38 protein-coding genes are annotated in these 45,692 nt (G+C 43.8%); 22 read left to right on the forward strand and 16 right to left on the reverse strand.

Annotated features, from left to right (window positions below; translation table 11 throughout):
• Positions 1–149: 149 nt before the first annotated feature.
• Positions 150–2,093, reverse strand: coding sequence for a methyl-accepting chemotaxis protein (locus OQJ75_RS19930; protein ID WP_265974621.1), 1,944 nt, complete (start codon positions 2,091–2,093; stop codon positions 150–152).
• 260 nt (positions 2,094–2,353) lie between these two features.
• Here OQJ75_RS19930 and thiE point away from each other — a divergent pair, with 260 nt between their 5' ends.
• The gene (thiE, locus tag OQJ75_RS19935) at positions 2,354–2,971 is read left to right on the forward strand and encodes a thiamine phosphate synthase (protein ID WP_265974622.1); all 618 of its coding nucleotides are present in this window, start codon (positions 2,354–2,356) and stop codon (positions 2,969–2,971) included.
• Between the two features lie 100 nt (positions 2,972–3,071).
• On the opposite strand, the gene OQJ75_RS19940 is transcribed toward thiE, so the two are convergent.
• Positions 3,072–3,416, reverse strand: coding sequence for a hypothetical protein (locus tag OQJ75_RS19940; protein WP_008216337.1), 345 nt, complete (start codon positions 3,414–3,416; stop codon positions 3,072–3,074).
• Between the two features lie 382 nt (positions 3,417–3,798).
• Entirely contained in the window at positions 3,799–4,701 is a 903-nt protein-coding gene (locus OQJ75_RS19945) for a LysR family transcriptional regulator (protein WP_265974623.1), read from the reverse strand.
• A 139-nt stretch (positions 4,702–4,840) separates the two neighbouring features.
• Between OQJ75_RS19945 and OQJ75_RS19950 the strand changes: the two genes are divergently transcribed.
• From OQJ75_RS19950 to OQJ75_RS19970, 5 genes are all read left to right on the forward strand, one after another.
• Positions 4,841–5,269 (forward strand): PACE efflux transporter, encoded by a 429-nt coding sequence (locus OQJ75_RS19950; protein ID WP_265974624.1) that lies wholly within the window; start codon positions 4,841–4,843, stop codon positions 5,267–5,269.
• Between the two features lie 179 nt (positions 5,270–5,448).
• A complete protein-coding gene (locus tag OQJ75_RS19955; RefSeq protein ID WP_323054487.1) occupies positions 5,449–6,438 on the forward strand; it encodes a helix-turn-helix transcriptional regulator in 990 nt (329 codons plus the stop codon).
• Between the two features lie 233 nt (positions 6,439–6,671).
• Entirely contained in the window at positions 6,672–8,048 is a 1,377-nt protein-coding gene (locus OQJ75_RS19960; RefSeq protein WP_265974626.1) for an amidohydrolase family protein, read from the forward strand.
• Between the two features lie 86 nt (positions 8,049–8,134).
• Positions 8,135–8,800 carry a DUF3299 domain-containing protein gene (locus OQJ75_RS19965; RefSeq protein ID WP_265974627.1) on the forward strand — a complete coding sequence of 222 codons (666 nt, stop codon included), beginning with the start codon at positions 8,135–8,137 and terminating at the stop codon, positions 8,798–8,800.
• 125 nt (positions 8,801–8,925) lie between these two features.
• A complete protein-coding gene (locus OQJ75_RS19970) occupies positions 8,926–10,173 on the forward strand; it encodes a carbohydrate porin (RefSeq protein ID WP_416340682.1) in 1,248 nt (415 codons plus the stop codon).
• 108 nt (positions 10,174–10,281) lie between these two features.
• Here OQJ75_RS19970 and OQJ75_RS19975 read toward each other — a convergent pair whose 3' ends face one another.
• Positions 10,282–10,749, reverse strand: a complete 468-nt coding sequence (locus tag OQJ75_RS19975) for a hypothetical protein (RefSeq protein WP_239718873.1) — start codon at positions 10,747–10,749, stop codon at positions 10,282–10,284.
• Positions 10,750–11,092: 343 nt separating this feature from the next.
• Here OQJ75_RS19975 and OQJ75_RS19980 point away from each other — a divergent pair, with 343 nt between their 5' ends.
• Together OQJ75_RS19980 and OQJ75_RS19985 are read left to right on the forward strand one after the other, a co-directional pair.
• On the forward strand, positions 11,093–12,097 hold the full coding sequence (locus tag OQJ75_RS19980; RefSeq protein ID WP_265974628.1) for a Solitary outer membrane autotransporter beta-barrel domain: 1,005 nt from the start codon (positions 11,093–11,095) through the stop codon (positions 12,095–12,097).
• A gap of 118 nt (positions 12,098–12,215) precedes the next feature.
• Positions 12,216–13,277: a sensor domain-containing diguanylate cyclase gene (locus OQJ75_RS19985; RefSeq protein WP_265974629.1), complete on the forward strand. Its 1,062-nt coding sequence runs from the start codon at positions 12,216–12,218 to the stop codon at positions 13,275–13,277.
• Positions 13,278–13,305: 28 nt separating this feature from the next.
• On the opposite strand, the gene OQJ75_RS19990 is transcribed toward OQJ75_RS19985, so the two are convergent.
• A complete protein-coding gene (locus tag OQJ75_RS19990) occupies positions 13,306–14,301 on the reverse strand; it encodes a helix-turn-helix domain-containing protein (protein WP_265974630.1) in 996 nt (331 codons plus the stop codon).
• A 158-nt stretch (positions 14,302–14,459) separates the two neighbouring features.
• Here OQJ75_RS19990 and OQJ75_RS19995 point away from each other — a divergent pair, with 158 nt between their 5' ends.
• The 4 genes from OQJ75_RS19995 to OQJ75_RS20010 are packed head-to-tail and all read left to right on the forward strand — an operon-like array spanning position 14,460 to position 18,372.
• Positions 14,460–15,581, forward strand: coding sequence for an HlyD family secretion protein (locus OQJ75_RS19995; RefSeq protein WP_017629920.1), 1,122 nt, complete (start codon positions 14,460–14,462; stop codon positions 15,579–15,581).
• Positions 15,571–16,590 (forward strand): DUF2955 domain-containing protein, encoded by a 1,020-nt coding sequence (locus OQJ75_RS20000; RefSeq protein ID WP_026084145.1) that lies wholly within the window; start codon positions 15,571–15,573, stop codon positions 16,588–16,590. Before OQJ75_RS19995 ends, OQJ75_RS20000 begins: the two co-directional genes overlap by 11 nt.
• 24 nt (positions 16,591–16,614) lie before the next feature.
• Entirely contained in the window at positions 16,615–17,715 is a 1,101-nt protein-coding gene (locus OQJ75_RS20005) for an AI-2E family transporter (protein WP_265974631.1), read from the forward strand.
• Positions 17,716–18,372 carry a potassium channel family protein gene (locus OQJ75_RS20010; RefSeq protein ID WP_017629922.1) on the forward strand — a complete coding sequence of 219 codons (657 nt, stop codon included), beginning with the start codon at positions 17,716–17,718 and terminating at the stop codon, positions 18,370–18,372.
• Positions 18,373–18,501: 129 nt separating this feature from the next.
• Here the strand turns inward: OQJ75_RS20010 and OQJ75_RS20015 are convergent, their stop codons facing one another.
• Both OQJ75_RS20015 and OQJ75_RS20020 read right to left on the reverse strand, forming a co-directional pair.
• Positions 18,502–19,041, reverse strand: coding sequence for a DUF3332 domain-containing protein (locus OQJ75_RS20015; RefSeq protein WP_176679489.1), 540 nt, complete (start codon positions 19,039–19,041; stop codon positions 18,502–18,504).
• 234 nt (positions 19,042–19,275) lie between these two features.
• Entirely contained in the window at positions 19,276–19,437 is a 162-nt protein-coding gene (locus OQJ75_RS20020) for a hypothetical protein (RefSeq protein WP_176679490.1), read from the reverse strand.
• A 267-nt stretch (positions 19,438–19,704) separates the two neighbouring features.
• On the opposite strand from OQJ75_RS20020, the gene OQJ75_RS20025 reads away from it, so the two are divergent.
• Positions 19,705–20,298 carry a hypothetical protein gene (locus OQJ75_RS20025; RefSeq protein WP_265974632.1) on the forward strand — a complete coding sequence of 198 codons (594 nt, stop codon included), beginning with the start codon at positions 19,705–19,707 and terminating at the stop codon, positions 20,296–20,298.
• Between the two features lie 231 nt (positions 20,299–20,529).
• Here OQJ75_RS20025 and OQJ75_RS20030 read toward each other — a convergent pair whose 3' ends face one another.
• Positions 20,530–20,739: a hypothetical protein gene (locus OQJ75_RS20030; RefSeq protein WP_248400187.1), complete on the reverse strand. Its 210-nt coding sequence runs from the start codon at positions 20,737–20,739 to the stop codon at positions 20,530–20,532.
• A gap of 928 nt (positions 20,740–21,667) precedes the next feature.
• Between OQJ75_RS20030 and OQJ75_RS20035 the strand changes: the two genes are divergently transcribed.
• From OQJ75_RS20035 to OQJ75_RS20050, 4 genes are all read left to right on the forward strand, one after another.
• Complete coding sequence (locus OQJ75_RS20035) at positions 21,668–22,600, forward strand: siderophore ABC transporter substrate-binding protein (RefSeq protein ID WP_265974633.1); 933 nt, start codon at positions 21,668–21,670, stop codon at positions 22,598–22,600.
• A gap of 98 nt (positions 22,601–22,698) precedes the next feature.
• Entirely contained in the window at positions 22,699–23,652 is a 954-nt protein-coding gene (locus tag OQJ75_RS20040) for an ABC transporter permease (RefSeq protein ID WP_016768309.1), read from the forward strand.
• On the forward strand, positions 23,645–24,595 hold the full coding sequence (locus OQJ75_RS20045; RefSeq protein ID WP_265974634.1) for an iron chelate uptake ABC transporter family permease subunit: 951 nt from the start codon (positions 23,645–23,647) through the stop codon (positions 24,593–24,595). The genes OQJ75_RS20040 and OQJ75_RS20045 overlap by 8 nt, the downstream gene beginning before the upstream one ends.
• A 12-nt stretch (positions 24,596–24,607) precedes the next feature.
• Positions 24,608–25,372 (forward strand): ABC transporter ATP-binding protein, encoded by a 765-nt coding sequence (locus OQJ75_RS20050; RefSeq protein ID WP_016794500.1) that lies wholly within the window; start codon positions 24,608–24,610, stop codon positions 25,370–25,372.
• 108 nt (positions 25,373–25,480) lie between these two features.
• Here the strand turns inward: OQJ75_RS20050 and pstB are convergent, their stop codons facing one another.
• From pstB to pstS, 4 genes are all read right to left on the reverse strand, one after another.
• Entirely contained in the window at positions 25,481–26,239 is a 759-nt protein-coding gene (gene pstB / locus OQJ75_RS20055; protein WP_407830012.1) for a phosphate ABC transporter ATP-binding protein PstB, read from the reverse strand.
• Between the two features lie 89 nt (positions 26,240–26,328).
• Positions 26,329–27,165 carry a phosphate ABC transporter permease PstA gene (gene pstA / locus OQJ75_RS20060; RefSeq protein ID WP_265974636.1) on the reverse strand — a complete coding sequence of 279 codons (837 nt, stop codon included), beginning with the start codon at positions 27,163–27,165 and terminating at the stop codon, positions 26,329–26,331.
• Positions 27,162–28,082 (reverse strand): phosphate ABC transporter permease subunit PstC, encoded by a 921-nt coding sequence (gene pstC, locus OQJ75_RS20065; RefSeq protein WP_265974637.1) that lies wholly within the window; start codon positions 28,080–28,082, stop codon positions 27,162–27,164. The genes pstA and pstC overlap by 4 nt, the downstream gene beginning before the upstream one ends.
• Before the next feature lie 187 nt (positions 28,083–28,269).
• Positions 28,270–29,316, reverse strand: coding sequence for a phosphate ABC transporter substrate-binding protein PstS (gene pstS, locus OQJ75_RS20070; RefSeq protein WP_265974638.1), 1,047 nt, complete (start codon positions 29,314–29,316; stop codon positions 28,270–28,272).
• 561 nt (positions 29,317–29,877) lie between these two features.
• Here pstS and OQJ75_RS20075 point away from each other — a divergent pair.
• Positions 29,878–30,903: a response regulator gene (locus OQJ75_RS20075; RefSeq protein ID WP_265974639.1), complete on the forward strand. Its 1,026-nt coding sequence runs from the start codon at positions 29,878–29,880 to the stop codon at positions 30,901–30,903.
• Positions 30,904–30,964: 61 nt separating this feature from the next.
• A complete protein-coding gene (locus OQJ75_RS20080; protein ID WP_265974647.1) occupies positions 30,965–35,887 on the forward strand; it encodes an ATP-binding protein in 4,923 nt (1,640 codons plus the stop codon).
• Positions 35,888–35,981: 94 nt separating this feature from the next.
• Here OQJ75_RS20080 and OQJ75_RS20085 read toward each other — a convergent pair whose 3' ends face one another.
• A complete protein-coding gene (locus OQJ75_RS20085; RefSeq protein ID WP_265974640.1) occupies positions 35,982–36,872 on the reverse strand; it encodes a LysR family transcriptional regulator in 891 nt (296 codons plus the stop codon).
• Positions 36,873–37,099: 227 nt separating this feature from the next.
• On the opposite strand from OQJ75_RS20085, the gene OQJ75_RS20090 reads away from it, so the two are divergent.
• Positions 37,100–38,275 carry an MFS transporter gene (locus tag OQJ75_RS20090; RefSeq protein ID WP_265974641.1) on the forward strand — a complete coding sequence of 392 codons (1,176 nt, stop codon included), beginning with the start codon at positions 37,100–37,102 and terminating at the stop codon, positions 38,273–38,275.
• Positions 38,276–38,538: 263 nt separating this feature from the next.
• On the opposite strand, the gene OQJ75_RS20095 is transcribed toward OQJ75_RS20090, so the two are convergent.
• From OQJ75_RS20095 to OQJ75_RS20105, 3 genes are all read right to left on the reverse strand, one after another.
• Positions 38,539–41,295 carry an immune inhibitor A domain-containing protein gene (locus tag OQJ75_RS20095; protein WP_265974642.1) on the reverse strand — a complete coding sequence of 919 codons (2,757 nt, stop codon included), beginning with the start codon at positions 41,293–41,295 and terminating at the stop codon, positions 38,539–38,541.
• 47 nt (positions 41,296–41,342) lie between these two features.
• Entirely contained in the window at positions 41,343–41,705 is a 363-nt protein-coding gene (locus OQJ75_RS20100) for a hypothetical protein (protein ID WP_265974643.1), read from the reverse strand.
• Positions 41,706–42,208: 503 nt separating this feature from the next.
• A complete protein-coding gene (locus tag OQJ75_RS20105; RefSeq protein WP_265974644.1) occupies positions 42,209–43,174 on the reverse strand; it encodes a hypothetical protein in 966 nt (321 codons plus the stop codon).
• A 153-nt stretch (positions 43,175–43,327) separates the two neighbouring features.
• On the opposite strand from OQJ75_RS20105, the gene OQJ75_RS20110 reads away from it, so the two are divergent.
• On the forward strand, positions 43,328–43,795 hold the full coding sequence (locus OQJ75_RS20110) for an Lrp/AsnC family transcriptional regulator (protein WP_017086398.1): 468 nt from the start codon (positions 43,328–43,330) through the stop codon (positions 43,793–43,795).
• Positions 43,796–43,972: 177 nt separating this feature from the next.
• Positions 43,973–45,535 carry a methyl-accepting chemotaxis protein gene (locus tag OQJ75_RS20115; protein ID WP_265974645.1) on the forward strand — a complete coding sequence of 521 codons (1,563 nt, stop codon included), beginning with the start codon at positions 43,973–43,975 and terminating at the stop codon, positions 45,533–45,535.
• Positions 45,536–45,692: the final 157 nt, after the last annotated feature.

A 45,692-nucleotide genomic window follows, 5' to 3' on the forward strand; every position in this document is an offset into this window, starting at 1 on the left:
AGCCTACTCTAAGCTTAATGGCTTGAGAGTGAGGCGGACCATATAATTAAGCCCCCAACACTTATGTGCTGGGGGCTTTCTTATTACGTAAACCGTGTTCGCTCTGTTTTAAATAAATGAGGCTCGATATAACAGATACTTAAAGTCAGCTAGGTTCTAAATCGGTTCACTTGGCTCTCTAGGTGATGAGCAACCTCGGTTAAGTCACTCGCTGCGCCAGAAATACTGCTTACAGACTCTTGGTTACTTTGTGCGATGGTGTTTGCACCTTGCGCATTTTCACCCAGCGATTTAGTCAAGTAATCCTGTTCATCAACCGATACAGCGATCTGGCTGTTGGCCTGATTCAAATCTTGGATGTGTTGGTTAATCACATGCAGGTTCTGAGAGGCTTGTTGTGCCTGAGTTGAAGCATCTGAAACCGTGCTGTGGCTCTCTTTGATCGACTCTAACGCATCTTTAGCACCACGCTGTAGCGATGTGATGAGTTCATCAATTTGGCTAGCAGAATCTTGAGTACGCTTAGCTAGCGTTCTCACTTCATCGGCTACTACTGCAAATCCACGGCCTTGTTCACCCGCTCGTGCGGCTTCAATGGCAGCGTTCAATGCTAATAGGTTAGTCTGTTCAGAAACGCCTTTAATCACTTCAAGAATAGCACCAATGTTCATCGACTCTTTATGTAGGTCAGTCACTTTCTGGCTACTCACCTGCATGCTTTCATCGGCGCTGCCAATCTCATGCAGTGTTTTATCTACTTCTTTCAGACCCATCGCCACATTCTCAGTTGCTTGGTTTGCAACCTGAGACGCGTGGTTAGCACTTGCAGCAATTTCTGATGTGCTGGAAGCCAATTGATCAACGGCAGAAGAGATATTGATCATCTCATTGTTCAACTGTGTTGCGTTGGTCGAGCTGTTATTGGTCACTTGATTCAGCGACTCCGACATCTCACCAATACGCACACTAGATCGGTTCACTTCGCCAACGATATCGCGTAGAGATTCAATGGTAATCTCCATGTTGGTCAGCAGTTCGCCGATCTCATTTTTGCTCTCTATGTTTACCTCAACATTCAGATTGCCTTGAGAAAGTTCGTTGGTGATCTGCTTAACCTGTGCAAGCCCTTTAGTAATTGAACGAGTAACCAAAACGGCGCTTGTCATACCAATGATCAAAGCCACACCCGTTAGCAAGAAGATGATTTGAATCGAACGTTTTTCACTGGCTTGCAGTTCAGGCGTCAATGCTTGTTTCTGTTGCTCTAGAATGCTTTGAGCATCCGCGACTGCAATCGCTAAACTGTCACCAATAGAGGCGAGGGTAGCGGTTCTTTGAGTGTTCTCAATCATCTGTTGATGAACTTGCTCAAAACCTTTCGCGTACGCTTCGCGTTGGTTTGAGAAGTCTTCAATCAGTTCACTTTGATAAGGAGATGATTTAAGAGATTCAATATCACCCTCGATACCTGGCAGAGCATATTCAAAAATGTCTTTACCGGCTTCATAGGTTTTGAGGTCGTTGTTGTTTGAGTAACTCAGCACAGTGATCTTGGCGGCGAGGAAGTTCTCCATCAACATGCCAGCGTACAAGCTCGCGTTTGGATCGTTGTTGTTGTAAGACTCATACAACAAGCTCTGCGCGGCCTTTAGTGCGTTAGTTTCGCGTGTGACCATTTCCACGTTAACTAACTGGTCAATGAGCAGTTGGCTCTGTTTCATTGAACCATAAGCCGCATCAAACGCCGCAACGCTGTCTTGCACTAATTGCAGGCTCGACAAGCTGTCTGTATTGGTGGTGGTTTGGATTAAGTTGTTCAGCAGTTCATCAATCGCGAGTTTGCTCGATTGATAATTCGCTTTATATTGATCATCCAATGACTCTAAGTAACGTTCAGAAGCTAAACGCATCTGAAGAAAGTGCACTTGAATGTTGCCTGACAATGTCGCCTTGTGGCTGAGTTCACTGTATTGGCTAAAGCCGTTCGACAAGGTTTGAATACCTTTGTAACTCACAAGGCCTGAAATGACGAAAAAGAGCAAGCAGATGGTATAACCCAGCTTGATCTTGAGCGCTATAGAAAGGTGGCGCATAACTATCCCTATATTTACCTGATTCCTTCATAGGGGAGTATTTCATAAAACAGCATTCTGGGCATGCTAAAGCGAACAGTTTGTGTAATAAGTAACGCTTTTGTTAAAAAGTTCAGGTTTTTCGATATGCTTTCAACGAGTTGCGTATTTGAATTCCCCGCCTAACTTAAGGAACTAAGTGCTAACTTCCATGCATAGGATGTGATTTGTCGGTAAAATGGCAGAAAACCAATTTTAGAAATCGACTTCAAAGGTACGCGATGAACCCTTATAAACTTTATCTGGTGACTGACGATCAACAAGACCTAGAAACGCTTAAGTTCGTGGTTGAACAAGCGGTTGCTGGTGGCGTTACTATGGTTCAAGTAAGAGAAAAGCATGGGGACGTAAGAGCGTTCATTGAGCGCGCAAAAGCCGTTAAATCGATTTTAGCTGGAACGGGTGTGCCCTTGATCATTAATGATCGTGTTGATGTGGCATTGGCCGTTGATGCCGATGGTTTGCACTTGGGGCAATCGGATATGCCTGCCGCGTTAGCACGTAAGCTAATTGGCGCGGATAAGATTCTTGGGTTATCGATTGAGACTGAGCAACAGTTAAAAGAAGCCGATAGCTTGCCGATTGATTACATTGGCCTTAGCGCGCTGTTTGCTACGGCAACCAAGACAAACCTAAAGAAACACTGGGGTTACGAAGGCATTCAAATGGCGTTAGAAACGACCAAACTACCGATTGTTGGGATTGGCGGTATTAACGAATCGAACATCCCTCAGCTGACTGAAACGGGCATTCATGGTTTAGCATTGGTATCAGCGATATGTCACGCAGAAGATCCGAAACAAGCGACGCAGGATTTGCTGTCCCTAATGGGAGAGTGAAGGGGTAATAGACTAGAAAACAAATGAGACTTGTCATTTGTTTTCTAGTTAGAGCGCATTAAAGCGCTCGATGCAGTAGCCAGTAAATGTGTGTTTTAACTTACTGAATACACAAAGCAACGGTGCCGATGATCATAAGAACGATCGCAGCGTACCAGCCGTATTGCGCAGTTTTATCAGCAACGAAAATCCTAATGTAGTTGATCTCTTCGTGCGCCATTGCGATGAAGTCGGTGTAGTTAATCGATAACTCACGGCTTGCGTCTTTCAGGTCTTGCTGAAGCTTGTTGAAAGACTCATCGATGAAGCCTTTTGTTTCCGAAGCAGACGGAGTAGCAGTTAACGCTAGGCTATTCCAAACAGCCATGCGCGATTCATATTCGCTTTCACTGACACAATTAAGTACGCGTAAATCATACTCTCGTTTGTTACGCTCTTTACCCATTTTCTCAGGGCAAATATTTCTTAAAACGTTCACGACAAATTTTCCAAAAGGTTCATTTAGATATAGAAAAGCACTAAAAGAGCGCTCATAAACTGGGGTGAATTAAATTCAAAAAGTGATCTATTTGAAGCTGTCATAAGTGGCTGCGATACAAAACACTCATGTGGGAGATTTGAAGTTAGGTCAGTGGTGTTAAAGAGCGATTTGGGTCTGTCTATATTCGTTTGAAAAGATAAACCCGTTGGGATCGCAGTGTAGTTAGGTCACTTTGGGACATCAACTAGGGTGTTTTGTCCAGACGACAAAGATATTTATCGGTGAAGCGTGTAGAAATGCGGTAGCACGGAGAAACGCACTACCGATATTGCAATGTAGTGTTGAGCTAGTTTGCTTGCCATTGATTGTATTGCAGTGAGTATCCTTCTAATTTCTCAATCAAACTGGTTAGCACAGGTCCATTGATGTGGCTTCGTGATACCAAACAACCGACAGGAGTTATCCAGCCGCCATGCTCGTGTGCCACTGGCAGAGCAACCAAGTCACCTTTCTGAATGCCTTCCATCACCATCATTTCAGGCACATTTGCCCAGCCAACATTTTGTTCGACCAATTCGATGATGGTTTTATGATTATTCGCATACCAAAGCATTGAGCTAATTCCATAGGTGAACCACAGCTCACGTTGCTTTGAGCTACGATGCACGCATTGGCGGTAACGTTTTAAATCGGAGTCTTGCACCACAGGCATTTGGCTGAGCTCGTGTGTGGCGGAACTGACAGTGAGAAAACGTGCTTGGCCAAGTAAGAAAAAGTTCATATCTACCTTAAGTTCACCATCGGCATATATGATGCCTATTTGTGCTTTTCCGCGTCTTACTAAGTCTTCCACATCGAAGGTAGAGGTCGTAATAATATCGAAGTGTGTAATTGGGAATTGATCGGCTAGCGAGCTGATTATCTTGATGAAGTTCTTATCAATGATGCTCTCATCCACAGCAATGATCAGTTCGTGCTCATCTTCTTGTGTCAGCGATTCTACTTTCTGATCGAAGTACTTTTGTTGGTCGAGAATCGACTTGGCGACAGGTAATAACGCTTTACCTGTGTTGGTCAAAACGGGGATGTTTTTCTCTCGGTTAAACAACTCTTGGTCGATGGCAATTTCCAGGTTAGCGATCGACTGGCTGACACCGGATTGAGCGCGTTTCAGCTTGCGTGCCGCAGCCGAAAAAGAGCCACTTTCACACACAGTGACGAAGACTTTTAGTTGCTCAAAACTGTACATGTTATCTCTCGCTCAAAACCAAATTGGGGTGATAATGTTTAGGCTATCACTATTCGTGATGGCTGTTAACTTTCTCTTATTATTTCCGATGACATAATCCTAGCTAATCCAACACATACTAGATTATTTAGAGGAATGTATGAGTACGTTAGAAAGAGTGTTCCACTCAGTATTATTCGAAGTTTTGGCCGTAACGCTTTCAATTATAGGCTTGGCGATATTTACCGATCACGATGTGAATGCCTTATCAGGAACCATGATAGTTGTCGCTACCATCGCGATGATGTGGAACTACTGTTTCAATCGCATTTTTGATCGCTACTTCACGGGTGAAAAATCCAAGCGTTCGCTGAAATTACGCATTTTTCACGTGGTGCTGTTCGAAGCTGGCCTGTTGATAGCAACTATCCCGGTAATGGCTTACTTACTTAATGTAGGTATATGGCAGGCGTTCTTGATGGATATCGGCGTGACCATTTTTATTACCATTTACGCGTTTGTATTCAATCTGATTTACGACCATGTTCGAGCATTCTGGGTACGCAGAGCCGATCTGGCAGTCCAGTAATCTACCAAATCAGTAAACGCTAGTTTGGCTACTAACCGATTGTTTATACGTCATTTTGGCGGAGGTTTTCGGTTAGTAAGCCTAGGTCAATCGTCATTTATTCTGCTATCTTAAATAAGGTGATAACTTGAGTTCGTGAAAGAACAGATTAAGAGGAAAGGATGCCTAATACCCCTCAAATGACGGTTGTAGACAAGAAAGAAGTCGAGCTTTTTGCTGAGCTTTTCAAAAATATCGACGGTGAAATCTATACCTTGCTACGCAGTGCCAAAATTCCCAATGACATTCTCACCAGTAGCGACCATTACGAGTACCTCCCTGAGACCACCATTAAAAATGTGGTCAATATTATGGGGGAGTCGGCGTCACGAGAAGAATTTGCACTGTTTATGTGGAGCTTCTGCAAACAAACCTATGTCCCTAGGTTCGTCGCTAAACTGAGCAATCAGGATTCGCTAAAAAGTACGCTCGACCAATTTTCCGAGCAATTAAAGCAAGTCTCGAATGGCGCGCACCTTTATACCAAGCAGTCTGGTGGCAAATGGTGGTTTGTTCGTGAGAAGCCTTTTACGAATGCGCCTTGGTTCAAATTTGCAGAACTGTTTTCGGTTATATTTATCAACGAGCTGCTTTCCGTATTGACGCAAGGCCGTTGGAAACCATCGGAAATCGGTATTCAAAGTGGCGACCTCGATTGCTTTCAATCTCTTCCGCAAATGGGCGGTGCTCAGTTTTACACGCACAGGCCTGTGACTGCGTTTGAAATACCTGAAGAGATCATGCTTGAGCCGATTGTGTTACCCAAAGCACCCCAAGAACTCGAACTCGCCAGCCCTTTACCTAGCTCATTTCTGAGCGCTTTTAAGCTAGTGATCAAGCCTTACCTAACCATGGGGAAATTGCCTATTAGCTTGGCATCTGAAATTCTGAATATTCATGTCAGAACCATTCAACGCCGCTTGGAAAATGAAGGGGTGGTGTACAAAGCTTTGATAGAAGAGATGGTGTTGGAACAGGTTTTGGATTTGCTCAAACAACCGGATTTATCGATCACTCAAGTGGGTGCAAAGATGGGCTATTCTGATTCTTCTCATTTCACTCGTGCATTTAAACGACAGATGAACATGACGCCAAGGCAGTACCGAAAAGAACACAGCGAAAGCCAGTAAGCAAAAACTGGAGTCTGCACGCAGAATTATTTATTGTCACCAAATGGCCATTTATCAACCTTGAATACTGGCAATATCACTACTAAGTTATTGAATGTGGATAAGTTGTTTTTATTTTTTTAGCGAATGTCGCAAGCAATAAAAACACCTTTGAAACCTCATGACACTCATTAGTAGTTACGGAATCGTTATGGGAAGTGGACGCCACTAACAAACGGAATCAAGGTGTAAAAATGAAAAATGCAGGCTTAAAGCTCTCTGTTGTTGCTCTTTCGTGTTCATTTGCTCTTTCTGCAAATGCAGCATCAACGCTATTTACTAACGTCGATGTATTCAATGGTACGGAAAACAAATTGTACGAAGACCATCATGTATTAGTCGAAGACAATCTTATCAAACAAATCTCTGCGAGCCCGATCGAGGCTGGTGATGCTGTAGTGATCGATGGTGAAGGCAAAACGTTAATGCCTGGCTTAATCGATGGCCATGCCCATGTTATGATTAACTATAATTTTGGTGATATCGAAACCAATAAAGATCTCACTGACATCTCCATTCATGCAACGCAAGTGGCTAAGCGCTACCTAGATGATGGTTTTACAACCGTTCGTGATATGGGCGGACCTGCTTTCGGTTTAGCTCGCGAAATTGAGAGTGGCAATGTTGTTGGCCCTCGAATTTATCCGTCTGGCGCATTCATCTCTCAAACATCAGGTCACGGTGATTTCCGTGATAGAAGTGATCCCGGTTTCACGCCTAATTCGGTAGGGGATATTTCTAATTTCGAAAGAATGGGCATTGGCGCTGTAGCCGATGGCGTGCCTGAAGTACTCAAAGCGACAAGACTGAACTTACGCAATGGTGCTACTCAGATAAAGATCATGGCCGGTGGTGGTGGTTCATCTCGATTTGACCCGATTGATACAACCCAATACTCGGTAGATGAAACTTGTGCCATCGTTGAGGCAGCAAAAGATTGGAACACTTATGTTGCTGCGCATACATTTAATGATCGCTCGGTAAATCGTCTGCTTGATTGTGGCGTAAAAACCTTTGAGCACGGATTCTTTATTAACGACGATACGATGAAGAGAATTGCAAAAGAGGGTGGATACGTTGTTCCACAGATGTGGGGTCTATCACCAGATCTAGCAAAGAATCCGCTTATGCCGGCAGAAAAACTTCCTATGGTTGCTCAGCTTCAAGAGCAGTACGGTGACTATGGTAAACGCCTACTTGAAAATAACGTGAAGGTTGTTTTTGCATCAGACTATGTAGGTGCAGACTCGGATGCCGAGCGAGCTCGCCGTTACGAAATCTACTGGAGAACACAAGCGTTTGGTAGCAACTTCGAAGTGCTGAAACAAATGACTTCTACAGCTGGTGAAATGTTAGCGATGTCAGGTCCTAGAGGCACAACTCAAGGCAAGTTAGGTGTTATCGAAAAGGGTGCTATTGCAGATATTCTATTGGTAGATGGTAACCCACTGGAAGACATGAAGGTATTAGGTGCGACTGCCGAGTGGTTTGACGCTGACCCTGAATACAAGACAATCGACACAATTAAATTGGTAATGAAAGATGGCGTTGTATACCGCGACGAAATGTAATCTTTGGTTTGATGTTTAATAGTTAGGTAGGGGAGTTCCTCCTCTGCCTAACTTAGTTTTACGATGTTTTTGTGAGGTAAAGTTTCATGGTTATTTTGAAGCCAATTTGTTCGCTGTTTGTATTGTGCTGTTTGTCGTTTTCATCACTAGCTAACGAAGTGAAGGTTACATACTGGGACGAGTTAGTTCCAAGCATGGAGTTGATCGAAGACCCATTTCAAAAGCTTGATCGAAATCAGATGTTCGATATGGCGACAATTGCTCGCTTTAAAGACGCGCAAAGTGAAGACGGTTTTGTCGCAAGTGACGAAGCAAAACAGGAAATAGTGGAAGTAACAGAAAGGCTCAAAAAGCAGAGCGTCGATGTTGAAGCGCTGTTTGTTGCTCGTGAGCAGATTATGAAGCAACGAGAAGCGTTAGGTTCTAAACCAAATAATGAGGTTGTAGGCAGTAAGCATCGAATCCCCGGCTATATCACTCCGATTGAAATGGATGGCACCAAGGTGACTAAGTTCTTCTTAGTGCCTTCCGCTGGAGCCTGTATCCACACACCACCTCCTCCTGCGAATCAACTGGTTCTGATAGATTACCCGCAAGGCATTGAATTAGTGAGCTTAATGACGCCGGTTTGGGTTGAAGGTGAGTTAACTGGGCATCAGTCGAAAGAAAATGTGAATTACTCTGACGGCGTAGCAAACGTGCAGTCGGTATATGCGATGAAAGCGGACGGTATCGAACAATATCAGCCTTAACGAGTGTATTTAGTGGGCTCCAATATATTGTAGGAAGTATTTAAATAGCTCCGTGTCATCAAATGACAATTTTCAATGTGAGCAATGAATAAAATAGAACTCACTCAAAAAGCATTGGTGACAAGATGAATTCAAGATTATCTAAAGTAAGTATGGCGGTAATGGTGCTAGCAACCTCAATGAGCCCTGCGGTATATAGTGCAAACTTCGAAGGTCCAGATTCGGTTGAAAATACAATTTCAAAGCAAAAAGATCAGCAACTGGGTTGGCGTGAAAAGCTTGCTGCGGATGGTTTTACATTTGGCGCGGATTACTTTGCTTTAGGCCTTACTTCTGGAGATGGCGTTGGTGGCGATAGCGTTAATGCATCATCAGGCGTCGCACGACTATACGGTTCATGGCATCTACTCGGAAATGGCACAGAGAACTCAGGGAGCTTGGTATGGAAGGTGGAACATAGGCATGCTTATGGCGATACTTCTCCAAAAGAGTTTGGCTTTATAGGTTCAGACCAAATTGGTTATGTAGGCTTGTTAGGGCCAGCTTTCAGTGACCAAGGTTTTCGAGTTACGGACTTAAATTGGAAGCAAAAAATCAACGATGGTAAAGGTACTATCGTTGTCGGTTGGCAGGACGTGACGAACTACGCCGATGTTTACGCTCTGGCAAGCCCTTGGTCTGGCTTTACGAATTTAGCGTTCTCGACAGGTTCAGGCGCCATGGGATTGCCAGATGATGGCGTACTTGCTCTTTCTGCGGGTCATATGTTGGGCGAGAATTTTTATGTCGTCGGTGGTATCGCCGATGCAAAGGGTAAGTCAGATGACATTTTTGATGGCTTTGATACCGCTTTTGGTAGCGATGCCTCTTATTTTACGACATTGGAGTTAGGTTGGACGGCTTCGCAGGAGCAGATCTATACCGATAATTTCCACGTGACTTTCTGGGACTTTGGTGACGATACTCGCCATAGTAATAGCATTGCAGCGGAAGGTGGCTCAGGCGTTAATTTCTCATGGAGTCAGTTTATGACTCCGCAAGTGATGCCGTTTGTTCGCGGTGGTTTCTCAGAAGGGGATGTTGCCCTTTACGATAAATCAATTTCCGTTGGTATGGGCTATTTCGGATTAGGAAAACCAACCAATAACCTAGGTGTCGCGCTGAACTGGGCTGAAGTGAACGGTGATTCTTTTGAAGCTGATGCGAAAGCGATAAGTGGCAGCACTGAACAATGGACAGCTGAAATCTACTACAACATGCAGTTTGGCGATCTCCTTCAAGTAACGCCTGATATTCAGTACATCAAAGATCCTGCGTTTTCTAGTGAAAGCAGCGCTTGGGTATTCGGTATTAGAGCGAGAGTGTTTATCTAATTCCGTTAAGCATTATCTTGTTTAGACTTAAAAGCTAAACGTAAAAAGTGAGCCCATGTGGCTCACTTTTTTGTTTCTAGTTCGATTAAATCTTTTCTAATCTGACACTTAGGCTTTTTCGGCTTTCTGCGTGTCATCCAGTGCAAAGTAGATCTTAGAAACAATCACTTCGGCAACCAGAATCGTAAACACCACGGCAAAGAAGGCGACCACACCGTTCCAAGGGCCTGTGAAATCGACTTTGTCGCCAAATAGGATGTTGATCGCTTCTAGCATCACGAACTTTGAACCGACCAGAATTACGTAGCTAGACAGGCCTCTGTAGATCTTAGGCGCAGTGCCCGGTTTCGATTTAAAGTAATCCGCGAGCTTATGTTCTAAGCCGATAGAGAGTTTGAGCAACAGCTGTAGTAAAATCGCGGCAGCAAATGAGATGGTGAATGACTCGATATTAACGAAGTCCCAGTATTCATCAAAAAAATTAAGAACGGTTAAATCGACGAGTACCGCAAGCGTGTATCCGACAAAGAGTCGTTGGGGCGTATTAAATCCATATACTTTTTCTATATTGCTCATCTACTTCTTCCTGAGTAAAGGGTTATAAAAAACTTAGGAGTTAATCTTATAATTTTCAAACGCTTATTGTTTTATATGCGAAACAGCTCTTAAAGTCAGTTTGGCGCATTATGGTAAGTAAGGGTTTTAAGAATGATCCAAGATAAGACTCCAATTTAGACAGAGGCGCATATGATTATTCACTTTAGAATCCAAGACGTAGAAGAGCTTTGGGGCTCAATAGATTTGGCGACACTCTTACAAACGGAACTGAGAGGGGTATCAACCACACTATTAACTATCTGATTGAAATAGTTAAATTACCAATTACACTTGAAGCATAAGTTTGAATGGAGTCAACTTAATGCTTTCACCCCAATCGTTATATCCCCCTTCTATTGCTTTACTTTTAACGGGCCTTATTTCTTCCTCGGCCTATGCATCCAATGAGTTGATTCAACATCGCTTGGAAAAGATATTCGCCGTTTCTATTGCGCTTACAGACAGCGATGCCGTCTCTATTGGTTTTGTGGACTTTGACCCTAACTCGTTCATTAATTTAAACGACAGTGGTTTTGGCTCCGATAAAACCATCGACACTCGAAGCCAAGTCAGTGTTGGCTCTATTCCTTATTCTTCCGTGATTAAAACCGATGATCCTGACCTAGATTTGGTTTGGTCGGTGCGAGGCTCTTATGCGCTCTCTGAGCAAGATATTGAGATTTCATCCGATGTCACATCAGACCGCCAAGTTAACCCGAATAAAGACTCAGTATTGGGCCTGTATGGCTTTTTCGGCGCTCAAAGCCATTTAAACCAACATTGGTCTATCGTTTATGGTCTAGGCACTCACTTGCTCTACTACCGCAATAAATACGAATATAAAAACAGCTACTCTCAAGCCTTTCAATCTCAGCTCGATGGATACGCGCTGAACACTTCAGCGTGGGCATTGATTGGCGAGCCGTCGGTCAAACTCAAATACCTACAGAAACAAGAGTGGGGAAGTTGGAATGTGTCATCAAGAGCGCGTTATTTCTATGGAACGGGTTGGGGGGAAGCCAATGATGGCGATATCGGTAACCCTGAAGGTTTGCGCTTTATCAATGAGATTGAATTCAGACAAAATGTGGCACTGGATGCTTGGTCGTTAAAGAACCCTCAGATTCACTATAACCTGCGAAGAATCGACGTAGCAGGGGATCTCACTGACCCACTCGATACCCACTATTACTATGAATTTGGTGCAGGTTTAGTGTTCGATGTGCCTTACGATTCTTACTTCTTTGATAACTTTGGTGTTGGGATCAACTTCAATTACGGCAGCTCGCTCAGTGGTGGCAGTTTGCTCTTCTTACTCAATAACTAGCATAAGTTGTTGATCTTCAAAGTACTCATATAATTTGAATTTGTATGTGTCGTAAAATGGTAAATATTGTTTATAAAACTTAGTCATCATAGCGCTCTGTCCATCACCCGAGCACATTATGAACAAGTTGAATTTTGACCGTAGAGCCCCGTTATACGTGGTGTCTGCACTTGTCCTAAATACGTTGGTTAGCTTGTGGTTGCTGAGCATTGCTTCTACCGCAGCTATGGTTTTTTCTGTGTGCGCGTTGTTCCTTCTTAGCACACTGATCACCGCACGCCTGTATCGACATGAAATGACTCAAAGCCAGAACAGCTTGTCTGAGGCGATCATTGATGGTGTTGCCGGTTTTATTATCCTCGACAGTCAATTACGAATAATTCAAGTCAATCAGCAGTTTTCTAGAGTCTCTGGTTATGCGTTTGACCAAGTCGAAGCACGTCCTATTTCAGACCTCTGCTTTATGAACAACAGCAGCTTGATCTCGACCATTGCTACCTCGCTTAAGCAAAACCACAGGTGGAAAGGTGAGTTGAGTGGTGTCAGCCGACTTGGTGAACACTTCACGGTCAACGTGGTTGTCGAAAAGCTTACCGAATTGCTGCCACACAATGAAAAATACGTGGTCACTTTTACCGATATTAGCCGACGTAAGATCTTAGAGCGTCGATTAAGAATGCTGGTGGAAACAGACTCGCTCACAGGGTGCTGGAATCGACGCCGTTTCGATAAAGATCTAAACCACTATTCAAACCTCGCGGAGCGTTACGGTTACACGCATTCTTGTCTTGCGCTGATCGACTTGGACCACTTTAAATCCATTAACGATAATCACGGCCATGATCAAGGTGACGCGGCACTTAAAGAGGTTGCAGAACTATTGAGAAACAACAGCCGAGATACCGACATCGTGGCACGCGTTGGTGGTGAAGAGTTTGCCATCTTAATGCCAGAAACCAACTTGGCAGATGCTTTTGAAGCCATGTATCGATTGAAAGAAGTGATTACCAAAGGCACGACCTTGAACCTAACCGTGAGCAGCGGTGTGTCTGAAATACAAGCGCAAGCTGAAGCGACCTATCGCAGTGCGGATAGGGCGCTGTATCGTGCCAAAGGGAATGGTCGAAATCGAGTGTGTAGTTCGAGTTCAGGCATCCCTGCACCGATTGTGCTTGGGTAATCTATTTAGCTAACGAACTTAACGATGCCTAAGCCGATATCGAGCGTTGGTAAATCTTCGGAGTAAGTCCAGATACCCGCTTAAAGGCTCTAGAGAAATGCGAGATGTTGGTGTAACCCAGTTGGCTAGAGATGTAAGTCAGCGTATGACCTTCTTCCATCAGCTCACAGGCGACAGAGAACATCAGGTTCTCTTTGATCTTTCGGTAGGTGGTGTTTTCGTTTTTAAGCTTACGTTGAAAGGTTCTTACCGAGAAATTAAGCAGCTCCGCGGCCTCTTCAAGTGAGAGGTCTTGCTCTTTCATATAAGGCTTAAGTAACTCGTAAACACTGTCGGTAAAGCTGGTGTGCCACTCTATGATCGCGGGCTTGTTGCTTAAGTCTTTGGCAGTCAGGCGAATGGGTAGCTGTAGGATCTCATCAGGGATCATCACCGCGGTTGAACTGTGGTCGATGAACAGTTGGCAATTGCTTGGAACCAGCGTTTTGACGATGTCGGTGTCATGTCCTTGCAAACGTATCTTGGTAGGTTGCCAAGGTGAGTGAGACAGAATCGTGATTAGCTCAATGATGTAGGTGATGGCAAATACTTCGCCCCACTGGAACATCGACGAAGGCTCATCAGGTGACGTTCGACAAAACCAGCTTTGGCCGTGTTCAACAACGAAATCGATGCTACTGCCCGGCGAGTCATAAGAGAAGATCGTGTTGATGTGTTTTAACGAGTCGCCAATGGTTTCGAACTCAGTAAATTGATGCAAGACGTATGGGATGATTCTTCGTCTAAAAGCAAGGCCAAGTACATCCGTAAATCGGGAAACGCCCAATTGCGATGAGGTCAGATAAATCAATCGTTTGATGGATTCCGACGGCACAAAGTCACTTTCTGACTCAATAAGATCAGGTGGTAGGCCCGAGTCTTCGAGCAGCTTGTGTAGGTCTAATCCATAGTCAGTAAAAATTTGGACTAAGATCTTGGCGTAACTGGTTTGTATAACGGGTACTTGATAAGAGCTGTTGGCCATGATCAATCAATCCTTGTGCATTGATACATAATTGGACGTGCATATCATTTACGACACTTTGTTTAGTAAATCTAACTCTATTTACTTGAGTTTTCCATCGCCGGGTTTATTTTTAAAGTATTAATTTTGTTGATGTTAGTTATTTAGAAGGGAGTTCCATGTCTGAAGTTAAAGGGAACAAGCAAGACGACAATGAAGAAAGTAGCCAACCAGAGAATGGCAAGGATAAGGTAAGAAAGGTAACCAACTACCTGCTTGGGTTTGTGGCATTCACGCTGCTGTTCAGTATTGTTGCTGATCGAATTATACCCATCACCGATAATGCCCGCGTGAAGGGTTACATCGTTCCTATTAAGCCTGAAGTGTCAGGCAAAGTGCTTGATATCTTAGTTAAGCCGAATCAATTAGTTAATCAAGGTGACACACTCGCGATTCTTGATGAATCTGATTACCGAATTGCGGTGCAACAAGCCGAGCAAAATCTTGAGATTGCAGGGCAGAATGTTGGAGCTCAAACCGCCAACATCGCTTCTGCACAAGCCAAATTAACTTCTGCTCTGGTTGAGAAACAAAACACTCAGCTTCAAGCGAAACGTGTGTTGGAAATGGCAGAAAAAGGCGTGATGTCTAAATCAGATGCTGATGAGGCGAGAGCGGCGTTAGCAACTTCTCGCGCTGGCGTGACTAACGCTGAAGCGGATCTGGAGCGTGCCAAGCAGCAGATGGGTAAAGAGGGCGAGGAAAACAGCCAAGTGAAAGCGGCGTTATTGGCGCTGGAACAGGCTCAGCTAAACCTTGAACGTACCGTTATCAAAGCACCGACTCAAGGCGGTGTTTCTAACTTTAGCCTTTCTGAAGGCTTCTATGCTTCTGCAGGACAAGCGATCATGACGTTTGTATCAACAGAAGACATCTGGATCGAAGCTTATTATCGTGAGAACAGCTTAGGTAATGTTGCGGTGGGTGATGAAGTGGAAGTCGCGCTTGATTTTGCTCCGGGTCAAATTGTCAAAGGCCGTGTCAGCAGCATCGATTGGGGTGTTGACTGGGGACAGAACGATCAAGCGGGTAAACTTGCTCAAGCTAGCCAACAAACGGGCTGGTTACGCCAAACTCAAATGCTACCAATCACCATCGAATTTGAGCGTGACACCATGCAAGGCATGTTACGTGTAGGCGGTCAGGCAGATGTGATTGTTTATAGCGGCGATAACTTTGTTTTCAATGCGATAGGCAAGCTTTGGATTCGATTTATTAGCGTGTTGTCTTATGTCCGATAAGCCCGTACTCGACCAACAAACACAGCAACGGATCCTGCGGTATACCGTCGGGGTTACGTTGGCTGTATTTTTGGCGGCGTGGATTAACTGGCCACTTGCGTTCGTTGCGCCAGTGTTCACCGCTAAGTTTTTAATCGATAAACCTAATCTGCACAAAGAAACCGTCTACGAACTGTTGTTGGCGGTGGTTGCCACCATGGCGCTCGGTTTGTTGCTGTCTCGTGGTATTACCCATTATCCAATCCCGCTATTGGTTTTAGTAGGGCTGATGATGCTGTGGGGCTACTACTTGTTTGTTGACCCTAAGTGGAATCTGTTCGCCACCATACTGCTGATTGCCGTGTTGATGCTGCCATTCATGGCCATCGATAATCCGGGTGTTTCGGTATTGCTGGCATCTGGTTTGGCAACATCGGGTGTGGTTTCAGTGATGATCTTTGCGTTAGTACACGTGTTCTTTCCTGAACCTAAATCGGAGTTTTCAGGCTTCGCTGCTGCGCCACTCGAAAAGAAACAACGTTGGTATGCAGCCTTTAGGGCGATGATTATCTCTTACCCTGTGGTGTGCTTTTTCTTTATCTTTCAGATATCTGAAGCCTTGTTAACCATGATGTTTATCGCTTTGTTGTCGTTAATGATCACGTCGGAAAAGTCTGTAAAGCTGAGCGCATTTCTTGTGATCAGTAATGGTATTGGAGGCTTACTAGCGATTGCAGCTTTTTCAATCCTTTCTATTGTTCCCAATATTGTCTTCTATTCTTTATTTATAGGACTTATCGCCATTCTTATGGCCACCAAGATCTATACCGTTCCAGAAAAAGCACCGATTTTCGCCACTGCATTCAGTACTTTATTGGTACTAGTAGGAAGCACATTGATGAGCTCAGGCGATATCGACAGCAACACATTCATACGTATATTCCAATTAGTGTTAATTGGAGTTTATATGATTTTGGCTTCACTCTTCCTTGAAACTAGGAATTGGAAGTTTCTACAAAATCAGCCCTAATTTTTGCCCTAACAAGGACGTCTCATGAAGTTAACCGATGATTTTTCAAAACAGGCGATTGATGCCGCAATAAAAATTGCAGCCATTGCCATGCTCGTCTATTGGTGTTTTTCAATTCTACGCCCATTCATTCTGTTGGTTGTGTGGGGTGCAATCATTGCGACTGCGCTTTACCCGGTGGCAGTGGCGATTTCAAATAAAACCGGGATGTCGAAAGGCAAAGCCAGTGCATTACTGAGCTTTATTGGTGTGTTGTTGCTGCTGATTCCGTTGGTGGCGCTGTCATCTGGTATTTACACCAGTGCATCAGATCTAATGACAGGGCTACAAGATGGCACTTTGTCTCTGCCTAAACCGAAAGAATCTTTGCAAGACATTCCGTTGATTGGTGAAAAAGTCTATGCGGCCTTGGTTCACGCTTCGTCCAATATAGAAAGTGTGTTCATCAAGTATGCGGAAGAGCTGAAGATATTCGCGACCAAAGCAGCGTCGATTCTGGGTTCATTGGGCGGTGGTTTCATTCAATTTATCATCTCAACCATCATTGCTGGTGCGTTCATGAGTAATGCCGATAAATGCCAAACGGGTGTGACTCACTTGGTGGCGCGCTTAACGGACGGCAAAGGTGAAGAGCTAGTACAGCTTTCTAAATCGACCGTTCGTAGTGTTGTACAAGGTGTCATCGGTGTTGCTGTGATTCAATCTATGATGTCGGCTGTTGGTTTGGTGATTGCGGGCGTGCCTGCTGCAGCGTTTTGGGCGCTGGCGGTATTGTTAATTGCAATCATCCAACTTCCACCGATTCTTGCTCTGTTACCAGCCATTATCTACATGTTCAGTGTTGAATCGACGTTGGCGGCAAGTTTGTTCTTAGTGTGGTGTATTTTGGTGAGTGGCAGTGACGCTATCTTGAAACCTGTACTGCTAAGCCGCGGCTCTCATATTCCTATGCTGGTTATTTTATTGGGTGCGCTGGGCGGAATGGCGATGTCAGGCATTGTCGGTTTGTTTGTTGGTGCTGTGATTCTGAGTTTGACCTATGAACTGATGATGGCGTGGCTTGGACTTGAAGATAAAAACCAAGAAGAAGCCGAAGAAAACAAAGCAGAGATAGAGGAGAAATAGATGAAGGCAGTCTCGAAAGACGACAACTTCTACTTCTTATTCTATGCACTGTTGGTGTTGTTTTTTGGTTGCGCGGTGATGCAGCAGTTTTACCCGCAAGGCCAAAAAACGATTCTATTTTTGATCATTATTACCTTAGCGGTTTCGATTGTCGGCATTCATAAAGAGCGTTCTCTGTATCGCTCTTGGTATGGGTTGTTGTTGATTACAGCGTCGGTATCGGGTGTGTTTTCTTTCTTAGAAGGCTACAACCTATCGATTGTTACTTTAACTGCGTTGGCCATCTTTCTGTTTTCACATATCTATTCGGCGTTAAGGCAGGTGATACAAGCGAAAACAGTCACACCCAATCACATCATTGGATCTATCTGTATTTATCTGTTGTTGGGGTTTGCTTGGTCGACCATCTACTTGTTGATTTTAGAGATCTTTCCGAATGCATTTAATGGCTTAGAAGAACAAATTTGGCTAACTAATCTGTTCAATGCGATGTATTTCAGCTTCATCACTTTGACTACGGTGGGCTATGGTGACATTTCACCTGCTTTGCCTATTGCTCAGTTCTTTGTGTTTATGGAGTCGATCATTGGCAGTTTTTACTTAGCGATTATGGTGGCAAGCTTGGTGAGTATTCGACTTGCGCAATCTCAGTCCTAATCGAGCAGATACAAAGAAGCCCGGCAATCGCCGGGCTTCTTCTGATTTAAACTGTTCAAAGTCGAACGTAGCTTTGAATTGAGCTCGCTATGAGCTACGAATCTTAAGTTTCAGTACGATCTTTGAATCTTAAGCCTCAGAGCCTTGTATCTTCTCTAGCTCAGCGATAGTCGTTTGAGACACTAACTGACCGTCCATGTAGTAAGTTACGTTCTGACCTTCTTTGATACCAGTCAGCGTTGCGGTTTCACCACTTGTATAGACGATATCCATTTGGATAGTATTTTCATCAATCTTAATCATCTCACCAGTCTCGATAGTGCGGTTGTTTGAGATTGGGCCGACAGGAGCCTCTTTTAGGCTTGGGTCAAGTTCATCATTAACCTTAAAGTGTGTGTCTGTTTTTGTATCGAACACGTGTGGTGCGCCGCTGATTGGGTTTTTACCCGTCCAGAATTCAAGTGAGTTGAATACTACGTAGTCGGCTGCTGTGGTAATACCGTACACAGGCGCTAATAAGAAGTTTACACCTGCACGAGCATAGCGGTTATCGACAACTTCAACGTTAAATTTCATCACTTTCCCTGTTACGGCGTTACTGCCGATACAACCAGTTAGCGCAGAAGCCAAAACCGTTAGTCCTACAATTTTAAGTGCAATCTTTTTCATTTTAGTACCTGTATAAGTTAGAAGTCTGTTTCGTTGGAACAGGTGTAGTATGGTTTTTATTCGATGGTCAGTTTTACCATTTAACGCCATTGGCGATATAAAATGGTCACGCATTTCAAGTATCAGATTTTGGTTATGGGAAACTTAACTACGGGAAATACGGACATAAAAAAAGCGCGACCTAAAAGGGCGCGCTTAATGTTTTGAAAGGAAGAGTCGTGATAATAACAGCGGTTACTTCATGACATAGTTATAAGTCTTCACCGCAAGCCAACGGAAAAATCGGAACAAAAGGGTGGTGGCTTTAAAGACAAACTTGGCAATAGAGACCGTTGCTTCACCAGCAATGCTCACGCACTTATGTAAATCGGATTCTTTGTATTCTGAATAGGTCATGATGATCTCTCACTTCTCGCTGTTATTTTGCATATATAAGTAAAGACTCCTGTCTGGCTGTATACCCTTAGTGCGTAATGTACGAATATTCGCCGTTCGGAACTTACCATTTAATGCCATGTGGTCTAAAAATTAGCCGAATGAGAATGTGCTGAGTGAATTTAAGCGTCTACCTAGGGTTAGCGCCTGAAGTAACCGAAAAACTGTGGTTAATAATGGTATGATCTCGGGTTCAGCACCGCGAGTTATAAAGAATTAGGAAAGAGAATGAGCAACCTTACAGAACAGCAAGAAGCCGCAATGGCGACGTTTAAAGAAAACTTACACCTACCCAATGGTGGTTTTCATAAACTGATTATCGAGCTAAGTAAGGAATTTCAGCTGCCTTTTCAAAAGGTGCGCGCTGTTTTAAAGAAAGCTCAGAAAGACGTTGAGCGTCAAATCCGTGAAGATTTTCAGAGTGTTGATGAGGCAGTACTGAGCCAAGCGAATTGGGTAAACATCATTAAGTCGAAGCTTGTTGAGTTAGCGGAAGAAAACCAAACGGTCATGGATAAGCTGCAACAAAACCTGAAGTATCAAAAAGTGTTGTCGGTAACCGAAGGTTCAATCGCAAGCGAAGACGAACGTGACGAGTTGATTGAAGAGTTGATTCAAGCTTATGAGAAAGAGGTGTTCAAACCTTTACTGGCGATGCTGCATACAACAAAGCTGTATTGGAAGTTAATGCTGGTGGATGAGACATGTAAGATGAATGAGGAAAATCGTGAGAAGTTCAGTGATTACCCTCAACACATGCAAGCTGCAGAACACTTATATACTTTGGATCAGAAGTTAAGGTCTATGCCGTTAACTTTTTAGTCCATGAATGCACTGATAATGACTCAATGGTGATTCAGAGTTTGATATAAGTTGGTTTCAATAGAAGCACGATAACCTAGCTAGCGTTAGCCGCGTGTGAAATGCAAAAAGGGCTAGGTTTCTGATCTGTTTTACTTCTACTCTATTTTGTTCTGCTAGAGCGAATTGAGGGTGACATCTTTTATATCTTTGGAGCTAGGCGATGTTTCTTTTTGTCGCCTTTGGGAAATGCTATAGGACTGTGAAATGTCCTAGGGTGTTTCCGTTGCCTGAAACGATAGTTCCGATGCTTTCTCGTTCATTAAATTCAAAGTCGATGAGATAACTATGATGTTGTAGCTTGGGCAATATGTGGCGGTGGAGTATATCGCTATTGAGTTGTCGAATCTCGGTGACCCATGAAATCTCTTCTTTGTGTAAGTCTATTTTAATCTTGAGCATTTATTACCTTTTAGTTTATTGACTGTTTTTTCGCGTGATAGTTGGTACCAATGGGTTTGTCGTGTTGTTCTACGTGACATAACTGTGCCTTGTGTTTATTAAATTTGTATTTAAGTGATCGATCTATTCTGACTTCGCTGATAAAAGAGCAAATGACGATAGATCGGTAGTAGGATCGAATTTAAAAGCTATTGAATGACTATCTGGGTGAAAGCTGACGCAGAGATGGTGTAACGAGGGAATCGAGAACTGTCTATGTGGAACTTGGACTTACTTTAGCATTAACAGCTCTATAGATTAGAGCCAGGTGGCGAACTATACGCCTAGTTTTTAAAATTACAACCCTATTTTCAATTAGATTTAAAAATATTTTTGAGTGATTTGTCATCGCTTACTGAAGGGTAAATGAGCGAAGAGCAGGGGGACTTGCCTTGATATGTGACTAGACTTGGCTTTGCGTCTGTTCGTATTCATTATCATTAGTGGTTTAAATTAAAGCAGTAAATTTACTAATGATTAAGTGGCTGTTATATATCATCTTTACATTGTAAATTACAAATCGTAACTTTGGGTCAAGTGCCGTGATTGCAGGTCTTTAGGTCACTTTTTGCCATCAAATGTCCTCTCCAGATTGATAATTATTTTCCTTTTCGTGTCTTTTTCTATTTCTGATTCCTAATACTTTTCTTGACTACGCAAAACATGAATACTCACTTTTACATTTCTGAATAATAAAGTTGTTGTGTCGCCAATTTAGTGCAAATATAATTGATAATAATTCTCACTTGCGTTACAAGTTTGTTGTCAAATCAATGACAGACTTTAAATTATCGTTATTTAGCAGTTGTGTACGCCCCATGCTCGTCTATGAGTGATGTGACTTTCATTGTCATGAGTAGTGGTTTGTATCAATGGCAAAGGAAGAAACATGAAGAAAACAATCAATTCAGTTCGCCAGTTATTTAGCGGGCTTGCCATCGTTCTAGCATCATCATTCATGATGACCGCACAAGCGGAAACGGTCACCATTGAGCATGTAAAAGGCACAGCGCAGTTTACTGAAGTACCACAGCGAGTGGTGGTTCTTGGCCATGGTAGCTTAGACGTGCTAGATCAAATTGGTGTGCAACCAGTTGGCGCGCCTCATAGCTTGCTGCCTGATTACCTCGCTTTATACAAAGAAACGACAGCAAATACAGGCTCATTAAGCGAACCTGATTTTGAAGCTATCTACATGTTGAAACCAGACATCATCATTGCGGAAAACCGCATGCTTAAGGTTTACGACCAACTAACACAGATCGCTCCTACGGTCATGTTCTCTATCGAAGGTGATAAGTACTGGGCTGACGCTCAACAAAACTGGCGCGCGCTAGGCGACATTTTTGGTAAGCAAGCTGAGGTCGAAGCGATCATTAAAGAGACTCAAACTTCGATCACTGCGATAAACGACAAAGTGGCGTCTAACGAAACTTCAGCCATGATGCTAATGAACAACGGCAACAACATTGCTATGTTCAACAAAGGCAGCCGTTTCTCAATCATCTTTGATGATTTTGGCTTCGTTGAGTCAAAGAGTGCAACAGTGGCTCCGATCAAAGGAACACACGGCAATCTAATCTCTTTTGAATACATTGCTGATGCGAAACCTGAAGTGCTTTACGTTCTTGACCGCGAAAAAGCGATTGGCCGATCTGAAGGACGCGCACAACAACTGTTTGATAACCCATTAGTTGCGGCAACACCTGCAGCGCAACAAGGTAACATCGTTTACCTTGATTCAAGTGCTTGGTATCTGGCAGGCGGTGGTGTCACTGCGATTCACAGAATGCTTGGTGATGTTGAACGTACTATTCAATAGTTACTCATCATCAGATTTTTGGGCTTATAAGAGTGTTCTTATAAGCCCTTTTCACTTTTCATACGGGCTACCCGAGACCTACCTTTAGTATTATTTCTATGTTGAAACCCATTGCAGCTGCTGTATTTCTTGTTGTGTTATGCATTGCGTCATTGATGATTGGAGTCGCTGAAATCAGTTTTAGTGACTTTTTCAATGGCAACCAACACGCCAACTCTATTTATATTGTTAGTCGGATTCCTAGGTTGTTCGCGATTGTGCTTGCTGGCGCTGGTTTGAGTGTCGCAGGCTTGATCATGCAGCAGATCGTACAGAACAAGTTTGCCGCACCTTCGACTATGGGGACCATTGACTGTGCCATGCTGGGTTACATCGTCGGTATTCTAGTTCTAGGTAACGCAGCACAATGGAGCTACTTAGGCTTTATTTTCGCGTTTGCCGTTTTCGGGACCATGTTGTTGGTGCGTTTCTTACAACATCTAAAGTTCAAAAATGCGGTTTTGGTGCCTTTGATTGGCATAATGTACGGCAACGTTGTCTCGTCTTTAACAACCTTCATTGCTTATAAGTACGACTTAGTACAAACCATGTCTGCATGGACGATGGCGAACTTTGCGAGCGTGTTGCAGGGCAGCTATGAAATCCTTTATCTCGCAGTGCCTGCTTGTGTGCTGGCTTACTATTTTGCGAGCCAGTTCAGTGCGGCGAGCATCGGTGAGAGCTTCGCGAAAAACATCGGCTTGAATTACCAGAAGATCGTTTTCATTGGCGTGGCTCTTGTCGCTATCTGTGCTTCTTCTGTGGTGATGATTGTTGGTGTTATTCCATTCCTTGGCCTTATCGTGCCGAATATCGTGTCGCTGATGATGGGCGATAACATGAAGAAGATTCTGCCTTGGACAGCCTACTGGGGCGTGATCTTGGTGTTAGCTTGTGACTTGTTAGCGCGAATCGTTATCTTCCCTTATGAGATTCCAATCTCAATGGTAATCAGCATCTTTGGTGGTTTGATTTTTATCTACCTAATCATGAGAGACAAGTCGAATGCGTGATTCAGTAAAAATTGCGATTCTGGCTATCGCGTCTTTGGGTATGACCGCGGTTTTTGTGGGGCAGGGGCTTACGTGGGATAACTACGAGTTCTTCCTGTCTTTGCGACTACCAAAACTATTGTCGATTGTGTTAGCTGCGGTGGCTATCTCTGCGTCGTCATTGGTTTTCCAAACCATCACTAATAATCGAATTTTAACCCCATCCATCTTGGGCTTTGATAGCTTATACATGCTGGTTCAAACGGTGCTTCTGTTTGTATTTGGCAGTACGAGCTTCTGGGTAATTGATTCCATCGCAAACTTTTCGATGTCTGTGACTGTGATGATCTTGTTCTCTTTCGCTCTGTTTCACTTCTACTTTAAGAGCAAGCGAAACAACGTATTCACACTTCTGCTGATTGGTATCGTGTGTGGCAGCGTATTCTCGAGTTTGTCTAACTTCTTGGCGATGTTGATTGATCCTAACGAGTTTGCGGTGCTGCAGAATGTGATGTTCGCAAGCTTCAATAACGTGAAAGGTGAACTGGTCTACCTCAGCCTTGTTCCGTTAGGTTTGAGCTTATTGGGATTATGGGTGTTGGCGCCTAAGCTTGATGTGCTTTGGCTTGGTGTCGACAACGCGACAAGCTTAGGCGTGAACACTAAGCGACTGACCCAGATTACCTTGGTGATTGTGTCAGTGATGGTGGCAGTATCTACAGCCTTGGTTGGCCCGGTGCTTTTCTTCGGCTTGATCACCGTGAGTTTGGCTCGTCAGATATTCAGCTCTTATCAGCACCGTACTCTTATCATCGCTAGCAGCTTATTGGCAGTGGTGTTGCTCGTTTCTGGCCAATGGTTCATCGAAAAAGTGATGTCATTTGAAACCACAGTGAGTGTGATCATTAACTTGGTCGGCGGTTTGTATTTTATGTTCTTGTTGTTACGCACCAGAATTCAGTAAAGGTAGTAAGTAGTGATTAAATTAACAGGTTTAAGTAAGAAGTATGGCAAATCACTCGTGGTGGATGATGCCAGCGCTATGTTCCCGAAAGGGGAAGTGACTTCTATTATTGGCCCAAATGGTGCGGGTAAAAGTACACTGCTTTCAATGGCAAGTCGCTTAACAGACAGTGATGCTGGTGAAGTCATTATTGGCGACAAGCTACTGGCTGAATGGGATACCAAAGAGCTGGCTAAGCACCTTGCGGTATTGAGACAGTCGAACAACATCAATATGCGATTTACGATTCGCGAATTGGTGTGTTTTGGTCGCTTCCCCCATTCACAAGGTCGCTTAAAAGACGAAGATCATAAGATCGTTGATACTGCACTAGAGCACCTTGGTATTACTGATATTCAAAACAAATACCTTGATGAGTTGAGTGGCGGTCAGCGTCAAATGGCGTTCATCGCCATGGTTGTGGCGCAAGATACAGACTATGTGTTCTTAGATGAACCTCTGAACAACCTAGATATTAAACACTCTGTAGAGATCATGCAGACGCTGCGTCGTTTAGCGCATGAGTTTAATAAAGCGGTCGTTATTGTAATCCACGACATCAACTTTGCTTCTTGTTACTCAGATAACATCGTCGCGATGAAAAAAGGTCAAGTGGTTAAGTCGGGTAAGGTTTCGGAAGTGGTTGAAAAATCAGTGATGGAATCGATCTACGAGATCCCATTTGAGATTCGCGAGTTCGATGGCGTTCGAATCTGTATGTATTACTCAGGTCGTTAGACTTATTAGTATTTAGCTACAGAAAAGAAAGAGCTCCCGCATGAGGAGCTCTTTTTGTTTCTCGTTATCGGATCTTTTGCTAACGCATTTTAATGACCGAAAGCTCGATTAACCGAAGTCACCCGAAATATAACGCTGTGTGCGGTCATGTTTCGGCGCTTTGAATATCTGTTCTGTCTCACCAAACTCGATTAACTCGCCAAGATACATGAAGCCTGTGTGGTCAGAGATACGCATCGCTTGTTGCATGTTGTGAGTCACGATAACGATGGTGTACTTCTCACGAAGCTCGGTAATGAGCTCTTCAATCGCCGCGGTCGCTATTGGGTCGAGTGCAGACGTCGGCTCATCCATTAGGATTACCTCAGGTTGCAAAGCTATAGTGCGCGCGATACACAAACGTTGTTGCTGTCCGCCCGATAAACCCATCGCGTCGGCATTCATCTTGTCTTTCACTTCTTCCCATAGGTGTGCACGCTTCAATGCTTTCTCGATTTGAGTATCGATTTCATCCTTGCTAAAGCCACCTTTAAGCTTCAGACCAAAGGCCATGTTCTCGTAAATAGACATTGGGAACGGCGTTGGCTTTTGGAAAACCATTCCTACTTTTGAACGTAATTCATTGAGGTCGATAGAACCTAGAATGCTTTCATCATCAAGCAGAATGTCGCCTTCTGCATATTGAGTGCGATACAAATCGTAAATGCGATTCATGGTTCGCAATAGCGTTGATTTACCACAACCTGATGGGCCGATAAGCGCCGTTACCTTGTTGTTGTAAATCGGCATGGTGATGTTCTTTAGAGACGCTGGTAGATTCTTGTTGTAGAAGAAGCTCAGGTCTTCAATTTGCATGCGACAAGTCATTGCTTGGTCATTCGCTGCCTCGGTAGACAGGGTATCAAGACCTTTTGAGAAAGAGTTGTCGTTTACTAATGAGTTAGTCATTGCAGTCATTATGCTTTTCTCGCTTTCAGGTATTTAGGCAAGCTTGTCGCTAGGATGTTGATAAATAGAATGAATGAAGTAATTAGAAGGGCACCAGCCCACGCTAATTCTTGCCACGATGAATAAGGGCTCATCGCAAATTGGTAAATCGTCACTGGCAGGTTCGCCATCGGTGCGCCCATATCTGTGGTCATGAAGCTGCTGTTTAACGCTGTGAAAAGCAGGGGAGCTGTCTCTCCTGATATTCGTGCGATAGACAATAAAATAGCCGTCACGATGCCCGGACCGGCAGCGCGGTAGCTGAGCTTAGTGATCACTCGCCATTTCGGCGCGCCCAAACCACTGCCTGCCTCTTTGAGCGTTGGTGGTACCAGACGTAACATCTCTTCGGTTGAAGATATGATCACAGGCAAAGCCAAAATAGCTAACGCGATAGCGCCTGCCCATGCCGAGTAAGAACCCATTGGAACCACAATCACTGCGTAGATGAACAAGCCAACCAGAATAGACGGCGCGCTCACTAGCATCCCATTAAGGAAGCGCAGAGTTTCAGCGGTTTTATTCTCTTTAGGCGCCTCAGATAACCAAGTACCTGCAAGCACACCCAGTGGAGCCGCAATCGCGATGCCCATCCCGGTTAAAATCAAGCTGCCGTAAATTGCGTTTTTTAGGCCGCCTTCACTGCCCGGAGCAGGGGTCAGTTCCGTAAACAGACTCCATTTTAGTCCTTTGATTCCTTCCCCGATTAGGGTGTAAAGAATACTCGATAACACGATAAGCCCCGTTGCGGTTGCGGCAATACAAAACGCATAGAACAGGCCATTCTTAAACTTTCTTAGGTTCATGCTTTACCTCTTTTCAACAGGTAACGGGCAGCGCCCATAACAACGAAAGTGATCGCAAATAACACTAGCCCTAGTGCGATTAACGAAGAGATGTGAACTTCATTAGTCGCTTCATTAAATTGCTGAGCAATGGTCGACGAAATAGAGCTCGCAGGCATAAACAGTGAGGTCTCGATTCGGTTTGCACCACCGATAACAAATGCTACTGCCATGGTTTCACCAAGAGCACGTCCTAAACCTAAGATACCTGCGCTTGCGACGGCGCTTTTTACTTTAGGAAGTAGCACTTTAGTGATCACTTCAAAGGGCGTGGCACCAACACCGTAAGCTGCTTCACGCAGAACATCGGGTATTGAGCGAAGTGCGTCACGAGTTAGCGCCGTCATGATAGGTAAGATCATGAATGATAAGATGATGCCAGCACTCAGTAGACCGATGCCGATAGGTGGTCCGCTAAACCAAGTACCAAGAATAGGGATGCCAGATAAGTTGGTTAGCGCCCACATCTGGAAGCCTTCCGAAAACCAAGGAGCAAAAACAAACAAGCCCCACATGCCGTAAATGATGCTCGGAATTGCCGCTAGTAGTTCAATCGCCTTGCTCACGGGGCTGCTGATCCACTTGGGTGCTAATTCAGCTAAAAAGATTGCAGTGCCTAAGGCAACTGGAACCGCTATACATATTGCGATGAAGGAAGTAACCAGTGTGCCGTAAATCGCAGAGGCTGCACCGAAGTTGCTGTTAATAGGATCCCAGACATTGTTAAAAACAAAGCCAGGACCAAATTCAGAAAATGCTTTCCAACCGCCATCAATTAAAGAAATGATAATGCCAGTTAGTGCAATAAAAATAAGAATAGAAGAAGTGAAACTCAATTTTTCAAAAATTGAATCACCATCTAGTCTTTTAATAGTCATTGTTTTATTCATAGGTAAGATAAATACCGCCAGCAGCTCTTTCATGGAAACTCTTGCATAGAAGCTTTTCCAAAGAAGATCTTTCAGACAAGCTATTTCAAAGAAGATATATTCAATAAAAATCACAACTGGCGGTATTGGGTCTCAATTAAAAGTTGATATTAGTTTCAATGAACGAATTCATCGATTAATTAAGAATGGCTTTGCCATCGGTAGTTAGCTCTTGCGACCAAGTGTCATTCACCATTTTAGTTACGGCTTTAGGCATTGGAATGTAATCCAATTCTTCCGCCGCACCTGCGCCATTCTCATAGCTCCAGTTGAAGAAGTTAATGATCTCTTGAGCTTTGGCTGCGTCTTTTTGATCTTTATGCATCAAGATAAAAGTTGCTGCCGTCATTGGCCAAGAATCAGCACCTGGTTGGTTGTTCAGTAGAAGGTGGTAGCCAGGAGCGCTTGCCCAGTCACCATTTGCAGCCGCAGATTGGAACGTCTCCATCGTTGGTTGCAAGAATTTACCTTCTGCACTGTCCATTTGTGTATGAGTCAGGTCGTTTTGCTTCGCGAATGCGTACTCTACGTAGCCGATCGCGCCACGAGTGCGGCTCACGAAGTTAGCAACACCAGCATTACCATTACCGCCGATGGTCGTTGCCTGACGCGGCCAAGTGATGTCTTTACCAACACCTATTTGGTTTTTCCAATCTTCGTTTACTTGAGAAAGGTACTCAGTAAAGTTGAAAGTCGTGCCAGAACCATCTGAACGGTGGACAACGTAAATTGGTTGAGAAGGAAGGTTAAGATCACTGTTTAACTCAGCGATTTCTTCACTGTTCCAATTATCAATTTTGCCTAGGTAAATATCCGCGAGGACTTCACCTGTTAGTTTCATTTCACCTGCTTCAATGCCAGGGATGTTTACAACCGGTACGATTGCTCCCATCACCATTGGGAACTGAATCATCTCTTCCTTGTTGAGTTCATCAATTGTTAGTGGTGCATCTGTTGCACCGAAATCAACGGTTTTAGCTGTGATTTGACGAATGCCACCGCCCGAGCCAATCGCTTGGTAGTTGATTTGAATACCAGTTGCTTGTTGGTATTGCTCAGCCCACTTTGCGTAGATTGGATGAGGGAAGGTAGCACCTGCACCATTGATCGTCGTGTTCGCAGAAACGTTAAAAGTTGCCGCAACCAATAAAGACGACAATAGTGTAGATTTAATCAATTTCACGGTATATCTCCAGTTAATCTATTATTCGTTCGAATAATGTCGGTGTTTGAATAAAGGGGTTTTAGTGTTCAAGTAAAACATTTGTGATTATTCAAGCTCAGTAAAATATGACTAGACTTATTAAGTTGTCGAACTGGAGACTATTAATTGAATATTTCAGTTTTATTAAACCTAATTTCAAATGGAAATAAATAGAAAAGGTTTATCTGAATGCGTTTATTCTGATAAGAAAACTTCACAGAATTAAGCCGATTTTGAATTGATGAATGCAGCCATGTTCATCAAATAAGGGTTAACGTGCGCCGCGTATTCAAGGGGTGCTCCTTAACTATTCTGTTGCTGTTAGGTGAGTTGCATACAGGGTGAACAATTGAATCTAACTGTGAATTGTTCAAACATTGTCCGCCGAGTTTCTGACATGCATATGAGCCCACCGTTAGTTTGATGTCACTCGAAGATCTACTCTTCATTTTTAACAATCATTTGTCATTTTCATGTTGAGTGGTGCGAAAAGCCATCTACACTATGATTATAACTGTTTGATTTTTATACGAGGCATCAATGAGTCGTAAACCAATAGTGTTAGTAGTAGATGACACGCCAAGTAACTTGGATGTGTTAACTGCAATACTCAAAGATACCTACCAAGTAAAGGTAGCCATTAACGGCACCATTGGCATCAAGATAGCGAAGATGGTGCCACAGCCTGACTTAATCCTTCTCGATATCATGATGCCTGACATCGATGGCTACGAGGTATGCAGTCAGCTAAAAGCTCAACCTAATACCGCGCATATACCGATTATATTTGTGACCGCCAAAATGGATCCTGAAGCCGAAGTGAAAGGGTTATCTTTAGGCGCCGTTGATTATTTAACGAAACCGATTACCCCTGAAATCGCTCTCCAGCGTGTGAAGACACATATTGCGTTGTATGACCAACAACGCGCCTTGTTCAGCCAAGTTAAAGAGAAAACCCAAGAGATCAATCTTGGCAAGTTAGAGACTCTGAATATCTTGGGTAGGGCGGCTGAATTCAAAGACAATGAAACGGGCATGCACGTTATGCGCATGAGTCATTATTGCGAAATATTAGCCAAAGCTTTGGGTATGACAGATGAAGACGCGGAAACCTTGCGTGATGCTGCACCGATGCACGACATTGGTAAGATAGGTATTCCTGATAGCGTGTTACTTAAGCCGGGTAAGTTGGATGCTGACGAATGGACTATTATGCAGAAACATGTTGAATTCGGTGTAGAGATACTTGGCAGGCAGAGTGATTCCAAATTAATGCAAATGGCCATTCAAGTCGCGCAATATCACCATGAAAAGTGGGACGGCAGTGGTTACCCAAATCAGATAGCAGGCGAAGATATTCCTTTAGTTGGTCGTATCGCAGCGGTTGCGGATGTATTTGATGCTCTGACCGCAGAAAGGCCCTACAAAAAAGCGTGGAGTGTCGATGAGGCGTTGAGTTTGTTTGAAGATCAGAAAGGCAAACATTTTGATCCGAGAATCGTAGAGCTGCTGTTTGAAAACTTACCTCAGATTTTAGCCATTAAAGAAAAATTCAAAGATGATTAATCTCTTCACTAGACGTTGTGCATTCGTGTTGGAGTTAAAAAACAGAGTCGTTCTATTCACGATGTGGTTATTGGCGGGGCTATGTTTCAACGGGAGTGTCCGCGCCGCCGAAGTGACAGACGCGCAGTTAAACCGCTGGCTCGACAACAAACCCACGATCACTTTCATCGCACTGGCTAACCATTACCCTTACTCATTCATCGATGATGATGGAAGAGTGTCTGGCATCATCAAAGACTGGGCAATAGATCTTGAAGACAGATTCGGTGTTCATGCTCGTTTCATCAGCGTTAATTCACGAGTAGAAGCAAAAGCTGCACTACTCGATGGGCGAGGCGATGTGTTCCCTTTTCAGCAGTTTGACCCAAGCGAAGGTGGTCGCTTTTTAGCAAGTGATCCTTATGTTCCGTATCAAGTGGCTGTGATTGTGCCTATCGACAACGTCATCGATACTAACTTAGACCAAACCCACAAGCGCCGCATAGCGATGGTTAATGAAAACATCGACTTACAGAAAGCTGGCGTTCAATTGAACTCTATTGAAAGAGTCGATTTTGATAACGTTATTGATGCGGTGCGCGCCCTAGGTGAAGGAGACGTCGACGGAATTGTTGGTGAACCCATTACGACCATGGATCTTGCGAAAAATATTGGTGTTCATGATTTAACGATCAATTACGTGCTTGAACACTGGAAAAGACTCGAAGCCTCAATGGTCGTCCGAACGGATGAGGAAGAGCTACTGACGCTACTCAACAAGCAGGTAGCAACCTTTGACATAGACAAAAAGAATAAGATTTTATCAAAGTGGCTAGACAGTTCACCTTATCGAGTGCCACTAAAGGGCGTATTTGGCTTTGGTAATCCTCCGTATATGTACCCAGACAGCACAGCAGTAGGCCTTGAACACGACATTATCCAACGTGCACTGAACGATATGGGTTACAAGCTGGGTGACGTTGTCACGCTTCCTCCTAGTGCCGCCAGAAAAGCCATTGATAACAACAACTCAATATCTTTTGTTTCTGGTGTTCAGTTTGATGATCCTGAAGCGCACTTTTTAAGTGACAACGTTCTTAATGTTGAGTTTGTTCCAGTTTCGCTGACTCGCCGCAAACTTAACCTCCAGTCCCAAAAAGACTTGTCACTAGGGGCGTTATTGTTCGACGAGACCTCTCCAATTAAAAACTCTGTTGAAGTACTGAAGGGCAAGTTAGACATCGATCGTGTTGAAGATTACGAAGGTCTTGAATCGGCATTCTCACAGCTTAGGGCTCAAAATGTTGACCTGTTAATGGTTGAACGAAGAGTATTGGAATGGTTTATCACCAATACTCGTTTTATCGAAATGGCAGAGCTCACGTTACATGACGAGTATAAGATTGAGTATCCGATCTATGTTGATTTTAAGAGTGAAGAAATCAGAGACAGCTTCAATGCCGCGATTAAAAGGCTTAAACAGGCGGATGATGGCTTAAACCAAATCATCGAGATGCAGGTTAAGAGTGATTTAAGCCAAGTCCTTAAAAAAGCGAATATTATCGCGCAAATATCTGCGTATTTTATCGTCAATGACCGCTTTGAAGAGTTGACGGAAGTGTTTGAAATTTTCGACACGGACAGTTCTTTTCAGGTGATTACCGCGCAAGCAGATAATAATAATCGCCCCATTAAGGCTTGGTATATCGGTAACCTTGTGGATGATATAGGAGAGAAAAAGAATACCTCCCACTTTTCATCCGTCACCAAGGTGGCGAGCTACCGCACAAAGGGTGGCACGACTAATTCTGGCTCAATGACTTTCTACTTTGATACTAAGTCACTTGAGAAAAAACACGTTTATTTCCCCGCTGTTGAACAGTTCAGTTCGTTTGGTGATGCCGCCAAGCGTTACATTGCGGACACCTATCAAGCAAATAATCTGACGGGCGAAATCCTAAACCTAAGCCAAGCTGAAAGAGAGTGGGTGAAGAACAATCCGGATGTGAGAATTGGTATCGATCCAGATTCGCTGCCTTACGAAGCGGTGTCCAGTACTGGTGAATACATCGGGATGATTGATGACTACTTAACTTTGGTCGAGCAGAAAACAGGGTTGAGGATTCACCATGTCGATGTGGCGAATTGGTCAGAGACTCGAAGCTTGGTCGATCATGATGAAGTCGATATCGTCTCTGCAGCTCAAGAGAACCGCTCGTTGGGAGATAATGTAAAACCCGTTAAGAGTTTCTTTTCAAGCCGTTTGGCTCTCGCATCAAGACGAGACGTGAGCAGTTTAGTGCTTGAGGAAGCGACGGGGTGGAAAATCGGTATTCTTAGGAATGCTGCCAACACCGATGCGATTGTCGATAAATACCCGAATGTTGATTGGGTATTGGTCGACTCCACCGCAACAGGCCTCACCATGCTGGATGATAAGAGTTTAGACGGCATGATCGACACTGTTGATGTGCTCAACTATCTTATCGATTCATATGGTCACCGAGAAGTGGGGATTATCGGGCGACTGGACTTTTTCCTTTCTCCGACGTTACATGTGACCAAGTCAGAACCTTTACTTTATTCTATTTTAGATAAGGCAATTACCAACATTTCCGCAGAAGAACATCAGAAGATCTCAGCAAAGTGGGCGGCACCTAAAGCGATAGAAAGAGTCGACTACCAGTTGGTTTACACCATTTCGGTTTTCTCGCTGGTTATCCTTCTGCTTATTATTTTCTGGAACCGCAAATTAGCAAAGCAGATCAGTATTGCTAATGAAGCGACTGAAGCGCTCAAAAAGGCGCAGAACCAACTCTACAATATGCTCAATAGCTCTCCGATTGCTGCTGCGGTGGTATTTGAGGAGCAGGTTCGTTATGCCAACGACACAGCAAAACGCTTGTTCGTCGTAGAAGGCAAAGAGCTTGATGATATTGATGTGGCAGCGATTCATGACTCGTTAACGGTACGTGAAGAGGTGCACAAGGAGCTAAAACTTAACGGCAAGGTGGAAAACAGAGAGTTAGTGTTGCGTAAGTCAGATGGCACTCGCTTTGTTGCTCTAGTGAGTTACTACCTGTTTGAACTCGATGGTGAGATCGCCACACTGTTTTGGGCGTTCGATATCTCAGAAATGAAGTACCTCAACGAGCAATTGGCTGAGGAGAAAGAGAGAGCGGATCTCGCAAGCCAAGCGAAATCGGAATTCTTGGCTAACATGAGCCATGAAATTAGAACACCAATGAACGCGATTATCGGCCTGTCTTATCTGGCGATGGGCGAGATCGTTAACCCAGTAGCGAGAACCTATGTTGAAAAAGTTCATCGTTCAGGTCACTCGCTGTTAAGCATCATTAATGACATTCTCGATTTTTCTAAGATTGAAGCAGGTCAGCTCTTTATCGACAATATCCCATTCAACTCTCTGACAACGTTCCACGATGTGATTGAGCTGATGGATTCGAAAGCGGCTGAGAAACGACTCAGCTTGTCGATGTCGATAGACCCTGAATTAGATACTCCACTTCGAGGCGATCCACTCAGGCTGTTCCAAGTCGTACTTAACCTTATTGGTAATGCGATTAAGTTTACGGCGAAAGGCAGCGTGGCGTTAACTGTGGCTCATGTTAAATCAAACGAAGACAGTTTGACTATGAAGGTGAGTGTGACAGATACCGGTATTGGCATCTCAGATGAGAATCTACATAAGCTGTTTGAAGCGTTTAGCCAAGCGGACACCACTACAACACGTAGGTTCGGTGGCACAGGATTAGGACTCAACATTAGCCAGAAATTGGTTCATGCGATGGGTGGCCAAATTAGCGTTGAGAGTGTTTTAGGCCAAGGTAGTGAGTTCTCTTTTGTACTGACATTACCAAGAGCAAGCGCTGAAGAATTAGCAGACTTTAAAGCCCAAGAGCTGCAATTGGATTACCAGATAGAGTTCAAGGGCCAAAGGGTATTGCTCGTTGAAGATAATGAGTTGAATCAAGACTTAGCTTTGGCATTCTTCACTCGCTCGAAACTGAATGCTGACTTAGCTGAGAATGGTAAAGAGGCGGTAGAGTTAGCTCAAAGTAATGATTACGACATGATCTTTATGGATCTGCAAATGCCGATCATGGATGGTTTCGAAGCCACACGTTTGATTCGTGAGTTTGATAAGGACGTGCCAATCATTGCCATGTCAGCCAATGTGTTTGCCGATGCGAAACAACGAGCAAGGGAAGCGGGTGTCACGGACTTCTTGGATAAGCCAATTGTTATTGATAAAGCGATGTCTTTGATTACTCGGTATATTGTTCCTGAGGTATTAGTTGAAGGTCGAGCGCCATCTGACTCGTCTTCAGATGCGATACAGACAGGTGATTCTGGTGAGAGTGCAGAATTAAACTCCGATACTCACATGGAGACGCCTGTTTTCTCGCAGTCTCGGTTCGAACAATTGACTTATCACGATGTGAAACTGCAGGCCAAGATGCTTGATAGGTTCTGCCAAAGTGCACCTGACATTATGTCGCAAACAGTCGATAACCTAACTCAGGATGAGTGGGTGACGTTAGAACGGAATCTGCATACCTTAAAAAGCATGGCGGCTTCAATTGGTGGATTACGATTGGCAGAGTTGTTCAGTGATTTAGAAAGCAAAGCGCACAACAAGGCGTGTGATGAGCACGGTCTTAAACAAGGTGATCTTGGGTTAGTCGAACTGATTAAAGCGGTTGAGAGCAGCTTTGATGTGTCTGGTGCTGCAGGATCTAATGCTACAGGGACTGAAGAAGCCGATGCGAGTATTGCTGATACATCTGATTTACCGAGTATCACGTCAGAACAGCGTGCTCAGTTGCTATCACTGCTGGATGCTTATGATAACGATGCAACTCAATATGTGACTGAGTTACTGGCGCAGTATCCACATTCGGCTGTTCTCAAAGATGTTCGCAGTGCGTTAAATAATTATGACTTTGAACGAGCTAAAGAGGGGCTTGGCGCTTCTGAATAGCTGTCTTTTATAAATATCACTTCAACATTATAGCCTTTAGCTCTTACAGCGAAATGACGAACTAGCTAAAGGCTTTAAATCTATCTATACCGAACTAACCACTCACGTTCTGTTTGATTAGCTCAACAACCGTATCGTATCGGTGCGGCAGTTTTCGGTTTCGTTTTTGAACCAAATACAGCGTTTCTTCAACTTCTACCTTTGGCGGCACAACGTGTAGCTTGTCTCTTTCTGGGAAGTGTTCAACCGCGCCAGCCGGTAACACGGTAAAGCCCAATCCTTTTGATACTGGCAGCAATATCTGGTGAAGCTGGTTGATGTAGCCAGATTTTGGTATTTCATTCACGTTGATATTGGCCAAATCTTTATCTCCGCATAAATCGAAATACAAAGACAGGTAGTGAGCAGAATCGGGATGGGCAATGAGGCCAATCTCGTGCAGAACTTGTGGCGTTATCTCTAAATCAGCAAGACTGTGATGGACGATAAGACACAAGGCTTCTTTACCGATGACTTGGCTTTGGTAGTAGCTGTCGTTAGGGGAGTGTCTCACAATGCCGATATCAGTCGTGCCTTCGCTTAGGTCATTCAATATCTTTTTGTTTGGAGCGGCTTCTAAGTTAATGCTGAGTTCTTGGTGTTGCTGCTGAAGTTCAAGAAGCTTGGGATACAGACGTAAAGAGAGTGAACCAGAGCAAGACAAGTGACATTGCCCAGCATAAGGGTTGTCAAAACTCAGAGATTCAAAAAGATCTTCTTGGTCTTTCTCTAGCTTGAGCGCATAGCGATACATAATCCGACCTTGTTCGGTCAGCTCGAAGCTCTTATTTTCTCGAGAGAGTAGGTCACAGTTACAAGCTTGTTCAAGTTTCTTGATGTGTTGGCTGACTCCAGGTTGTGTCATATACAACTTTTCAGCCGTTTGGGTGAAATGGCCAACTTCAACCAGAGTCTTAAACGTATTGAGCCAAAGTGGATTAATCATACTCACCTTCAAATGCTAAAGCCTATAAATAACAGAAAATTATTATTATCTTAAGTAATGATAATTTCAACTCTAGCGTCTTAAGTAACGCTAATCAAAGTCATATGGTGGTAACACTTTATATTGGTCTATTGGCCGCTTTGTCGAGTTGCTACGAGTAACAAAGTGTTGCGACTTTGTTGAATTTTTGGTCTATTGACCAACTGTGCTCATATTTAGGAACGAAGATGAATAGAAATGTTTGGCTGCTTTCACTGTGTCAGGCCTTATTGATGACGGGTAACATCTTACTGATCTCGGTGATTGGCTTGATAGGCAAGCAGATTGCACCCAGTGTCAGCATGATTACTTTGCCCGTTGCGCTGCAGTTTTTAGGCTTAATGGCTGCCACGATTCCTGCGTCTTTGATTTCAGGTAAGCTAGGACGGAAGAGAGGGTTTAGCATTGGTAATGTCGTGGGTATTACAGGGGCAAGCCTTGCTACCTACGCGTTATCTCAGCAACATTTCTACTTGTTTTGCTTCGCCACATTTTTGCTCGGGATAGGTATTGGTTTTGGTACGCTTTATCGTTTCGCTGCTATCGAAGTGTGCGATGAAAATGCTCGCCATCGTGCGATTTCTATATCAATGGCTGGTGGCGTTTTAGCAGCAGTATTAGGGCCCAACTTGGCGATTATGTCGCAACAGTGGTCGGAAGATGGCTTGTACATTGGTGCTTTTGCTTCTTTGATTGGATTGAACATTCTTGCGTTACTCATTTTACAAACCATTCAATTCCCAAAAGTCTCTTTTAATAGTCAGGCGCCTAAATCCGATCCTCTCAGTGTGATTGTGAAAGCGCCTAACTTTATTGGCGCAGTGTTTGCTGCCATGGTCGCTTATGCGGTGATGAATATCCTGATGACAGCAACGCCATTGGCAATGATTGGCTGTGGCTTTGACTTTACCAAGGCGGCGGGGGTGATTGAGTGGCATGTTCTGGGGATGTTTGTACCTGCATTCTTTACCGGATCGCTTATCGAGAAGTTTGGCTCAAGAATGATGATCTTGGCGGGCGGGATTCTTTTCGTTGTCTGTATTGCGATTAACATTCATGGCGAATCTATCTGGCACTTCAGAGCGGCGTTGGTGGTACTTGGTGTAGGTTGGAACTTTATGTTCATCGCAGCAACGGGCTTGTTTAGTCAGTCTTACCAGTCTCAAAACAAAGCTAAGGCGCAAGCATTTAATGAATTCGTTGTGTTTGGTTGTGTGACCGTTACGGCATTGCTTTCTGGTTGGCTAGAATCGACTGCAGGGTGGCAGAACCTCAATATCTACGTATTACCCTTCGTGTTAGCTGTTATTATCTTGTTCGCGTTCAGTGGCCGTAAATCACGTCTTCAAAAACAACCTGTGTGATGGCTTATTGATCTCTTGAATTGCTGATTCAAGGAACTCCATTTATTCTTTAGTTCAAACCGAGTTACAATTTGGTCGTCTTCAAATTTGCATAAATAAAAAGCCCTACCATTTGGTAGGGCTTTGCTTATGGCTTAAATAATAACGTTTTCTTAAAACTGTTGTCGTGGCTTATGTCCTTTGACAACAGTACTTAAGCTTGCTTTCAAGTCGATATGGCAGAGTCCACATTGCTATTATTTGGTTTAAAAACCTGCGGTGATTTACAGGTCGACTAAAATTGTCTTAGTCGTAACCCCACCTTGGTCATCGATTATCTTCAGTGCCACCTCGTGCTTTCCGTATGAAGGGAAGATTGACGTGAATGTGCGACCACGTTTCACCTTTCCGTTTGGAAGTGTCCACTCGGTATCAACAATACGACCATCGCTATCTGAACTTGTAGACCACATGGTTACCCAATGACCCAAGTGAATGTACTTTGCACTCGCTTCTGGAAGGGCGTTTGGAGATTCAACACTCACTACGGAGCTAAACGAATCGGTAGCGCCTTTGTCGTCGAAAACGGTCAAGCTTACCGTGTATTCACCGGCTTGCTCGTAAGACCAAGTAGGTGCCATTTCGTTGCTTGTTACACCGTTACCAAAGTCCCATAGATAACTGGTGATCTCACCGTCTTGATCTGAGCTGAAGTTGCGTGAAGAAACGCTCAGGCCAGTGACATTGAGCTCAAAGTTCGCAGTAGGAGTGATGTTGTGCTGGCTTACTTTAGATAAGCGCACCACACCGTACTCGTTGTTGTCACTCTGATTCACAATATCAACCGCTAAACCAAATTCAGTCAGGATACGTCCTGAATCTGGTGCTTGAGGTGATGTGTAATCTTGGTCATCAGAGAAGCTGGCACTGCCCACCAAACTGGTGTCTTCGAGTACGTCATTGTCACTGTTTACAAGTCGCATTGGCGTATGATCTTTGAGTGAAAACGCAGCGTCTCGAACTTGGTAGCGTGTTTGAGCCACTTCACCAGAGCTTGCCCACACCATGGCATTTTGGTCTGCATCGACCACGCCTAACCAACCTTCACCAGGGTGTTTACCTACCCAGTTGTCAGTTAGTGATTCGTCGACGTACCAAATGATCAAGCCTGGGTCGAATGACATCAATTGACCCATGCGTTTGATGTTAGCTAGGCCTTCATCAACGTCCATGTGGCTGCGCCATTGCAGTAGGTAGTAGTGCTGAGCTTGATGGAATCCATTACTCAGCTTGTAGCCATTGAGGGCGAAGGTGGAGTTGCTTTCGCCATCGTCTATCTCGGTTACGTCACCATCGACAACCACAGCAAGGTTATCTAGATAGAAACCTTCCATCGCCAAGCCACCGTCTGTGATGTACTCAAATGAAAGCTCTACTTCTTGGCCTGTCCATTGTGAAACGTCAAACTCAGCATCAATCCAACCACTAGACTCACCACCAATCGCAGGGACGAGACCCGTGTTGTATGGGTCATCCATTGAGGTGATGTTGCCTGCGATGGCTTGTCCATTCACGAGCACGCGTGCAAAGTCGTAATCTTTCTCGATTTGATACCAAGTCTTGAACGAAAGCAGCGCTGAATCACCCGCTGGAATCACCACCTTACGAGTCATGCTGTTTTTCAGGTCATCGCCTTTTTGAGAGTGGAAAGAGTACTCTCCAGCAAACGGTTTCAAACCCTCGATCTGCTTCTCTGGAAGATCCACTTTAATCATGTTCGGACGGCTGTTATCCGTGGTTTGGAACAGCGTATAAACCTGTGGGTTGTCTTCTAGGTCATCAATCGAGATTTGATCATCGTTAATCCAACGACCACCAATCGACTTCTGTAGGAAGTGTTTTGCCCAAGAGCTGAATGCGGTTGGTTGAGTACCACCAATTTGACCAGCCCAACTGCCAGAAGACATGATAGACCAGTATGAAACGGGCTCACCTTTGCCTGTGTATTGAGTGTCGTACTCGTCTGGCAGACCTAAGTCATGACCATATTCGTGAGCACAAACACCCGCTGCCGCATCGATCGGTTGAATCGTGTAATCAAATGCTGCGTATTGGCCGTTAAAGCGATCTGGAAGTGAACTAGAGGTGCCTTCTAGCACATGTGTGCGACCAAGGTTGAATCGGTGAGACCAGATTGCATCAGGGCCCAGCACACCACCACCGGCTTCTTCGCCTACGGATGCGTGGAATACCATTAGGTGATCAATCACGCCATCGGGTTCACGGAAGTTTCCGTCGCCGTCATAATCGTAACGATCTTCGATGTCGTAATCGGCTAGGTTGATGCTCGGATCTTGAGCCAATTGATTGAGCGCTTCGCGAACCAGTTCTTGTGCGTTCAAGTCATTGTCGGTGGTAGGGGAGTTGCCACCATAGAATGACGCAGGCTTAGAGGCGCGATACCAACCCGCAGCTTGGCCCGCAACGCTATAACTGTTTCCCGATTCACTTTGATAATATTGGCGCATCGAGATTAGGTTTTGACCATTCGGCCCTGTGTAACCCGAATTTGAAAACAACAATTCTTGATAATGTTCTGGGTTGTAGCTCTCGTAGAGCATTTGCGTGTGCTCTTCGGTTAGCTTGTTGTCATCCCAATTCAAATCCGGGAAATCAACCAATAGCGCGAGCACTTTATCGGTACGCTTGGTGCCGACTTCCAGAGCAAAGACGCTCGCTTTTTTAACGCCAGACCCTTTTTCGATGGCTTTGAGTATTTTCGCTCGTTGTTCTAGCGCTTTTTTACCGAATTGAGCATCGCCTTTAAAACCGGAATTGATCTTATTTTTTAAATAACGGTCAAGAGCATCGTGTTTTGCAACATCGCTTGCGTCTTGGTCGACTAAGCCTTGTCTTACTAGCATTTCAATCAGTTTGTCTTCATTAACAACACCTAAATCAATCGGTGTTTTAGCATAACTACTGACGCTAAATAGAGTAAGCATTGCTGAAGCTAGCAATGTTTTTCTCATTATCTTCATTACATTTCCTTTTTGTATTTCCATGTCGATATCAGAATCAACTAGCCTTATTCAGAATGGTTATCCGAGTTTGGCTTAATACACTCTTTTGGTGTTTTAGGTATCTGACGTTTATTAGTTAACTTGTTTTTGCTTTCTATCTCGTTTGTATTACCAGGCTCATTTTTATTACCTACATCATTGATGCTTTCTATTTCTCGCTTATTTTTCAAATCAAACTGACTGCCTTTCACATGCTTTGCGTTGAGATAGATACGTAAAGCTTCGCGGTTGTCCTCGTAGGTTAAGCCGGGACAAATAACGCCTCGTTCAATCAATGACTTGAGCAACAGTTCATCATTCTCAATGGTGGAAGCCTGTGACAGTGAGGAGAAAAGTAGAACCATTAAAGCCATTGTTTTGTGTGACATTTTTATATCAAGCCATCAGTTTTGATTATGTAACAAAATATATTTATAAAATTAACCAATCAAACTGATAATTATCACAAATCATTATCCGTTCCGCTTTCAACATTAAGAGTTAATATCAAATAAGATCTGCTATTTATTTTATTGTCAGCTATTTAATGGATTTGGACGCATTAATAGTTGATAGTATTAATAGTTAATAACAATGTTAGGATTATGGTTACCATGCTGGAGGGTGCTTTATATAAGGTGTCGGGTATTAATTAACTAACGCGATGTTCTATATTTGATGTTTAATAAATGCACGTAATAATTGAGTGTTTAGTAAATAATTACTCTCAAATTATTTTCACGAGAAATAGTATCAATTAGTTGTTCAAGCATGTTTTAAAGTGCTTCACGGAGGGGTATTTGACGTTGGAACAGCGATGCGGGGTGATGGAAGATCAAAAAGAGCCCAAGTTTAGGCTCCTTCGTAACAGGTAAGCGAGTGTTTAGCGCTTCTAAGATTGGGATACATCGCGATAAAAGTATCGCTCACAAACACTTGGGTTGATACGCTTGATGACGTTAGATATCAAAGCAATAACGAGTATTGAGAATACGAGCCTTCCCCAAAATATGGTGTAAAAATCAGCCCCAATTAACATGATCAAAAGTGTATCTTCAATCAAACTGTGGAGTAGATTGAGCAGCATGATTGCAGTGAATACATCCCTCGCCGAGATATGTCCCTTTTTAGCTTCATTGATCAATAAGCCGCCGCCAAACGAAAGACCAAGCGTGATTCCAATAATGGTTAGGTTAGTCGCGTCCTTGCTGATTCCGAGTAGTCTCAAGAATGGTCTTAACAATATTGCCATGAGCTTTTCAACGCCTAGAATTTTTAAAATCTTGAGTAGCAGTAATAGTGCTGAAATCACCATGAAGATCACGGCAAAGCTCTTTAGCTGCTCAATAGCCCATCCAAGATAGCTCGTGTCTCCAGATACTTCAGGTTGCCAAAGCACGGTTGCTGGGTAGTTGAGCAAATCCCCGTATTGATAACCGAGATTGAGTAACCATGCCAGCACCAAGCTACCACCGACTCTCACTGATAGGGTAGCCAGCCAACTCACACCCGCCTTTTTAGCTATTGCACCCTCAATCGGTAATGAATGCGCTAGTAGCATCATGCTGCCTAAAACCGAGGCTTGAGCAACCGTTAAGGGAGCATCGGAATTAATAAGAATAATCAGTCCCGCATAGATGTTAGTGAGTATGGTTGTTGCCCATACCAAGCCCATTTCTTTCGGTAATCCGACGCTTTGCATTATTGGGCTTAGCCATTCGCTAAGAATCACGACGCCGCCAAGTTCTTCAACGACCTTTATCACGATGATGATTGGAATCATGATTCGGAAAAGAGTCGAGGTGACATCGAAAATCTCTCTGAGGAGTTCTTTAAAAAATTGATAGATTGATTTCATAGTTACGACCATGGTTCGATTGTTTGGAATGAGAAGATCTTACCTTGATTATTGTGATGGTTATTTCAAAATCTATATCAATATTCGACTCCAATTTTTTATTTGTCGTAGTATTCGAAATTATTGGTCACGAAATTAGAGCTTTGAGAAATTATGGAAATTGATCGTATAGATAGGAATATTCTCGTTGAACTGCAGAAGAACAACCGAATCCCAAACCTCACATTGGCTGAGATGGTTGGGTTATCGCCTCCGGCTTGCTTAAAGCGAGTGAAACGATTGAGAGAGGAAGGCGTGATTGTGAGTGATGTGTCTATCATCAACCCAGAACTTACAGGCAGTAAGATGACTTTGGTTGTGTCCGTAGAAATGGAACGAGACCGAGGGGATATTTATCAGATCTTTCGCCATTCTATTTCTAAGGCGTCAGAGGTCACGCAGTGCTATCAGATATCGGGCAGTTTTGACTTCATGTTGATTGTCACGGTCAAAGACATTCAAGCCTACGAAGATTTTGTTGAACGAGTACTGCGCAAAGATTTAAACATTCGCAAGTTCCATACCTCTGTTTCTATGAGAACCGTGAAATTTACCACTGCAGTTAACTTAGATGAGTCATGACCGCTAATTTGAGAAGAGAAGAGAAAAGACGTGAAGCTTTGAGCTTTGTGAGGTGTCAGGCGTATTTTTGTATAAATAGCAGGCATTTACATAAAATGTGACGTTCACATTTTGTCATAACTTTAATAATTGTATATATTCCTCGCCTAAAACAATAATTAACAAAAGTTAATATAAATGACTGTCAGTTCATCTTCTCAATCTCGTGAAACGCTTCTAAGCGAAAACGAGCAACTTGTCTCGACTACCGACCTTAAAGGTGTGATTACTTACAGTAATGATGCTTTTTGTCGCATCGCAGAATACAGCCAACAAGAATTGCTAGGGCAACACCACAATATCGTGAGGCATAATGATATGCCGAAAGCGGCTTTTGCCGATATGTGGGTTAACCTAAAGCAGGGTAAAGCGTGGCGCGGTATCGTAAAAAATAAAACCCAATCTGGTGGTTACTACTGGGTTGATGCTTACGTTACCCCTATTTATGATGGCGGGAAGGTGAGTGGCTACCAATCGGTTCGTGTTAAGCCTAAAAACGAATGGGTACAAGTCGCGGATAAGGCTTACCAAAGCTTATTGAAGGCTGAGAAGTCGGGGCGTCAATGGTCGTTACAGATCAGTGACAGTGTTCGTTACGCAGTGTTACTCGGTTCTTTAGCAGCCCCTTTGATTTCAAACCTAATCGAAGTAGGGCAAGTATCGCAATGGTTATTGAGCTTACTTCCTGTTTCCGCATTAGCATTGCTTTTCCGACAAGAGCTCATTGATACTCCATTGCAGTTAAAAAAGCTGCAATCTAAATTCGATAGTGTCAGTCGCCTTGTCTATTCAGGCAATAGTCAGTTCTCTGTTGCCGATTTTCACTTAAAATTATTGTCTGCAAGAATCCGCACGGTACTAGGTCGCATGACAGACTCAGCCAAGCCACTGCAGGATTTGGCGGACAACCTGAATGCCACGTCATTTGAAGTATCAGAAGCCTTAGACCAACAAACAAAAGACATCCTTCAAGTACGAGAGGCGACTGAAGAGGTTGAAGTAACCGCGAATGAGGTCTCTTCTCGTACAGAAGAAGCGCACCAGATTGTTGATGTGACTTTGCAAACCTGTGCTGGCGCTAAAGAGAGTATTAATCAAACCCATCGAAATTTAGAAAGCTTAGCTTCACAGGCTGAAAAGGCGACTCAAACGACTTACCAATTGAGCGACCAAGCGCAGAGCGTAAGCAAGATAATGGAAGAGATTGGTGGAATCGCCGAACAGACCAACTTATTGGCACTAAATGCAGCAATTGAAGCGGCTAGAGCGGGCGAGCAAGGACGAGGCTTTGCCGTTGTTGCCGACGAAGTACGTGCACTATCGGGTCGCACGTCAAAGGCGACGGTTCAGATCAAAGAGAGTATCGACACCATGCTAGCGACGATTGAAGGTTGGCAAAAGGATATTCTGGCGAACCGAGAGCAAACGGACGCGTGTGGGGATGTGGCGAAGGTGAGTGCAGAGCGCTTGTCTGAAGTCGAAACCTTAATGCAATCGATGAACGAGTTGATGCAGTCGGTTGAAAGCTCCGCGCATAAACAGCGTCAATTATCGAGTGATGTAAACCTGCATATGCAGTCTATCGCGTCGACTGCCGAGCAAAACCTAGTGGCAACGCATTCCGTGAAAGATCACTCCACTGAGCTAAAAGAGCAAGTGAATGAGTTCTATCACTTGGCGAAGCGCTTCGAAGAGAAATAACCGTTAAAGACAAGCTGAATGAGAGATAAGAGAAAGCCTTGCGAAATTTGCAGGGCTTTTTTGTGAGCTAAAAGAACAGATAACAGATTAACAGGCAACAGATACAAAAATGTATGGTCCGCCCCGTTATTGCAACTACAATTGAGTAATAACGGAG

Origin of the sequence: Vibrio sp. 14G-20, from assembly GCF_026241515.1 — a bacterium.
In the GTDB taxonomy this organism is placed as follows: Bacteria; Pseudomonadota; Gammaproteobacteria; order Enterobacterales; family Vibrionaceae; genus Vibrio.

Excerpts from the sequence above, each read along its gene's own strand:
- OQJ75_RS19930 (WP_265974621.1), bottom strand. The coding sequence starts at position 2,093 with ATGCGCCACCTTTCTATAGCGCTCAAGATCAAGCTGGGTTATACCATC.
- thiE (WP_265974622.1), top strand. The coding sequence starts at position 2,354 with ATGAACCCTTATAAACTTTATCTGGTGACTGACGATCAACAAGACCTA.
- OQJ75_RS19940 (WP_008216337.1), bottom strand. The coding sequence starts at position 3,416 with ATGGGTAAAGAGCGTAACAAACGAGAGTATGATTTACGCGTACTTAAT.
- OQJ75_RS19945 (WP_265974623.1), bottom strand. The coding sequence starts at position 4,701 with ATGTACAGTTTTGAGCAACTAAAAGTCTTCGTCACTGTGTGTGAAAGT.
- OQJ75_RS19950 (WP_265974624.1), top strand. The coding sequence starts at position 4,841 with ATGAGTACGTTAGAAAGAGTGTTCCACTCAGTATTATTCGAAGTTTTG.
- OQJ75_RS19955 (WP_323054487.1), top strand. The coding sequence starts at position 5,449 with ATGACGGTTGTAGACAAGAAAGAAGTCGAGCTTTTTGCTGAGCTTTTC.
- OQJ75_RS19960 (WP_265974626.1), top strand. The coding sequence starts at position 6,672 with ATGAAAAATGCAGGCTTAAAGCTCTCTGTTGTTGCTCTTTCGTGTTCA.
- OQJ75_RS19965 (WP_265974627.1), top strand. The coding sequence starts at position 8,135 with ATGGTTATTTTGAAGCCAATTTGTTCGCTGTTTGTATTGTGCTGTTTG.
- OQJ75_RS19970 (WP_416340682.1), top strand. The coding sequence starts at position 8,926 with ATGAATTCAAGATTATCTAAAGTAAGTATGGCGGTAATGGTGCTAGCA.
- OQJ75_RS19975 (WP_239718873.1), bottom strand. The coding sequence starts at position 10,749 with ATGAGCAATATAGAAAAAGTATATGGATTTAATACGCCCCAACGACTC.
- OQJ75_RS19980 (WP_265974628.1), top strand. The coding sequence starts at position 11,093 with ATGCTTTCACCCCAATCGTTATATCCCCCTTCTATTGCTTTACTTTTA.
- OQJ75_RS19985 (WP_265974629.1), top strand. The coding sequence starts at position 12,216 with ATGAACAAGTTGAATTTTGACCGTAGAGCCCCGTTATACGTGGTGTCT.
- OQJ75_RS19990 (WP_265974630.1), bottom strand. The coding sequence starts at position 14,301 with ATGGCCAACAGCTCTTATCAAGTACCCGTTATACAAACCAGTTACGCC.
- OQJ75_RS19995 (WP_017629920.1), top strand. The coding sequence starts at position 14,460 with ATGTCTGAAGTTAAAGGGAACAAGCAAGACGACAATGAAGAAAGTAGC.
- OQJ75_RS20000 (WP_026084145.1), top strand. The coding sequence starts at position 15,571 with ATGTCCGATAAGCCCGTACTCGACCAACAAACACAGCAACGGATCCTG.
- OQJ75_RS20005 (WP_265974631.1), top strand. The coding sequence starts at position 16,615 with ATGAAGTTAACCGATGATTTTTCAAAACAGGCGATTGATGCCGCAATA.
- OQJ75_RS20010 (WP_017629922.1), top strand. The coding sequence starts at position 17,716 with ATGAAGGCAGTCTCGAAAGACGACAACTTCTACTTCTTATTCTATGCA.
- OQJ75_RS20015 (WP_176679489.1), bottom strand. The coding sequence starts at position 19,041 with ATGAAAAAGATTGCACTTAAAATTGTAGGACTAACGGTTTTGGCTTCT.
- OQJ75_RS20020 (WP_176679490.1), bottom strand. The coding sequence starts at position 19,437 with ATGACCTATTCAGAATACAAAGAATCCGATTTACATAAGTGCGTGAGC.
- OQJ75_RS20025 (WP_265974632.1), top strand. The coding sequence starts at position 19,705 with ATGAGCAACCTTACAGAACAGCAAGAAGCCGCAATGGCGACGTTTAAA.
- OQJ75_RS20030 (WP_248400187.1), bottom strand. The coding sequence starts at position 20,739 with ATGCTCAAGATTAAAATAGACTTACACAAAGAAGAGATTTCATGGGTC.
- OQJ75_RS20035 (WP_265974633.1), top strand. The coding sequence starts at position 21,668 with ATGAAGAAAACAATCAATTCAGTTCGCCAGTTATTTAGCGGGCTTGCC.
- OQJ75_RS20040 (WP_016768309.1), top strand. The coding sequence starts at position 22,699 with ATGTTGAAACCCATTGCAGCTGCTGTATTTCTTGTTGTGTTATGCATT.
- OQJ75_RS20045 (WP_265974634.1), top strand. The coding sequence starts at position 23,645 with ATGCGTGATTCAGTAAAAATTGCGATTCTGGCTATCGCGTCTTTGGGT.
- pstB (WP_407830012.1), bottom strand. The coding sequence starts at position 26,239 with ATGACTTGTCGCATGCAAATTGAAGACCTGAGCTTCTTCTACAACAAG.
- pstA (WP_265974636.1), bottom strand. The coding sequence starts at position 27,165 with ATGAACCTAAGAAAGTTTAAGAATGGCCTGTTCTATGCGTTTTGTATT.
- pstC (WP_265974637.1), bottom strand. The coding sequence starts at position 28,082 with ATGACTATTAAAAGACTAGATGGTGATTCAATTTTTGAAAAATTGAGT.
- OQJ75_RS20075 (WP_265974639.1), top strand. The coding sequence starts at position 29,878 with ATGAGTCGTAAACCAATAGTGTTAGTAGTAGATGACACGCCAAGTAAC.
- OQJ75_RS20080 (WP_265974647.1), top strand. The coding sequence starts at position 30,965 with ATGTGGTTATTGGCGGGGCTATGTTTCAACGGGAGTGTCCGCGCCGCC.
- OQJ75_RS20085 (WP_265974640.1), bottom strand. The coding sequence starts at position 36,872 with ATGATTAATCCACTTTGGCTCAATACGTTTAAGACTCTGGTTGAAGTT.
- OQJ75_RS20090 (WP_265974641.1), top strand. The coding sequence starts at position 37,100 with ATGAATAGAAATGTTTGGCTGCTTTCACTGTGTCAGGCCTTATTGATG.
- OQJ75_RS20095 (WP_265974642.1), bottom strand. The coding sequence starts at position 41,295 with ATGAAGATAATGAGAAAAACATTGCTAGCTTCAGCAATGCTTACTCTA.
- OQJ75_RS20100 (WP_265974643.1), bottom strand. The coding sequence starts at position 41,705 with ATGTCACACAAAACAATGGCTTTAATGGTTCTACTTTTCTCCTCACTG.
- OQJ75_RS20105 (WP_265974644.1), bottom strand. The coding sequence starts at position 43,174 with ATGAAATCAATCTATCAATTTTTTAAAGAACTCCTCAGAGAGATTTTC.
- OQJ75_RS20110 (WP_017086398.1), top strand. The coding sequence starts at position 43,328 with ATGGAAATTGATCGTATAGATAGGAATATTCTCGTTGAACTGCAGAAG.
- OQJ75_RS20115 (WP_265974645.1), top strand. The coding sequence starts at position 43,973 with ATGACTGTCAGTTCATCTTCTCAATCTCGTGAAACGCTTCTAAGCGAA.